Annotated in this window: 49 protein-coding genes, 4 tRNA genes and 1 pseudogene; 43 read left to right on the forward strand and 11 right to left on the reverse strand. The window is 66.7% G+C overall.

The genetic code is table 11. The features are described from left to right. Positions 1–130: 130 nt before the first annotated feature. Positions 131–943 (forward strand): dimethylargininase, encoded by an 813-nt coding sequence (gene ddaH, locus UK23_RS02750; RefSeq protein WP_045309791.1) that lies wholly within the window; start codon positions 131–133, stop codon positions 941–943. A 166-nt stretch (positions 944–1,109) separates the two neighbouring features. Beyond that, positions 1,110–1,844 (forward strand): class I SAM-dependent methyltransferase, encoded by a 735-nt coding sequence (locus tag UK23_RS02755; RefSeq protein WP_045309792.1) that lies wholly within the window; start codon positions 1,110–1,112, stop codon positions 1,842–1,844. Positions 1,845–1,927: 83 nt separating this feature from the next. On the opposite strand, the gene UK23_RS02760 is transcribed toward UK23_RS02755, so the two are convergent. Together UK23_RS02760 and UK23_RS02765 are read right to left on the reverse strand one after the other, a co-directional pair. Then, positions 1,928–2,305: a MerR family transcriptional regulator gene (locus UK23_RS02760; RefSeq protein ID WP_045309733.1), complete on the reverse strand. Its 378-nt coding sequence runs from the start codon at positions 2,303–2,305 to the stop codon at positions 1,928–1,930. A gap of 736 nt (positions 2,306–3,041) precedes the next feature. After that, on the reverse strand, positions 3,042–3,596 hold the full coding sequence (locus tag UK23_RS02765; RefSeq protein WP_045309734.1) for a hypothetical protein: 555 nt from the start codon (positions 3,594–3,596) through the stop codon (positions 3,042–3,044). Between the two features lie 175 nt (positions 3,597–3,771). On the opposite strand from UK23_RS02765, the gene UK23_RS02770 reads away from it, so the two are divergent. Together UK23_RS02770 and UK23_RS02775 are read left to right on the forward strand one after the other, a co-directional pair. Continuing rightward, the gene (locus tag UK23_RS02770) at positions 3,772–4,056 is read left to right on the forward strand and encodes a hypothetical protein (RefSeq protein WP_045309735.1); all 285 of its coding nucleotides are present in this window, start codon (positions 3,772–3,774) and stop codon (positions 4,054–4,056) included. A gap of 82 nt (positions 4,057–4,138) precedes the next feature. Beyond that, entirely contained in the window at positions 4,139–4,516 is a 378-nt protein-coding gene (locus UK23_RS02775) for a hypothetical protein (RefSeq protein WP_045309736.1), read from the forward strand. Here the strand turns inward: UK23_RS02775 and UK23_RS02780 are convergent. Next, complete coding sequence (locus tag UK23_RS02780) at positions 4,513–4,752, reverse strand: hypothetical protein (RefSeq protein WP_045309737.1); 240 nt, start codon at positions 4,750–4,752, stop codon at positions 4,513–4,515. The genes UK23_RS02775 and UK23_RS02780 overlap by 4 nt on opposite strands. 935 nt (positions 4,753–5,687) lie before the next feature. Here UK23_RS02780 and UK23_RS54915 point away from each other — a divergent pair. Together UK23_RS54915 and UK23_RS51220 are read left to right on the forward strand one after the other, a co-directional pair. Then, positions 5,688–6,038: pseudogene (locus tag UK23_RS54915) on the forward strand (transglycosylase SLT domain-containing protein); the annotation flags it as partial. 148 nt (positions 6,039–6,186) lie between these two features. Continuing rightward, complete coding sequence (locus UK23_RS51220; RefSeq protein ID WP_156212688.1) at positions 6,187–6,336, forward strand: hypothetical protein; 150 nt, start codon at positions 6,187–6,189, stop codon at positions 6,334–6,336. A gap of 24 nt (positions 6,337–6,360) precedes the next feature. On the opposite strand, the gene UK23_RS02790 is transcribed toward UK23_RS51220, so the two are convergent. After that, positions 6,361–7,392, reverse strand: coding sequence for a LysR family transcriptional regulator (locus tag UK23_RS02790; protein ID WP_045309739.1), 1,032 nt, complete (start codon positions 7,390–7,392; stop codon positions 6,361–6,363). Positions 7,393–7,617: 225 nt separating this feature from the next. Between UK23_RS02790 and UK23_RS02795 the strand changes: the two genes are divergently transcribed. Genes UK23_RS02795 through htpX form a run of 4 tightly spaced genes read left to right on the forward strand, consistent with a single transcriptional unit; the run spans position 7,618 to position 9,895 of the window. Next, on the forward strand, positions 7,618–8,043 hold the full coding sequence (locus tag UK23_RS02795; RefSeq protein ID WP_052684311.1) for an NADH-quinone oxidoreductase subunit B: 426 nt from the start codon (positions 7,618–7,620) through the stop codon (positions 8,041–8,043). Next, positions 8,040–8,567, forward strand: coding sequence for an NADH-quinone oxidoreductase subunit C (locus tag UK23_RS02800; protein WP_045309740.1), 528 nt, complete (start codon positions 8,040–8,042; stop codon positions 8,565–8,567). Before UK23_RS02795 ends, UK23_RS02800 begins: the two co-directional genes overlap by 4 nt. Then, the gene (locus UK23_RS02805; protein WP_045309741.1) at positions 8,564–9,016 is read left to right on the forward strand and encodes a 4Fe-4S binding protein; all 453 of its coding nucleotides are present in this window, start codon (positions 8,564–8,566) and stop codon (positions 9,014–9,016) included. Before UK23_RS02800 ends, UK23_RS02805 begins: the two co-directional genes overlap by 4 nt. Before the next feature lie 18 nt (positions 9,017–9,034). Continuing rightward, complete coding sequence (gene htpX / locus UK23_RS02810) at positions 9,035–9,895, forward strand: zinc metalloprotease HtpX (protein WP_045309742.1); 861 nt, start codon at positions 9,035–9,037, stop codon at positions 9,893–9,895. On the opposite strand, the gene rfbA is transcribed toward htpX, so the two are convergent. After that, positions 9,892–10,764 (reverse strand): glucose-1-phosphate thymidylyltransferase RfbA, encoded by an 873-nt coding sequence (gene rfbA, locus UK23_RS02815; protein ID WP_045309743.1) that lies wholly within the window; start codon positions 10,762–10,764, stop codon positions 9,892–9,894. The genes htpX and rfbA overlap by 4 nt on opposite strands. Beyond that, positions 10,761–11,252, reverse strand: a complete 492-nt coding sequence (locus tag UK23_RS02820; RefSeq protein WP_045309744.1) for a YajQ family cyclic di-GMP-binding protein — start codon at positions 11,250–11,252, stop codon at positions 10,761–10,763. The genes rfbA and UK23_RS02820 overlap by 4 nt, the downstream gene beginning before the upstream one ends. A gap of 134 nt (positions 11,253–11,386) precedes the next feature. On the opposite strand from UK23_RS02820, the gene UK23_RS02825 reads away from it, so the two are divergent. The 3 genes from UK23_RS02825 (at position 11,387) to UK23_RS02835 (ending at position 13,020) form a co-directional block, all read left to right on the forward strand. Next, positions 11,387–11,467: transfer RNA gene (locus UK23_RS02825), tRNA-Tyr, on the forward strand. Between the two features lie 78 nt (positions 11,468–11,545). Continuing rightward, a complete protein-coding gene (locus UK23_RS02830) occupies positions 11,546–12,223 on the forward strand; it encodes a protein phosphatase 2C domain-containing protein (protein ID WP_045309745.1) in 678 nt (225 codons plus the stop codon). After that, the gene (locus UK23_RS02835) at positions 12,220–13,020 is read left to right on the forward strand and encodes a hypothetical protein (protein ID WP_045309746.1); all 801 of its coding nucleotides are present in this window, start codon (positions 12,220–12,222) and stop codon (positions 13,018–13,020) included. Before UK23_RS02830 ends, UK23_RS02835 begins: the two co-directional genes overlap by 4 nt. On the opposite strand, the gene UK23_RS02840 is transcribed toward UK23_RS02835, so the two are convergent. Further along, complete coding sequence (locus UK23_RS02840) at positions 13,010–13,363, reverse strand: winged helix-turn-helix transcriptional regulator (protein WP_045309747.1); 354 nt, start codon at positions 13,361–13,363, stop codon at positions 13,010–13,012. The two genes, UK23_RS02835 and UK23_RS02840, sit on opposite strands and share 11 nt — an antisense overlap. Positions 13,364–13,446: 83 nt before the next feature. Between UK23_RS02840 and UK23_RS02845 the strand changes: the two genes are divergently transcribed. The 3 genes from UK23_RS02845 (at position 13,447) to UK23_RS02855 (ending at position 15,504) form a co-directional block, all read left to right on the forward strand. Continuing rightward, complete coding sequence (locus UK23_RS02845; RefSeq protein ID WP_231114348.1) at positions 13,447–14,265, forward strand: NAD(P)-dependent oxidoreductase; 819 nt, start codon at positions 13,447–13,449, stop codon at positions 14,263–14,265. After that, the gene (locus tag UK23_RS02850) at positions 14,262–14,996 is read left to right on the forward strand and encodes an SDR family NAD(P)-dependent oxidoreductase (RefSeq protein ID WP_045309748.1); all 735 of its coding nucleotides are present in this window, start codon (positions 14,262–14,264) and stop codon (positions 14,994–14,996) included. Before UK23_RS02845 ends, UK23_RS02850 begins: the two co-directional genes overlap by 4 nt. A gap of 82 nt (positions 14,997–15,078) precedes the next feature. Beyond that, positions 15,079–15,504: a carboxymuconolactone decarboxylase family protein gene (locus UK23_RS02855; protein WP_231114349.1), complete on the forward strand. Its 426-nt coding sequence runs from the start codon at positions 15,079–15,081 to the stop codon at positions 15,502–15,504. A 120-nt stretch (positions 15,505–15,624) separates the two neighbouring features. On the opposite strand, the gene UK23_RS02860 is transcribed toward UK23_RS02855, so the two are convergent. Further along, the gene (locus UK23_RS02860; RefSeq protein WP_231114350.1) at positions 15,625–15,834 is read right to left on the reverse strand and encodes a hypothetical protein; all 210 of its coding nucleotides are present in this window, start codon (positions 15,832–15,834) and stop codon (positions 15,625–15,627) included. A 164-nt stretch (positions 15,835–15,998) separates the two neighbouring features. After that, a complete protein-coding gene (locus tag UK23_RS02865; protein ID WP_045309751.1) occupies positions 15,999–16,277 on the reverse strand; it encodes a GNAT family N-acetyltransferase in 279 nt (92 codons plus the stop codon). A gap of 83 nt (positions 16,278–16,360) precedes the next feature. Here UK23_RS02865 and UK23_RS02870 point away from each other — a divergent pair, with 83 nt between their 5' ends. The 12 genes from UK23_RS02870 to rplA all read left to right on the forward strand — a co-directional run bounded on the left by UK23_RS02870 (position 16,361) and on the right by rplA (position 24,203). Further along, positions 16,361–17,113, forward strand: coding sequence for a PhzF family phenazine biosynthesis protein (locus tag UK23_RS02870; protein ID WP_045309752.1), 753 nt, complete (start codon positions 16,361–16,363; stop codon positions 17,111–17,113). Positions 17,114–17,273: 160 nt separating this feature from the next. Next, positions 17,274–19,880, forward strand: a complete 2,607-nt coding sequence (locus UK23_RS02875; protein WP_045309753.1) for a putative bifunctional diguanylate cyclase/phosphodiesterase — start codon at positions 17,274–17,276, stop codon at positions 19,878–19,880. A 73-nt stretch (positions 19,881–19,953) separates the two neighbouring features. Beyond that, positions 19,954–20,029, forward strand: a tRNA-Thr gene (locus UK23_RS02880). A 42-nt stretch (positions 20,030–20,071) separates the two neighbouring features. Beyond that, positions 20,072–20,144 (forward strand) — tRNA-Met (locus UK23_RS02885). A gap of 88 nt (positions 20,145–20,232) precedes the next feature. After that, a complete protein-coding gene (gene rpmG / locus UK23_RS02890) occupies positions 20,233–20,397 on the forward strand; it encodes a 50S ribosomal protein L33 (RefSeq protein ID WP_015105301.1) in 165 nt (54 codons plus the stop codon). 80 nt (positions 20,398–20,477) lie between these two features. After that, positions 20,478–20,927: a MaoC family dehydratase N-terminal domain-containing protein gene (locus UK23_RS02895; protein WP_045309754.1), complete on the forward strand. Its 450-nt coding sequence runs from the start codon at positions 20,478–20,480 to the stop codon at positions 20,925–20,927. After that, positions 20,924–21,343 carry a MaoC/PaaZ C-terminal domain-containing protein gene (locus UK23_RS02900; RefSeq protein ID WP_045309755.1) on the forward strand — a complete coding sequence of 140 codons (420 nt, stop codon included), beginning with the start codon at positions 20,924–20,926 and terminating at the stop codon, positions 21,341–21,343. The genes UK23_RS02895 and UK23_RS02900 overlap by 4 nt, the downstream gene beginning before the upstream one ends. A gap of 173 nt (positions 21,344–21,516) precedes the next feature. Continuing rightward, positions 21,517–21,589, forward strand: a tRNA-Trp gene (locus UK23_RS02905). 34 nt (positions 21,590–21,623) lie between these two features. After that, positions 21,624–22,037, forward strand: a complete 414-nt coding sequence (gene secE, locus UK23_RS02910) for a preprotein translocase subunit SecE (protein WP_045309795.1) — start codon at positions 21,624–21,626, stop codon at positions 22,035–22,037. 40 nt (positions 22,038–22,077) lie between these two features. Continuing rightward, a complete protein-coding gene (nusG, locus tag UK23_RS02915; protein ID WP_045309756.1) occupies positions 22,078–22,890 on the forward strand; it encodes a transcription termination/antitermination protein NusG in 813 nt (270 codons plus the stop codon). Between the two features lie 87 nt (positions 22,891–22,977). Next, the gene (rplK, locus tag UK23_RS02920; protein ID WP_045309757.1) at positions 22,978–23,412 is read left to right on the forward strand and encodes a 50S ribosomal protein L11; all 435 of its coding nucleotides are present in this window, start codon (positions 22,978–22,980) and stop codon (positions 23,410–23,412) included. A gap of 80 nt (positions 23,413–23,492) precedes the next feature. Beyond that, positions 23,493–24,203, forward strand: coding sequence for a 50S ribosomal protein L1 (gene rplA / locus UK23_RS02925; protein WP_045309758.1), 711 nt, complete (start codon positions 23,493–23,495; stop codon positions 24,201–24,203). 63 nt (positions 24,204–24,266) lie between these two features. On the opposite strand, the gene UK23_RS52480 is transcribed toward rplA, so the two are convergent. Both UK23_RS52480 and UK23_RS52485 read right to left on the reverse strand, forming a co-directional pair. Beyond that, the gene (locus UK23_RS52480) at positions 24,267–24,782 is read right to left on the reverse strand and encodes a methyltransferase domain-containing protein (RefSeq protein WP_052684312.1); all 516 of its coding nucleotides are present in this window, start codon (positions 24,780–24,782) and stop codon (positions 24,267–24,269) included. Positions 24,783–24,787: 5 nt separating this feature from the next. Further along, positions 24,788–25,501: a hypothetical protein gene (locus UK23_RS52485; RefSeq protein ID WP_045309759.1), complete on the reverse strand. Its 714-nt coding sequence runs from the start codon at positions 25,499–25,501 to the stop codon at positions 24,788–24,790. A gap of 245 nt (positions 25,502–25,746) precedes the next feature. On the opposite strand from UK23_RS52485, the gene rplJ reads away from it, so the two are divergent. The 15 genes from rplJ (at position 25,747) to UK23_RS03010 (ending at position 45,970) form a co-directional block, all read left to right on the forward strand. After that, positions 25,747–26,301: a 50S ribosomal protein L10 gene (gene rplJ, locus UK23_RS02940; protein ID WP_045309760.1), complete on the forward strand. Its 555-nt coding sequence runs from the start codon at positions 25,747–25,749 to the stop codon at positions 26,299–26,301. A gap of 55 nt (positions 26,302–26,356) precedes the next feature. After that, positions 26,357–26,746: a 50S ribosomal protein L7/L12 gene (rplL, locus tag UK23_RS02945; RefSeq protein ID WP_045309761.1), complete on the forward strand. Its 390-nt coding sequence runs from the start codon at positions 26,357–26,359 to the stop codon at positions 26,744–26,746. A 365-nt stretch (positions 26,747–27,111) separates the two neighbouring features. Beyond that, on the forward strand, positions 27,112–28,179 hold the full coding sequence (locus UK23_RS02950) for an ABC transporter ATP-binding protein (RefSeq protein WP_045309762.1): 1,068 nt from the start codon (positions 27,112–27,114) through the stop codon (positions 28,177–28,179). Beyond that, complete coding sequence (locus UK23_RS02955; RefSeq protein ID WP_045309763.1) at positions 28,176–28,961, forward strand: MlaE family ABC transporter permease; 786 nt, start codon at positions 28,176–28,178, stop codon at positions 28,959–28,961. The genes UK23_RS02950 and UK23_RS02955 overlap by 4 nt, the downstream gene beginning before the upstream one ends. A 2-nt stretch (positions 28,962–28,963) precedes the next feature. Further along, positions 28,964–29,773, forward strand: a complete 810-nt coding sequence (locus tag UK23_RS02960; RefSeq protein WP_045309764.1) for an MlaE family ABC transporter permease — start codon at positions 28,964–28,966, stop codon at positions 29,771–29,773. After that, the gene (locus UK23_RS02965) at positions 29,770–31,089 is read left to right on the forward strand and encodes an MCE family protein (RefSeq protein ID WP_045309765.1); all 1,320 of its coding nucleotides are present in this window, start codon (positions 29,770–29,772) and stop codon (positions 31,087–31,089) included. Before UK23_RS02960 ends, UK23_RS02965 begins: the two co-directional genes overlap by 4 nt. Then, on the forward strand, positions 31,086–32,117 hold the full coding sequence (locus UK23_RS02970) for an MCE family protein (protein ID WP_045309766.1): 1,032 nt from the start codon (positions 31,086–31,088) through the stop codon (positions 32,115–32,117). Before UK23_RS02965 ends, UK23_RS02970 begins: the two co-directional genes overlap by 4 nt. Then, the gene (locus UK23_RS02975; RefSeq protein WP_045309796.1) at positions 32,114–33,115 is read left to right on the forward strand and encodes an MCE family protein; all 1,002 of its coding nucleotides are present in this window, start codon (positions 32,114–32,116) and stop codon (positions 33,113–33,115) included. Before UK23_RS02970 ends, UK23_RS02975 begins: the two co-directional genes overlap by 4 nt. Next, positions 33,112–34,278 carry an MCE family protein gene (locus tag UK23_RS02980; RefSeq protein ID WP_045309767.1) on the forward strand — a complete coding sequence of 389 codons (1,167 nt, stop codon included), beginning with the start codon at positions 33,112–33,114 and terminating at the stop codon, positions 34,276–34,278. The genes UK23_RS02975 and UK23_RS02980 overlap by 4 nt, the downstream gene beginning before the upstream one ends. Then, the gene (locus UK23_RS02985; RefSeq protein WP_045309768.1) at positions 34,275–35,429 is read left to right on the forward strand and encodes an MCE family protein; all 1,155 of its coding nucleotides are present in this window, start codon (positions 34,275–34,277) and stop codon (positions 35,427–35,429) included. Before UK23_RS02980 ends, UK23_RS02985 begins: the two co-directional genes overlap by 4 nt. Further along, positions 35,426–36,655 carry an MCE family protein gene (locus UK23_RS02990; RefSeq protein ID WP_045309769.1) on the forward strand — a complete coding sequence of 410 codons (1,230 nt, stop codon included), beginning with the start codon at positions 35,426–35,428 and terminating at the stop codon, positions 36,653–36,655. Before UK23_RS02985 ends, UK23_RS02990 begins: the two co-directional genes overlap by 4 nt. Then, the gene (locus UK23_RS02995) at positions 36,655–37,155 is read left to right on the forward strand and encodes a hypothetical protein (protein WP_045309770.1); all 501 of its coding nucleotides are present in this window, start codon (positions 36,655–36,657) and stop codon (positions 37,153–37,155) included. The genes UK23_RS02990 and UK23_RS02995 overlap by 1 nt, the downstream gene beginning before the upstream one ends. 12 nt (positions 37,156–37,167) lie before the next feature. Further along, complete coding sequence (locus UK23_RS48180) at positions 37,168–37,992, forward strand: hypothetical protein (protein WP_156212690.1); 825 nt, start codon at positions 37,168–37,170, stop codon at positions 37,990–37,992. A 495-nt stretch (positions 37,993–38,487) separates the two neighbouring features. Beyond that, entirely contained in the window at positions 38,488–41,973 is a 3,486-nt protein-coding gene (locus UK23_RS03005) for a DNA-directed RNA polymerase subunit beta (RefSeq protein WP_045309771.1), read from the forward strand. 100 nt (positions 41,974–42,073) lie between these two features. After that, positions 42,074–45,970 (forward strand): DNA-directed RNA polymerase subunit beta', encoded by a 3,897-nt coding sequence (locus UK23_RS03010; RefSeq protein WP_045309772.1) that lies wholly within the window; start codon positions 42,074–42,076, stop codon positions 45,968–45,970. Positions 45,971–46,096: the final 126 nt, after the last annotated feature.

A 46,096-nucleotide genomic window follows, 5' to 3' on the forward strand; every position in this document is an offset into this window, starting at 1 on the left:
AGTTAACGCAATGTCGCGGCGTTGATCGATGGTCTCACCGCCCTTTACATTTCGATCCATGACCGTATCCATCTCCGGGCCCGGCGAGCCGATCACGCTCGACATCGCCGCACCCCTCGCGCCGACGCGCATGCCGACAACCCGTCGGTACCTCATGTGCCCGCCGACGTACTTCACGGTGGAGTACGCCATCAACCCGTGGATGGATCCCACTCAGCCCACCAGCACCTCGCTGGCAGTGGAGCAGTGGACCGCTCTGAAGGAGACCTACGAACGCCTGGGCCACGACGTCCAGGTGATCGAACCCGTGCCCGGCCTCCCGGACATGGTCTTCTCGGCCAACAGCGGCACGGTCATCGACGGCCGAGTCCTCGGCTCGCGCTTCCGAGCCGAGCAGCGTTCGGCCGAGGCCGACCACTTCCGCCGCTGGTTTCTGGGCGCTGGCTACAAGTCCGTCGTCATGCCGACCGCCGTGAACGAGGCCGAAGGCGACTTCACCTGGACCGGCTCCTTGTTGTTGGCCGGCACGGGCTTCCGCACGGACCCCCACGCCCACTCCGAGGCCCAGGAGGTCCTCGGCGTGCCCGTGGTGTCGCTGCAACTGGTGGACCCGCGCTTCTACCATCTGGACGTCGCCCTGTTCATGCTCGACGACCAGTCTTCTTCTCCGCTGGTCGCCTACTACCCGGAAGCCTTCTCGCCGGGCTCGCAACAGGTCCTGCGCCGCCTGTTCCCGGACGCCGTGATCGCCAACGACGACGACGCGGTCTGCCTGGGCCTGAACGCGGTCTCCGACGGCAAGCACGTCGTCATGCCGGTGGAGGCGGTGAACTTGGCGGAGCAGGTCGCTCGCCGCGGCTTCGAGCCGGTGTTCGTCGACATCTCGGAACTGCGCAAGTCGGGTGGCGGCCCGAAGTGCTGCACGATGGAACTGCGCGGCTAGACCTCGCCCACGCAGTCCTTTGATCTGCGCTGGTTGGAGACCTCAAACAGGCCTTCACCAGCGCAGATCTGTTTTCGGGGGAAGACGCGCCCGTCGGCGGCGCCCCGGCCGATGGTCCTGGCGATCTCCTGGCGGTCCTGATCGATCGCTCGGCAGTATGGGAAACATGCCCGCCGATCCCAGGAGTTCCACCGACGTGGCCGTGGAAAACGACTACGACCTCTTCGCCGAGGCGTACCAGGCCGTGAACGACACCAGCCTCCTCAACGCCTACTACACCCGGCCCGCGATCGTGGACCTGGCCGGAGATGTGACCGGTCGGCGGATTCTGGACGCCGGGTGCGGTTCCGGCCCCGTGTCCGAGGCGCTGCGCGACAAGGGCGCCATCGTGGCCGGCTTCGACCGCAGCGCGAAAATGGTCGAGCTGGCCCGGCAGCGCCTCGGCGACGACACGGACCTGCGGGTCGCCGACATCAGCCAGCCGCTGCCGTATCCCGATGGCGCGTTCGACGACTGCGTCGCAGCCCTGGTCCTGCACTACCTGGAGGACTGGGCCGCACCGCTGGCCGAGTTGCGGCGGGTGCTGAAGCCCGGTGGCCGGCTGATCGTGGTCGTCAACCACCCGATCATGCTCAAGATCTTGCATCGCGAGACCGACTACTTCGCGACCACCAAGTGGACCGACGAGTACGACTTCAACGGCCAGAAGGCCGTGCTCACCTACTGGCATCGGCCGCTGCACGCGATGACCGACGCCTTCACCTCAGCGGGTTTCCGCACGGCCGTCATCAGCGAGCCGCCTCCGGCGCCGGAGGCGCATGAACTCTTCCCCGACGAGATGGCGAAATTCCCGTCCGGGGCCTTCCTGAGCTTCGTGTTCTTCGTCCTGGAGGCCGCCTGACCTCGCAGACAGCTCAGCCTCAACCAGTCCTTTGATCTGCGCTGGGCGGAGGCTTGCAACAGACCTTCACCAGCGCAGATCAGTCATACGCTCTGCAGCGGCGGATACGGCTCGTCGGGCGTCGATGGCGGTGTGAGCTTGGCGTTGAGCGCCTGAGCTTCCTGAAGCTGGTCTTCCAGCGTGACGATGCGGCATGCCGCATCCAATCCCGTGCCCTCGTCCACCAGTGCCCGGACACGGGCGGCCAGGCGCAGCTGGTAGCGGCTGTACCGGCGGTGGCCGCCGGCCGAGCGCTGTGGCTCGATGAGCTTCGCCTCGTCCAGGCTGCGCAAGAAGTTCGCCGAGGTGTTGAGCAGTTCCGCGGCCCGGCCCATCGAGTAGGCGGGGTAGTGCTCGTCGTCGAACTTCTCGGCTGTGGTCTGCGGTTCGTTGTCCGCAGGTTTGCTTGTATCTGGGGTCATCGCGCCTCCGCATCACGAGGGGCCCCGGCGCAGTAGCGCCGGGGCCCCAGGGTTGTTGGGTTTCACTTCCACCTAGCCGACCGTGAGATCGGCTTCCTCTGTCCGCATGCCCGTTGTCTCGAGTGGGCGCTGCGGGGATCGCGTGTGCGTAACCGAAGACCACCTTCCAATCTGATGGAACCGCGGTACCCGTTCGGCAGAGTTCAGCCGAAGGCGGGCGATCCGATGGGGTGCAACCCTTCCCTTCTCCTCTGAGTACTGACTTTCCTTCTCTCACGTGGCTGTCGGCGCCGGACCTCATGCACATGCCGGACTCATCTCGCCGACTGCCCTTGCAACTCGTACTTCAACTGCGAACTGCGTCTTGCACTTGCTTCAACTGCGAACTGCGTCTTGCACTTGCTTCAACTGCGAACTGCGTCTTGCACTTGCTTCAACTGCGAACTGCGTCTTGCACTTGCTTCAACTGCGAACTGCTTCTTGCACTTGCTGATCGTGCGGCCGCCGGTTCCGTTCTTCTTGCGTACTGCGTTACTGCTCACCGGCTGCCCTTGGTCACCTGCCTGGAGCCTTCAACTACAGGGCTCCGGCACACCTGACCGTCTTGCTCACGGGTAGTTCGTCATCTCCCGTGCGATGTTATCTCTCGGCCAACGAGGAGAACTGTACACATCCCTGAGCGAGGATGTCTACCTCCGCCACCATAGATTTCCTCTCTTGGGTGACAAAGCTGCTCTCACCTGGCCTGATCCGGCCAGCTGCTGGAGCTGTTCTCATTGCTCTCCCACCTGGACGCACCGTGCGGGTGCCGATCGACGCGCAGCCGTTCCCGCACCGCGGCGTACGTGTCAGCTCGTTCCAGGTCCTTGGCCCTGGGAGGAACGGGAATCCGCCGCAACACCTCTTCCGGGGCGCACACCCACACCGGCACGTCCGCCAGCTCCAGCAGGACGGCACCAGATCGCAGTTCCGCGTACGTCCCGGTCAGACTGGGCGGGACGTCGAGCATGCCCAGTCGCGTGACGAACAGATGATCAAAGTGCTCGAGCGTCGGAGGCTCAGGGCTCCAGTCACGGCACTGTTGCGGGCTCAATCCCGTCTTCCAGGTCGGATCGTGCGCAGGGATGGCCTCGAGATCCTTCAAGAGGCCGGCCAGTCGCCGGAGGTTCGGTGGATCTGGCGAGGGCACGACGTCGAGGTCGTTCGGCGTCACGTCCGCTCCGTAGATCGCCATGACCAACGAGCCGCTCAGAACCCAGTCGACCTGGTGATCACGTAACGCTTGCAGCATCGCTGGCAGTTGCAACGGTGGCCTGGCCTGCGGATTCCCCATTCCGCTCAGGGTGGCACGGACATCGCTCAACACGATCGGCCGCCGAGAGCTCCCACCACGAGGTCATCTTCTCCGTGCAACGAATCGGCCGCCGTGCGCGTGTAAGAGAAGCCTTGACTTGGGGGAGGGCCTCATGAAGCACGTGGCCGGATGTTTCGTCGAGCTCGCGGCGATGCTCGTTCTGGTGGCGATCGGGTTCGGCGGGTGGCTCCTGCTGAAATGGGGATGGTCGGAGTCGCCGACCATCACCGTCGTGGCCGTGGTGGCCGCGCTGGGGTTCATGGGGTTCGGCGTGGCGGCCTGGACCGGGAAGTGGGAGCTCGGAACGGTGGGGAAGGTCGCAGGCGTCACGGCGGGCGTCGCACTGCTCGCGGCGCTGGCACTCGTGTCGTACGGCCAGCCGCTCCTGGGGCCCTGAAGCACCAGCGCCCACCGCGGGTATCAGCCGCCTGATCGAACATGGCCCTCGTCAACGGCGCCGGGAGCCTAATCTCGGGGGAGTGCCCACCATCCTTGTGATCGGCTTCGACCCCCACACCATCCCCGGCTTCGACCCTGCCCCGGTGGCCGCGGGCATCGAGCGAGGCAGCAAGCTCTTCGCCGAGCTCGGCCTCACCGAGGACCTGTTCCTCGTCGACTTCACCGAGCTGGGCGGCCCCGCAGAGGCCAAGCTGACCGAAAAGCTCGCAGGCAAGCAGTACGACGCCGTCCTGGTAGGCGGCGGCATCCGCAAGGGCCCAGGCCTGCTCGAGCTCTTCCAGACGGTCGTCAACCTCGTCCACTGGCACCAGCCGGACGCCGCGATCGCGTTCAACGACAGCCCCGGCGACAGCCCTGACTGGGTGCTCAAGGCCCTCGAACAGCGCAGGAAGCGCTAGAACACGGTCCGCCAGGCCCACCACCCGAGCAGGCCGACGCCGAACAACAGAGCCAGGGCGATCCACCACACCAGCACCTCGCCCAGCTCCGCACCCCACCACCTCAGCGAGCGCCAGAAGCGGGACGGCAGCGAGAAGAGCCATCCCGTGACGCGCTTCTGCCACCAAGGCCGCTGGGCCTCCAGGCGTGCCTCGCGCACGGCTCGACGGGCTGCCTCACGATCGTGGTCCCCCATGAGATTCATCGTGCCGTGAACCGCGGAGCCCCGCCCTCCGTACCCCTCATCAGACTGCAGAAAACGCTGTCCAGCGATCAAGAACGCGCAGGTCAGCGTCGCACGGCGAAAACCAGCTACGAAGCGTGACGGCATCACTCGATCGCGTGGTCGTGGACGTAACCCATAACGAGAGCCGGGCTCACACCGAACTAACAGACAGCTCCGCCAGTTCGTCAGGAGGCAACGATGAACTTAAGCAGGATGCAAGCGGCGAGCTGACTGTCTGTCAGCAGCGTGTAGCCCAACTCATCGGAAACGTGACGAGAGTCACCCAACGGGCGCTCAAGCTTGCCTGCGCTCGTGACGCGAGGTTACGTTCTCGCCCGCCGATAACGGTTTGGTCACCGGCAGGACACAGGAACCGCAAGCACCAGGGTCCAAAGTCCGGCCCGGAATCCCCCGCCGAGGTTTGCCCGGTGGCCAAGCTCCCCGACGCAGGAGGCTCCCCCTTGGCCCGGCACAGCAAGGCCGCCGGCCGAACCGTGTACACGGTCGTGCCCAACGCAGAACCGAAAGCCGGCGCGCATCGCGCCGAGGACGACAAGGTCCCGCTCGCCCACCGCGTGAGCGCCATCGTCGTCGCCGCGGGTGTCGCCGCCGGCACCGCCGCCATCGCCAACGCCGCGACCAGCGGCTCCTCCACGGAACTCGCCGCGGGTGCGGCCGAGCTGGGCGCTCTCCCCGACCAGCAGGCCAAGAACATCCAGACGGTGCACGACGTGAACCCCGGCACCCAGGTCGGCCGCCTGCTGCAGTTCCAGCAGATGTACGCGCAGCAGACGTTCGAGCAGGCCACCAAGGTCGCCGCGGACGCGCACGCCCAGCGCGAGGCCGCCGCGAAGGCCGAGGCCGAGCGTCAGATCGAGATGCGCAAGCCTGCCAAGCAGCGCGAGGTCGAGGGCTGGATCAAGGAAGCCATCAAGGTCCTGCAGGCCAACGGCACCAACATCGACAACAGCAGCGTCGACGAGATCTACACGATCATCATGAAGGAGTCGAACGGCAACCCCAACGCCGTCAACAACTGGGACTCCAACGCGATGCGCGGCACGCCGTCCAAGGGCCTGATGCAGTGCATCGACCCGACCTTCCGCGCGTACAAGCTGCCCGGCTACGACAACATCCTCGCGCCGGTCGACAACATCATCGCCGGCGTCCGCTACACGTACGCGCGCTACGGCGGCTTCCACAACCACCCCGGTCTGGTCAGCATCGGCCTGGGTGGCGGGTACCGGGGGTACTAAAGACGCCAATCACGCCGTGTCGGGGTGCGTCAAACCCATCGGCGGGCGATGCTGTCAATCAGGTTCACCCACAAGTATGGCGGCCCTAGCGGGCGCACGCCCGGTAGTGCTCCCATCGAAGCGATTTCCCGAACGCAGGGAGTGGCCGATGAACGAGCAACAGGCACGTGACGACGAGCTGGCGAAGGTCCGCTCGGAGGCGACGAGCTGGCTGGCCAAGATGGCCAAGGCCCAGCAACGCCCCAAAGTCGAGCAACGGAAGCCTGAGCACGACGCCATGACACCCGCGAAGAAGTAGGCAGAAAGAACCAGAGCGCCTCGGCTACGGCCGGGGCGCTTCTGCTTTGAAGGCCGACCACAGCAGGTTCAGCGGGTGATCCGCCGGATGCTTCGACAGCTCGTCCGTTCGGGCGAAGACGCCCACAAGTCGCTCCAGCGAGTCATCTGAGAGCTCGACGACGCGGAGGCCCCCGCCCTCCCGGAGCTCGTTGTTCGACGCCACCACGCCCAAACCAGACGTCACGATCATGGCTCCCTGGACGAGGTTCGAGCGCAGCAGCGAGATGCCGTACTGGATCTCGTCGATCTCGGCCGCGATGTCGAGCCCCTGGCGGTAGTCCGGCCCGAACCAGCCCCGCAGGAACTCCGCGATCAACCCCGCCCCCGGCACCACCAACGGGATCGACCGCAGCTGAGGTACCCGCACGCGCTCGCCGACAACCGTCCCAGGCAGGTTCGTCAGCAGCGCGAGCCCGCCGCGCCGCCACTCGATCACGTCGAACTCCGGCCGCTCCCACCCCGCGCCGGCCCGCGTCACGACGCTGCCGCACACGACGTCGACCTCCTGCGTCTCCAGCTTGGTCCAGATGTCCTTGGTGCGGATGTGCACGACCTTGAGGTCCACGTCGCGCTCGCGGAACTCCTCGGCGACGTGGTGCCACGCCTTCGCGAGCGTGTCGAGCATGTATCGCGTGGTGCCGACGGTGACGGTCGTGCCGAGCTTGCGGCGGCACTCGTGAATTCCGTCGAGCCACTCCGCGAGCGTCTCCCGCGCCAATTCGACGAGCGACTCACCGGTAGGCGTGAACAGCACGTCTTTTCCGCGCCCCTGCTTCACCACCAGCTGCTCGCCGCACAGTTCCTGGAAGTTCCGGTTCAACGTGTCCAGCTGCTTCTGCACGCTCGACTGCTCGCGCCCCAACGCCCTTGCCGCCCGCAGTGCCGAACGGGTTTCGTGAACCGTCAACAACGTCCTGAGCTGGTCCATCGTGGTATCCAGTAGAGCGCCGGGCATGTTCAGCAGGCGGTGCAGGGAGGTGCTGGTCGGGAGCACCAACTGGGACGAGCCGGACATCGGAACCCTCTCTGATGTTCTACCGATCAGTTGAACTGAACTTGACCGCATTTCGCAGGGAAATGATCTGCAGATCCTGTTCGCAAATCTCTGGACTCTTATCGCGCGGTGTACAAAGCTATCTCCGGCGACCACGCGTGGGAGCCGATTCCGGGGGGAATCATTGGGGGGTGGGGGTCCGCCAGGCGCAAGCTGGTGGGCCCCCAAGTATTACCCTCGCTGGTTGTGACAGTTTCCGCTCGCCCGGACGATGTTGTCCTCAACTGGGGCACCACCTACCGGGTCACCGTCCTCGAACTCGGGCTCGCCTGCTGCGGAGTCGAAGTGATGGCAGCTCTCGACCGCCTTCCCGACCTCGGCGTCACGCCGGTCGCCGGCGCGGGCGAGGCACACGTTCTCGTCGTCTCCGGCACCGTCACGGACGCCATGTTGCCTGCTGTGATCCGCAGTTTCGAGGCCATGCCCGAACCGCGCTACGTGATCTCCGTGGGCGCCTGCAGCAACACCGGCGGCCCGTACTGGGACTCCTACAGCGTCACCAAGGGCATCGACCAGGCTCTGCCGGTCCACGTCGCCGTCCCCGGCTGTCCGCCGCGTCCTGAAGCACTGCTCGAAGGCCTCAAGGCACTCCACGGGCTGGTGAACGCATGACCACCCCGAAGACCGCCTTCGGTCAGACCGTCCACCACGTCGAGCTCGCCGACTGGCTCGCGACGGCCGCGGACCACCACGCAGCCGGCTATGTCATGTTCGACTGGCTCGGTGTCGAGGACGCGGGCAGGCCAGGAGCCGCGAACCTCCGTCACGCGGTGTTCCTGCACGTCATCAACCCGCAGACGCGCGAAGGCGTGATGCTGCGGACCGAGCTCGACGAGACCAGCCAGTTGCCGAGTGTCGCCCACCTCTGGAAGGGCGCGCAGTGGCACGAACGCGAGGCCGCCGAGATGTTCGGCATCACGGTCGGTAGCGAGCCTGAGCACCTGCTCCTGCCCGACAGCTTCCAGGGCCACCCGCTGCGCAAGGACTTCGTGCTGGCCGCCAGGGTCGTCCGCCCGTGGCCGGGCCGCCTGGAGCCGGGCGAGGACAACACGAGCGCCCCGAGCCGCCGCCGCACCGCACCACCGGGAGTGCCGGACCCGTCCTGGGGCCCGCGCCGCGAGGAGGAGACCCAGTGACCGACCTTCCTCCGCGCACGAGGGGCGTCATCGCGCTGTTGGACGCCAACTGCACGGTCTGCATGATCTGCGCGCGCGAGTGCCCCGACTGGTGCATCCACATCACGTCCCACACCGAGGTCGAGCAGCAGCCCGGCTCAGCCCGCCCGCGCAGCCGCAACGTGCTCGACCGGTTCGCGATCGACTACGGCCAATGTCTCTACTGCGGCATCTGCGTCGAGGTCTGCCCGTTCGACGCCCTGCACTGGGCCCCGGAGTTCGGCTATCCGGGAACGGGCTCGATCGAAGGCGACGGAGCCGTGGCCGAACTGGTCCACGAACGCGACGTGCTGGCCACGTGGGTCGAGAAGGTGCCGCCGCCACCTCCGCTCGACCCGGCCGCCGAGGCCGCGCCGGAAACCGCCACCGGAACCGGCAGGCGTCCAGGTTCGTTGAGAGGTAGGACGTAAAACCCGGAGGCGAAAACCGTGCACAAGCACTTCAACGGGTTGAAGACGGCCGTGCTGCTCGGCGGGATGAGCGCGCTGATCATCGTGATCAGCGGGCTGTTCGGCCGGACGGCACTGGTCATCGGCCTGGTGTTGGCCTTGGGCGTGAACGCCTACGCGTACTTCAACTCCGACAAGCTCGCGCTGCGGGCCATGCGCGCGATTCCCGTGTCGCAGGTCGAGCAGCCCGTCCTCTACACGATCGTGCGGGAGCTGTCGCAGAAGGCGCGCCAGCCCATGCCGAGGCTCTACCTGAGCCCGACCATCGCACCGAACGCGTTCGCGACGGGCCGCAACCCGCGCAACGCCGCGGTGTGCTGCACGACGGGGATTCTGGAGCTCCTCGACGAACGCGAGCTGCGTGCTGTGCTCGGCCACGAGCTCGCCCACGTCTACAACCGCGACATCCTGATCAGCTGCGTGGCCGGTGCGCTCGCGGGCGTGATCACGATGCTCGCGAACCTGGCCGTGATCGCCGGCATCTTCGGTTTCGGTGATGACGACGACGGCCCAGGTCCGTTGGGGCTGCTGCTGATCGCGCTGCTCGGCCCGATCGCAGCCACCGTCGTGCGCCTGGCCGTGAGCCGGTCGCGCGAGTTCCAGGCCGACGAGTCCGGCTCCGAGCTCACCGGCGACCCGCTGGCGCTGGCCTCAGCGTTGCGCAAGATCGAGCTCGGGACGCGGGCGGCGCCGCTCGCACCGGAGCCGGAGGTGGTGTCGCAGAGCCACCTGATGATCGCGAACCCGTTCCGCTCGGGGGAGCAGTTCGCGAAGTGGTTCTCGACTCACCCGCCGATCGCCGACCGCATCCGCAGGCTCGAGGAAATGGCGCGCCGCTAATTTCCCGCGCGCGCCACCGCCATCAAGTACTCGCCGTACCCGGACTTGCCGAGCTTCTCGCCGAGCGCGTAGCACTCCTGCGCCGAGATGAAGCCCATGCGCAGCGCGATCTCCTCGGGACACGCGATGCGCACGCCGGTCCGGTGCTCCAGCACCTGCACGAACTGTCCCGCTTCGAGCAACGAGTCGTGCGTGCCGGTGTCGAGCCACGCGAACCCGCGGCTCAGGTCCACCAGCTGCGCCCGCCCCTCGCGCAGGTAGTGCAGGTTGACGTCGGTGATCTCCAGCTCGCCGCGCGGCGACGGCTTGAGCTTCGACGCGATGTCCACCACACCGTTGTCGTAGAAGTAGAGCCCGGTGATCGCCCGGTTCGACTTGGGCTGCTTGGGCTTCTCCTCGATCGACAACAGCTTGCCGCTCGCGTCGACCTCGCCCACGCCGTACCGCTCCGGGTCCTTCACCTGGTACCCGAACAGCACGCATCCGTCCAAGGAGGACGCGTGGTGCTGCAGCGTCGACGAGAAACCCTGGCCGTAGAAGATGTTGTCGCCCAGCACCAGCGCCACGTCGTCGTCCCCGACGAAGTCCGCGCCGATGATGAACGCCTCCGCGAGCCCGTTCGGCGCGGCCTGCTCGGCGTAGGAGAAGCTCATGCCCCACTGCGACCCGTCGCCCAGCAGGCGGCGGAACAGCGGTAAGTCCGTCGGCGTGGAGATGATCAGCACCTCGCGAATGCCGGCCAGCATCAGGACCGACAGCGGGTAGTAGATCATCGGCTTGTCGAACACCGGCAGCAGCTGCTTGGAGACGGCCTGCGTGATCGGGTGCAGGCGCGTCCCACTGCCACCGGCGAGGACGATGCCCTTCACCGGTAGTTGGTGAACTGCAGCGCGATGCCGAAGTCGGAACCCTTCAGCAGGGCGATGACGTCCTGCAGGTGGTCCTTCTTCTTGCCGGACACCCTCAACTGGTCACCCTGGATCTGCGCCTGGACACCCTTGGGTGCCTCGTCGCGGATCTTCTTGGCGATCTCCTTGGCCTTCTCCGAGGTGATGCCCTGCACGAGATTTCCGGTGACCTTGAACACCTTCCCGGAGATCGCGGGCTCGCCCACCTCGAACGCCTTCATCGAGATGTTGCGCTTCACCAGCTTCTCCTGGAAGACGTCGATCGCCGCCTTGCAGCGCTCCTCGGTCTCGGAGGTGAAGGTGATCGCCTCCTCGCCGGCCCAGGCCACGGTGGTGTTGGTCCCGCGGAAGTCGAAGCGCGTGCTCAACTCCTTGGCCGCCTGGTTGAGCGCGTTGTCGACCTCCTGCCGGTCCACCTTGCTCACCACGTCGAACGACGGGTCCGCCACGACTTCACTCCTCAACGATCTCGGGGGCAACGATCTCGGGCTTACAGCCAGCGTCGATGCTACTGGGGGACCCCGATTTGGGGCCGCCCGAAGGTGTTATGTATTGTTCCGCCTGCACCGTTACGGCGGTGTGGGGCGGGTTGCCCGAGCGGCCAATGGGAGCGGACTGTAAATCCGTCGCGAAAGCTACAGAGGTTCGAATCCTCTACCCGCCACGCAAGTCGATGGGCCTCTGACCGAGCTGGTCAGGGGCCCATTGTCGTACATCCGGTGTGGTGACAGAGGGGGACGCTGTGCGCACGCAGATGGCAACTGAGGCGGGACGGACGACCGCGCCGAGCGAGGACCGCGCGCTCGTGGGGCCGAACCTGCTCGCGGTGCTCGACGGGGTGACCGCAAAAGACGAGACCGGCTGCGAGCACAGCGTCGGCTGGTTCGCCGACCAGCTGGCCGCGGAGCTGCTGCGGTTCGCGCACCTCGGGCCTGCTCCGGCGCTGGCAGAGGCCATCAAGCAGACCCGTGAGCTGCACTCCGGCAGCTGCGATCTCGATCACCCCGACAGCCCCAGCGCGACTGTCGGGCTCGTCCAGATCAAGAATGACGTGCTGCGGTACCTGGTGCTCGGCGACGCCACCGTGGTGGTCGACACCAAGCAGCAGCTGCACGTCGTGAGCGACACGAAGACCAGTCGCACGGCCGGTGCGAACCCCACCGACGTCGAGCACGCGCTCACGGGCGAAATTCCGCTGCACGACGTCAAGCGCGTCGCGATCCTCTCCGACGGTGCCGCGCGGGCGGTCGATCTGTTCAATCTCTTCGATTGGCGCAAGGCTCTCGAACTGATGGCCGCGAACGGGCCGGACGATCTGATCCGCAAGATGCGCGCGGTCGAAAAGGAAGACGCCAAGGCCGTCGATTGGCCGCGCAAGAAGGTTTCCGACGACGCGACTGTGGTCTATCTCGAACGATGAGCCTCACCGGGCTCGACGATGTGCTGCGGGACGCGGCGAGCGTCCGCGTCGTAGAGATCGATTGGTACGGCGAGGTCGTCGTCGACCTGTCGCGCACGGAGGACCTGGATCGCCTGCGCAGCGCCATGCGGATCGGCTCGCTGCCGGGCTACGTGTGCGCTTGCCGCGGCCAGGTCAGGTTCGAGTTCTCGGACGTGCGCGGCGAACCTCTCACCGAGGTCGTGGCGCACCACGGGGTTTCGCTCGCCTGGCGGTGGGACAGCGGCCACGGCGAGCTCGCGGACGGCGTTGAGTTGTTGCGCTGGCTCGCCGAGCACGGTCTGCCCGGGCCGGGGCTGAGCTGGCAGGAACGGCCAGAGCGGCTGGCGTGGATCGCCGCGATGCCGCCCGCGTTGGAGGAGATGGCCGACGACCTGGTCGGGCACTGGGAGATGGCCGACGACTCCCGTCATGTGATCGAGGCACGCAAACGCTTGCAGGGCCTCGATTCCGTGACCCGCGTGCTGCAGCTGCTGGCGTGGCTCGCGGCCGGCACCGGCAAGCCGCCGTACGAGGACGTTCCCGGGCTGATCCTGCGCGAGACGCCGATCGCGGAGATCATCACCGCGCTCCAGGACCCTGACGCCGACGAACGCCACGACGCGGCCGCGGCCCGGCTGCTGCTCGCGGGCAACAGCAGGATCAGGCAGCGGCTGGACGTCGCACGCCTGCCCGGCCCGCTCCGGGTGCGCATCAGGGAAGCGGCGCGGGGCTATGAGCTGCCGCAGTGGGCGGAACGCCTGCTGCTCAATGCCTAGGCGCCGGCTCCACGCCACGGCGGCGCGCGATCGCCTGCATGTTGTCCTCGCCCCAGTCGCCCAACGGTCCCAGGGCGTCGTTCAGCCGCACGCCCAACGGTGTCAGCGAGTACTCGACGCGCGGCGGCACCTCGTGGAACACCTCGCGGTGCACGATCTGGTCCGCTTCCATCTCGCGCAGTACCTGGATCAGCATCTTCTCGCTGATGCCGGACACCGCCCGGCGCAGCTCGCCCGTGCGCAACGGGCCGTGGTGCAGCGCCCAGAGGATCAGCGCCTTCCACCGGCCGCCGATCACGTCGATAGCCGCGTCGAGGCCGCAGGAGTACTTCCGAGGCAGCATGCCGGATCCTTACCGAAAGGTGGGTACCTGACAAAATAGTAGGTACTTGTCGCCTTGACAGTGTCGGAACGAGCATTCAAGGCATGGGGATCAAGAAGTCCGTGAGCGTGCTCGGCCTCGGCCGGATGGGCAGTGCGCTCGCCACCGCTCTCGTCGGCGAGGGCTATGACGTGACCGTGTGGAACCGGACGCCGAAGACGCTGCCCGGCGCCAGAAGTGTTGCCACACCGGAAGAAGCCTTCGAAACAGACGTCGTCGTCACCTGTCTGTCCACGTACGAAGTCCAGCAACCGTTGCTCAGCAAGAACATCAAGACGCTCGTCAACCTCACGTCCGGCACTCCGGAACAGGCCCGCGCCACAGCGGAGTGGGCGCGACAGCACGGCGTCGAGTACGTCGACGGCGTGATCATGGCTGTGCCACAGCAGATCGGCACGGAACAGGCCAGGATCCTGTACAGCGGGCAGAGCACGCACCACGTCCTGGACGCGTTCGGCGAGCCGGTCCACCTCGGCGAGGACGCCCGTCTGGCGGCCCTGTACGACCTGGCCCTGCTCGGGATCATGTGGTCGGTGTTCGGCGGCTACCTGCAGGCGCAGGCGCTCGTCCAGACCGCCGGTGTCACGCCACAGCAGTTCACGCCGCTTGCCACCGACTGGCTCGCCACCGTCGGCACCTTCCTGCCCGAGATGGGCGAGCAGACCGCGCACCGGAACTACGAGACCGAAGTGTCCGCATTGGACATCAACGTCGAAGGCCTGCGCCTGCTCACGCGAGCCAACGAGGAACAAGGCCTCGACGTAACGGTCCCGCAAGCCCTGCACGGCCTGTTCCAACGCGCCCAGAGCAACGGCCACGGCGCGCACAGCATCGCGAGCGTCATCGAGGAGATCCGGAAGTGAAGTACCTGGGACGCAAGGCCGTCGTCACCGGCGGCACGCACGGCATGGGCCGCGCGGTGGTGGACAAGCTGGTCGACGGAGGCGCGGCGGTCGTCCTCACCGGCCGCACGATCGAGAAGGCGGAAGGTGTCAAGGCCCACGCCATCGCGTCCGACGCGGCGAACCTGAACGACGTGGCCAAGCTCAAAATCGAAGTCGCACAACGACTCCAGGGCATCGACCTGCTGTTCATCAACGTCGGTTTCTCCACCCTCACGCCGTTCGACGCGACGACCGAGGCCGACTACGACCGCACGTTCGACGTGAACACCAAAGGTGCGTTCTTCACCGCACAGCACCTGGCTCCGCTGATCAAGCCAGGAGGCTCGATCGTCTTCACCACCAGCGTCGCGGTGAACCTGGGGTCTCCCGGCCTGAGCGTCTACGCGGGTGCGAAAGCCGCCGTCAGGGCGTTCTCCAGAGGGCTCGCCGCGGAACTGGCCCCCGCGGACATCCGGGTCAACGTCGTCAGCCCCGGCTTCATCGACACGCCGTCGATGGGCGTGACCGGTGTGCCACAAGAGGTTCTGCAGCAGTTCAAGGAGCAAGGCGACCGGGTCACACCGCTCAAGCGCCACGGCACGATGAACGAGGTTGCCGACGCAGTGCTCTTCCTGGCGTTCGACGCGACCTTCACGACCGGTTCCGAGTTGGCCGTCGACGGTGGTCTCGGCCAGGGGCTGAGCGCGTAGAAAAATCTTCGGACCACCTGTCACACCTGCGTCGCGTCTCGGGTCGAGAGGGCAGAAGACGATGAAGACAGGGAGAACGAAGATGAGGATCGCCAACCCGATCATGTCCGTGCCCGGCGCGATGAAGGCACTGCTGGACCTGTCCGCGGCCGCCGGGAAGACGGGGCTGGACAAGGACTACGTCGAGTTGATCTGCCTGCGGGTCAGCATCATGAACGGCTGCGGCGCGTGCATCGACTACCACACCAAGCTCCTGCGTGAGGCGAAGGTGGCGGACGAGAAGGTCTACGCCGTCGCCGGCTGGAGGGACGTGCCGTACTACAGCGACGCCGAGAAGGCGGGGTTCGCGCTCGCCGAGCAGGTCACGCAGGTGCACGTGAGCGACGAGGTGTGGGACGAGGCCGCCAGGCACTACAACGAGGAGCAGCTCGCCGGTCTCATGATCGCCATCGGTGCGATCAACCTCTGGAACCGGATGAACGTGGGCACGCAGCAGAAGGTGGCCTGAGTCCACAGAAGAAGGTTGAAGCCGGCGCGCAAGAGCTTCCTCTCTCTTGCGTGCCGGCCTCAGCGCGGAGCATACCTCATGTCGAACAAATGTTCGATCATTTGGCGATCAACACGCCGATCAACTCGCGGCGAGTGCCGCCCGGCCGTCGTCGGTCAGTTCCGCGCAGACGCGAAGGCCGAAGCTCGTTGGCTGCGTGGGGCGCAGCAGTCCCGCGTGCACGAGGTCGTGCGTCGCCATCTGGTCGCAGCAAGGCAGTCCGTCGACGTACAACTCGGGCTCTGTGCCGCCGGTGACCTCGGCACGGCCCGCTTCGACGGCCCGCAGCATCGACCTTGCTCTCCCGCTGAGTTCCATCTCGACCCCCCAGGTGTGGTGTCCGAATCCGCTACCCCTTTGTCGAAATAGAGGCCGGATTCGTTCCACAAGTACGGGTTCGTTTGGGTTCTTCGCTTGTGTGAACGGGTAGATCATGCGCCTCTAGGCCGTTCGGGTCACGAAGACACGCCGTGGAACGCGCGGCGGACCCAGAGCGTCCAGCGCGGCTGGTAGCCGTGCGAGTACCAGAACGGCGTGGAGCGCGGGTTCGGCAGAGCGTGGTGCAGCAACGTCGACGCCACGCCCGCGCTGTCGAGCAGACCGTGGGCGAACGCCACCAGTGCGCTGCCCGCGCCACCGCCGCGCTCGTCCGGGCGCACGCCGAGGTGGTCGATGTACGCGATCAGTCCCAGCCCGGCCGCCACCTCAGCGCGTGCACTCGCGAGGGACGCCACGTCGGGCCCAGTGAGTCCGGATCCGCTTCCTGGTACGCGAAAATCTCAGCCACGGCCCCATCTGAGCATGGCAGGGTCGGGGTGTGGAGATCTACGTGGTGGATGCGTTCACTGACCGGCCCTTCGCGGGCAACCCGGCCGGCGTCGTGCTCCTGACCGAACCTCGCGACGACGCCTGGATGCAGGCGATCGCGGCCGAGATGAAGCACGCCGAGACGGCGTTCGTGACCCCGGACAACCACCTGCGCTGGTTCACCCCGGAGGCCGAGGTCGATCTGTGCGGGCACGCCACCCTCGCCACCGCTCATGTGCTGGGCGGAGAGCAGACGTTCACCACGCGTAGTGGGCCCCTCACATGCGTGAACGACGATGGATGGATCCGGATGGACTTCCCCGCGGACCCTCCAGAGTTGACTGACCCGCCAATCGGACTAGTAGAAGCGCTGCCACATGCGACGATCAAGTCCGTCTCGCTCGGGCGCTTCGACTACCTGATCGAGCTGGAAAGCGCCGCGGAAGTCCGTTCCTTGCGACCTGATGTCCAAGGACTGACACAGATTTCGTCACGCGGAGTAATCGTGACGGCGATCGGCGACGGCGACGCGGACATCGTGAGCCGCTGTTTTTATCCGGCCGTCGGCGTCCCGGAGGACCCCGTCACCGGTTCGGCCCACTGCACGCTGGCGTCCTATTGGGTTCCCCGGCTCCAGCGCGCTGACCTGCTGGCGGAGCAGGCGTCGCCGCGCGGAGGGTTCGTCAGGGCGACCCTCGACCAAGATCGCGTACTGCTCTCTGGGCAGGCTGTGACGGTGCTCCGAGGCCACCTGAGCGTGTAGCCACGTCTGGGTGAATCGAAGTCACACGGGGTGCTCGACCTGCCATTTCGTCCCCCGAGCGGGGTACATTGGTGCCCCTGGAGGGGTCCTGATCGCCAAGTGCGGGACCCCTCAGTCACGCCTAGAGGTTCCCCCCACCCCAGGCCGACGAGGAGGCTGGATGTCCGACCGAGCGTCGGCCCCCGTGTCGGACTCGGCCGCCTGGTCGGCCAAGTCGACCAACCGCGCGTTCAGCGCGTTCGCCGTCACCCTCCTGGTGGCCGGCGTCGTCTGCGCGGGCATGGTCGCGGCATGGCTCCCGGAGAAGGAGAACACCTCTCTCTTCTGGATCGGCCCCCTTCTCGTCGTCGGCTTCCTGCTGGCGGAACAGCTCGCGATCAACGTCGACGTCCGCAGCGGCGTCGCGTGGACGATCTCCTTCACCGAGATCCCGCTGGTCCTGGGCTTGCTCGTAGCACCGTTCGAGGTCGTGCTCGCCGCGCACGTGGTCGCTGGCGTGGGCACGTTGCTCGGCAGGCGGATCCTCGACCGCGCCGTCTACAACGCCGGCCTCATGTTCATGGAGATCTCGGTCGCGTTCGCCGCCGCCGAGGCCGTGAACAGGATGATCGGTGCGGGCGGACCGTTCTGGGCGGGCGCGTTCGTCGGCACCATCACCGTGCCGTTGCTCGCGAGCGTGCTGGGCCTCTGCGCGTTGCGGCTCATGGGCAAGTCGATGCGCGTGGGCAACAGCGTCCGTCTCGTGCTGCAGACGCTCGTCGTGGCGCTGCTGAACACCTCGGCCGGCCTCGTCGGCTACCAGATCGTCTCCACCACCGAGTGGGGCGGCGTCCTGATCATCCTGGTGCTCGCGGGCATCGTGGCCACCTACCTCGCCTACTCGGGACTGCTGCGGGAGCAGCGCGACCTCGAGGCGCTGAGCGAGGTCAGCCTCCGCGTCGCGAGATCGGGACAGCACGGCACCGGCCCGCGCCAGCCGGACGACGACCTGACGACGGGCGTCGAAGAGGACGAGTGGCAGCTCATCGCGGAACGCATCCGCGAGCAGCTCAACGCGAACCGGGTCGTGCTGCGCCTGCGCACCGACCCGCAGGAAGCCATGATCACCCTCGTCGCCGGCGAACCGCTGCCGGAGGAGATGGCCGCCACCGACCCGCGGGCCGTGCGCGAGGACCCGATCCTGCAGCTGCCCGGCACGCACGTCCGCTACTACCGCGTGGCCGATGCCACCGAGGACGTCACCGAGGCCCTGCTGCGGCGTGACGCGCAAGAAGCGCTCGTCGTCCCGTTACGGGGTGCGACCCAGCTGCTCGGCGCGGTCGAGGCGCACGACCGGCTCTCGCGCTGGCGTGGTTTCGGCAAGGCGGACATCCAGCTGTTGCGCACCCTGGCCTCGCACCTCGCGACGGCCGTCGACAACCGGCGCCTGCTGGCCCGGTTGCGTCACGACGCCTACCACGACCCGCTGACCGGCCTGCTGAACCGGCCGGGCCTGCGCGAGGCGTGCGCCGAACCGTTGCGCGAGTCCCAGAAGGGCGTGGTGCTGCGCATCGACCTCGACATCCTGTCGACGGTGTCCGATGCGCTGGGCCAGGCCTGGGGCAACCGCATGGTCGTCGCGGCCGGACGCCGGCTGCGTGACGCTCTCGGCGCCGACGTTCCGTTGGCGCGCTTGGAAGGTGGCGCTTTCGCCGCTTTCCTCGACGACTCGCGTGCCGGTGAAGCGCACGAGATCGCGGAACGGCTGCGGGCCGGGCTTTCCGTGCCCTATCCCGTGGATCGGCTCACGGTCGAGGCCTCCGCGGTCGTCGGGTACGCGTCCAAAGCGGACTCCGAGACCGAGGACCCGGACCCCGACGCGTTGCTGCAGCGGGCGGACGTCGCCGTGCGCGCGACGTCGGAGGGCACGCCGGTCAAGGCCTACGCGCCGTCGATGGGCCACCTGTTCCTGCGGCGCTTCCAGCTCGTGACGCAGTTCCGCCAGGCCGTCGAGACGGGCCAGATCTCGGTGCACTACCAGCCGAAGGTCGCCCTGCCGTCGCGTCAGGTCGTGGGCGCGGAAGCGTTGGTGCGCTGGACACATCCGGAGTTCGGCCGCGTCGACCCGGACGAGTTCGTGCCCGCCGTCGAGGCCACCGGTCTGGTGGACGTGCTGACGGACTTCGTGATGGATCGCGCTCTCGAACGCGTGCGCCGCTGGCTCGACCGCGGGCTGCGGATGTCCATCGCGGTCAACCTGTCCGTGCGGACGCTGGGCGACGAGGACTTCCCGAACCGCGTGTCGGCCGCTCTGGCACGCCACGACGTGCCGTCCGGGCTGCTGACCTTCGAGCTCACGGAGTCGGGCGTCATGGCCGATCCCGAGCGCGCTCTGCCGGTGCTGCGGCGCCTGCACGCTATCGGCGTCGTGCTGGCGGTCGACGACTTCGGCACCGGCTACTCGTCACTCGCGTACCTGCGGCAGCTGCCGGTGGACGAGGTGAAGATCGACAAGTCGTTCGTGCTCGGGATGGGCACGGATCTCGGTGACATGGCCGTGGTCCGGTCGATCGTGGAGCTCGGGCACTCGCTCGGTCTTGTGGTTGTCGCGGAAGGCGTTGAGGACGACGCGGCTCGCGATCAACTCGTGGGCATGGGTTGCGATGTGGCGCAGGGCTACCTGATCTCGCGTCCGCTGTCCGAGGACCGCTTCGAGGCGTGGCTGCGCGCCCGAACGGTGCAGGTCAGGGGCGCCCGCGATGAGACGGTGCTCACCTTGGTCCACTGAGGCGGCCCCCCGATTTCGTTCTTGGTGGACGCCTGTTGTAGAGTTCTCCTTGCTCGACAGGAACGAAGAGCAAGCCCCTTTAGCTCAGTCGGCAGAGCGTCTCCATGGTAAGGAGAAGGTCTACGGTTCGATTCCGTAAAGGGGCTCCACGACTCGGCCGCGATGTCAGCATCGCGGCTTGTGTTGTGTAAAGCGGTGTAGCTCAGTTGGTAGAGCAAGCGGCTCATAATCGCTGTGTCGCCGGTTCAAGTCCGGCCACCGCTACTCAGCAAGATCCCCGCCGGGCGGTAAGCCCGCACCGGGTGCCTCACTCTGAGGCCGGGGCGAGTGCGCTCTCAGGAAGGCAAGGACCGTGGCTGCAACCGACGTACGCCCGAAGATCACCCTCGCGTGCGAGGAGTGCAAGCACCGGAACTACATCACCAGGAAGAACCGGCGCAACGACCCGGACCGCCTGGAGATCAAGAAGTTCTGCCCGAACTGCAAGACGCACCGCGCGCACAAGGAAACCCGCTGAGCGCGTAGCGAATCTTCGACGAGGCCCGTCCCGCAACTGGGGCGGGCCTCGCCGTTTCTCCAGGCGTATAGGCTGCTCAGGTGCCTCTCGACCCCGCTTTCACCGGACGTAGTTATCCGCCGTCGACGCCGTACGACGTGAGCCGCGAGAAGATCCGCGAGTTCGCCGACGCCATCGGTGCGACCAGCCCGGCCTACCGCGACGCCGAAGCCGCGAAGGCGTTGGGGCACAGGGATGTCATCGCACCGCCGACGTTCGCGATCGTGGTGTCGATGAAGACCAACGAGACGGTCATGTTCGACCCGGAGCTGAAGCTCGACTACAGCCGGGTCGTGCACGGCGACCAGAGCTTCACCCACCACCGCCCCATCACCGCGGGCGACCAGCTCGTGTGCGTGGCGCACATCGACGCCATCACGTCCCGCATGGGCAACGACATGGTGACTGTGCGGACGGAGATCAGCACGGTCGACGGCGAGCTCGTCACGACCGCCAAGTCGATGCTCGTCGTGAGGGGAGAAGACGCGTGACTCCGAAGATCGTCGCTGAAGTCGGCACCGAGCTGCCGGCGCTGTCCGTCCGCCTCAAGCGCGACGACCTGGTCCGCTACGCGGGCGCCTCGCTGGACTTCAACCCCATCCACTGGAACGAGAAGACCGCGAAGGACGTCGGCCTCCCGGACGTCATCGCGCACGGCATGCTGACGATGGCCGTGGCGTCGCGGATCGTCGCGGAGTGGATCGGCGACCCCGGCGCGATCGTCGAGTACGGCTGCCGGTTCGGCCGGCCGGTCGTGGTGCCCAACGACGACGAGGGTGCACTGGTCGAGGTGTCCGCGAAAGTCACCAAGGACTTCGAAGACGGAACTGTGAAGGTCAACATCAACGCGGCCTTCGCGGGCAAGTCGGTCCTGACCGGGGCTTTTGCTCGCGTACGTGTTCTTTGACACACGGGGTCGGGCACAGTTGCCCGACCCTGATTCGTGTTCTCGGCACTCGTATGGGTAGGCTGTGCGACAGGCCGCTCGGCAAATGCTTGGGCGGTCTGGTTGGAGTGGTCCGGGGATGCTCCCGTACACTTTCAATCTTGTGCGCCAGGGGGTCTCGTTCGGGATCTCAAAGGGGTGTAGCTCAACTGGCAGAGCAGCGGTCTCCAAAACCGCAGGTTGCAGGTTCAAGTCCTGTCGCCCCTGCTGTCGAAGCGTCATCGGTCGAGTGGAGGACGGCATGAGCGAGGGCCGCGAGCAGGACCAGCCGGAGGAGCGCGAAGGCGCTGTCCGGCCGTCCACTGCTGCGGCGCGACGTGAACGTCGTGCCTCCTCTCGCCCGGCCGCCCGCAAGGACGGCAGCAGCGCTGAGTCGAAGAAGAGCGTCGCCAAGTCCGAGGAGTCGGACGAGGACGCGAAGAAGGGTCGCCCGACCAAGACCCGTGAAGGACAGGAGAAGCGTCCCTCGCTGATCGGGCGGTTCTTCCGCTACATCCGCGAGGTCATCGGCGAACTCCGCAAGGTGATCTGGCCGACGCGCAAGCAGCTCGTCACCTACACGGGCGTTGTCCTCGTGTTCGTGGTGTTCATGGTTGCGCTGGTGTGGGCTCTCGACCTCGGCTTCGGCGCGGCTGTTTTCGAGTTGTTCGGCTGAGCCGGACAGCTGCCGCTGCAATCAGGAAGCGAGATCCACAGTGACCTCCGATAACGGCGTAGACGCCCAGGAGAAGACCGACCTGCTCGACGACGAGGTGTCCGAGGACACCGCGCTCGACGAGACGGTCGAGTCGGACGCTGTGGACTCCGACGACGAGGACACCGACGTCGCGGACGAGGCCACCGAGACCGCTGAGGACGTCGACGTCCTCGCGATCGACGAGACCCCGATCGACGAAGAGATCGCCGACCCCGCCGAAGAGCTGCGTCAGGCCCTGCGCCACGCGCCCGGCGACTGGTACGTCGTGCACTCGTACGCCGGTTACGAGAACAAGGTCAAGGCCAACCTCGAGACTCGTATCCACACGCTCGACATGGAGGACTACATCTTCCAGGTCGAGGTGCCGACCGAAGAGGTCACCGAGATCAAGAACGGCCAGCGCAAGCTGGTGCAGCGCAAGGTGCTGCCCGGCTACATCCTGGTCCGCATGGAGCTCACCGACGCGTCCTGGAGCGCCGTCCGCAACACGCCGGGCGTGACCGGGTTCGTCGGAGCCACCTCCAAGCCCTCGCCCCTCACGATCGACGAGGTGCTGAAGTTCCTGCTCCCCCAGGGCGAGCAGAAGCCGGCCGAGGGCAAGAAGGCCGCCTCCACCGCCGCGCCGAAGCCGACCATCGAGGTCGACTTCGAGGTGGGCGAGTCGGTCACCGTCATGGACGGACCGTTCGCCACGCTGCCCGCGACGATCAGCGAGGTCAACGCGGACGGCCAGAAGCTGAAGGTCCTGGTGTCGATCTTCGGCCGGGAGACGCCGGTCGAGCTGTCGTTCAGCCAGGTCTCCAAGATCTGAGCGGTTTCCCTGCGAAGGGAGACCGATCGGCCACGCTGCGGCTGGCAGGGCCGCGCGCGGACACCGCAATAACAGGAAGTACGGACAATGCCACCCAAGAAGAAGAAGCTGTCAGCGATCATCAAGCTGCAGATCAAGGCTGGTGCCGCCAACCCGGCGCCGCCCGTTGGTCCCGCGCTGGGTCAGCACGGCGTCAACATCATGGAGTTCTGCAAGGCCTACAACGCCGCGACCGAGTCGCAGCGCGGTCAGGTCGTGCCGGTTGAGATCTCCGTGTACGAAGACCGTTCGTTCGACTTCAAGCTGAAGACCCCGCCGGCCGCGCGACTCATCCTCGCCGCCGCTGGTGTTGAGAAGGGCTCCGGCGAGCCGCACCGCCTCAAGGTCGCCAAGGTGACCATGGAGCAGGTCCGCCAGATCGCCCAGACCAAGATGGTCGACCTGAACGCGAACGACATCGACCAGGCCGCGAAGATCATCGCCGGCACCGCCCGTTCCATGGGCATCACGGTCGAAGGCTGATCACACCCTCTTTTAGCAAGCGTGGGAGAGCCGAGCGCGGCTCATTCACCACGAACTGATCCACGGTAAGGACAGAAGTTATGAAGCGCAGCAAGGCCTACAAGGCCGCCGCCGAGCTGGTGGACCGGGAGCGGCTGTACTCGCCGCTGGAGGCCGCCAAGCTCGCCAAGGAAACGTCCAAGGTGAAGCTGGACTCCACCGTCGAGGTTGCGATCCGCCTCGGCGTCGACCCTCGCAAGGCCGACCAGATGGTCCGCGGCACCGTGAACCTGCCGCACGGTACGGGCAAGACCGCCCGCGTGATCGTCTTCGCAACCGGTGACAAGGCCGCTGAGGCCGAGGCCGCCGGTGCGGACGCCGTTGGCTCCGAGGACCTGATCGAGCGCATCCAGGGTGGCTGGCTCGACTTCGACGCCGCGATCGCGACCCCCGACCAGATGGCGAAGGTCGGCCGCATCGCCCGCATCCTTGGCCCGCGTGGCCTGATGCCGAACCCGAAGACCGGCACCGTGACCCCCGAGGTCACGAAGGCGGTGAACGACATCAAGGGCGGTAAGATCAACTTCCGCGTTGACAAGCAGGCCAACCTGCACTTCGTCATCGGCAAGGTGTCGTTCGACCCCGAGAAGCTGGTCGAGAACTACGCGGCTGCTCTGGACGAGGTGCTCCGCGCCAAGCCGTCCGCCGCCAAGGGCCGGTACGTCAAGAAGGTCACCGTCTCCACGACGATGGGCCCTGGCATCCCGGTTGACCCGAACCGCACCCGCAACCTGCTGGTGGACGAGGCCTGAGCCTCGCGGTTCTAGTTCTGCTGTGAACGGCCCCCGGAGCTTCCGGGGGCCGTTCGCGTTGTGTCACAAGGGTTTGCGGGCCACCAGCAGGAACATCAGCGGCGCCGCGAAGAAGTCGCCGGTTCGCAGTTCGGCCAGCCACCGCCCGCCGTCCGCCCGGTCGATCGCACCTGCCCGGATCGCTCGTTCCGTGTTGCGGCTGAAGGCGAAGATGGTGTCCGCCAAGGCGAAGTCGCGGAACACCGGCGCGGCGCTGTACACCGCCTCGACCTCGAAGCCGGCTTGCTCGGCGAGTCTGGCAGCCCGGCCGGCTTGAGCACGCGCAGGAGTTCGGCCAGGACCGCGGACGGGTCTGCGACGTGCTGGAGGGCGCGATCCATGCGGGCCCCGGTCGAAGGTGGCGTCCGCGAACGGCAGCGCGTGCCCGTCGGCCAGGTGGATCGCGACGTGCGGGTGGCCGTGGAACCGTGCCTTGGCGGCGTCGACCATCTTCTGGTCGATGTCGACACCGACGACGCGGCCGGACGTGGTGACCGCGTCCGCCAGGGCTCGGTACCCCCCAGTGCATTTGGTATGCACCCCGATCAACCACAGGTGCTGGGGGACCAGTCGGTGATGACCCAGCCGGAGCCGACCTTCTCCACGACGAACGTGCCCAGGCGCGGGCCGCCTTCCACGGTCAGCTCGCACGAGTTGATCGTGACCTTGCTGGTCGTCGGGGTCTTGAGCATCTCCGGCGGGAACATGACCTGCTGGTACTTGTCGACGCTGGTGACCTTGGTCTTCAGCTCCTTGACCGCGGCCGCGCAATCGCTTGCGCCGTGAGCGTTGGCGAACTTCTGACGAGTGTCCTCGCGCAGGATGAGCGTGCAGGCGCGGGTCGTGTCGGCGAACGACACGTGCTTGTAGAACATGCCGACGGTGCCCTGCAGCCCGGCCGGTGCGGAGAGGCCCTGGGCCGCGCCGGTCACGCCGCCGCTGTCCGAGGCGATGTCGCCGGGGTCGTCGGTGCCGAAGAAGTGGTTGTAGACCCACATGACCGTGACGAGTGCGGCGACGGCGGTGAACAGACGCCAGAAGAGGCTGCTGCCCAGGAAGATCAGCAACCAGCGGAGCCAGTGGCGCGGCCGTTTGGGCGGCTCGAACGTCTGGGGCGCCTGACCCGTTGCCTCCTGGTAGCGCTGGAACTCCTGGAAGCGCTGGAACTCCTGGAACTGGCGGAGCTGCTCCGGGTCCACCTGAGGGGTAGGAGGCTGCGGCTGGCGGGGCGCGAGGTCCTTGCCGGGCTCGTCTGTCACAGGTCACATCATGCCGATTTGGTTCGGCGGACACGACTCGCGTAGTCTCATCGGTGGTTCTACCGAAGACCGCTGGTTTTCTCCGCGAGGAGAACGAAGGCCCCGTTGCAACACGGGCGGCCCGCGCAGGGAGGACGAGGCTCAGGTCAGTTGTGACGCCCCGTGCTGCTCATGCGCGAGGGCGTTTTTGTTGTTTCGGAGCCTTCTCGGCTGGCGGTCTAACCCAGCCCAGAGAGGAGGCGATCATGGCGAAGCCCACGAAGGTTACGGCGGTCGCTGAGCTTGCGGATCAGTTCCGCACCAGCTCGGCAGCGGTTGTCACTGAGTACCGTGGCCTCTCCATGGCGCAGCTCACCACGCTGCGTCGCGCTCTCGGCGCGGGCACCAAGTACACCGTCGCGAAGAACACGCTCGTCAAGCTCGCTGCTGCGGACGCCGGCGTGGAGGGCCTCGAGGCTCTTCTGTCCGGTCCGACCGCCATCGCGTTCGTCGAGGGCGAGCCCGTCGACGCCGCCAAGGCGATCCGCGACTTCGCGAAGGACAACAAGGCCCTGATCATCAAGGGCGGCTACATGGATGGCCGCCCCCTCTCGGTCGACGAGGTCACTGCGATTGCAGACCTCGAGACCCGTGAGGTGCTGCTCGCGAAGCTCGCGGGCGCGATGAAGGGCAACCTGGCCAAGGCCGCGGGTCTGTTCAACGCCCCGGCATCCCAGGTCGCTCGCCTGGCTGCTGCCCTGCAGGAGAAGAAGGCCGCTGCGGCTCCCGCCGCCGAGGCCGACGCTCCCGCCGAAAGCTGATCACCCGAAGACACACCCGACGCTTTCGCGCGGGACATAGAAAGGAACGCCGATCATGGCGAAGCTCAGCACCGACGAGCTGCTCGACGCTTTCAAGGAGATGACCCTCCTGGAGCTGTCCGCGTTCGTGAAGCAGTTCGAGGAGACCTTCGAGGTCACCGCCGCGGCTCCGGTCGCCGTTGCCGCTGTTGCCGGCCCCGCCGCCGGTGGCGCTGCCGAGGTCGAGGAGCAGACGGACTTCAACGTCATCCTCGAGTCGGCCGGCGACAAGAAGATCCAGGTCATCAAGGTCGTCCGCGAGGTCGTCTCGGGCCTGGGCCTGAAGGAGGCCAAGGAGCTGGTCGAGTCCGCTCCGAAGGCGATCCTCGAGGGCGTGGCGAAGGACGTCGCCGACGCCGCCAAGGAGAAGCTCGAGGCTGCCGGCGCCAAGATCACCCTCAAGTGATCTGAGCCCCTTCGGGGGCTTGCGCTCTGCCTTTGCAGTGCCTTGACGGGCGTGCACCTTTCAACGGGGGTGCACGCCCGTTTTGCGTTTCCGCGACCGGGCGGGTGGCCGGCTTGCGTAGGGCGAGTCCTGTTCCGGCTCGCCCGCGGCTTCGCCTGGTGTGCTCGGGCTCACATGTGTCGTGAATTTCCCGGTTGTCGGGCAGTGGTCTAGGTGGCTGTGACCGTTTTGCGAGGTCACGCTGTGTGGTGTTATCTGAACGCAACCGGCATTAGGCCAACTGGTGAGTAACCTGCCGCGAACGAACTCGTTGCCCCAGTGTGACGCCGATCGCCTCGGCGTCTTGGGCGTGTGCGGAGGTGCGGATGGGCGTCGAGGTGGTCGTTGAGGGCCTGACCAAGTCCTTCGGCAAGCAGACCATCTGGCAGGACGTCTCGCTCACGTTGCCGCCGGGTGAGGTCAGCGTGATGCTCGGGCCGTCCGGTACTGGCAAGAGCGTGTTCCTGAAGTCGTTGGTCGGGCTGCTCAAGCCGGAGCAGGGCAAGATCGTCATCAATGGGACGGATCTTGTCCGGTGTTCCGAGCATCGGTTGTACGAGATTCGGAAGATGTTCGGCGTGCTGTTTCAGGACGGTGCGCTGTTCGGGTCGATGAATCTGTACGACAACATCGCGTTTCCGTTGCGGGAGCACACTCGCAAGACGGAGGCCGAGGTTCGCAGGATTGTTCTTGAGAAGATGGAGATGGTCGGTCTCGTCGGGGCGGAGAAGAAGCTGCCCGGTGAGATTTCCGGCGGTATGCGCAAGCGGGCCGGGCTCGCGAGGGCGCTGGTGCTGGATCCCGAGATCATTTTGTGCGACGAGCCGGACTCCGGGCTGGACCCGGTGCGCACGGCGTATCTGAGCCAGCTCCTCATCGATTTGAACGCTCAGATCGACGCGACGATTCTGATCGTCACGCACAACATCAACATTGCCCGGACCGTGCCGGACAACCTCGGGATGTTGTTCCGGCGGGAACTCGTCATGTTCGGGCCGCGCGAAGTGCTGCTGACCAGTGACGAGCCGGTTGTGGAGCAGTTCCTCAACGGGCGGCGGCTCGGGCCGATCGGCATGTCCGAGGAGAAGGACCAGGCCACGATGGCTGCCGAGCAGGCCCACGCGGATGCCGGGCACTCGGACGGGTCGCCGGACGAGGACATGCGCGGGGTTGTGCCGCAGTTGGAGCCGACGCCCGGACTGCCGTTCCGGGATGCGGTGCGCAGGCGGAAAGACCGAGTTATGTCGATCATTCATCAGCTGCCGTACGAGGCGCAGCAGGGGATTATCGCGAGCCTCACGCCGGACGATTTGGCTCGGTACAACGTGCATGCCGGTGCGCCCGCGCAGGCGCCCACGCCCAGCCCCTGGCCGCGTCAGGGTGGTGTGCTGTGACCGCGCCTACGACGTTTCCCGGCGCTGGGGCGCTGCGGGAGACCGGGAAGCTTTGTCAGCTCGGGATCGACGTGGTGCGGACCTCGTTCCGCAGGCCGTTCCAGCTGCGGGAGTTCATTCAGCAGAGCTGGTTCATCGTCAGCGTGACGGTGTTGCCGACGGCGCTGGTGTCGATTCCGTTCGGTGCGGTCATCGCGTTGCAGCTCGGCAGCCTCACGCGGCAGATCGGTGCGCAGTCGTTCACCGGTGCGGCCAGCGTGCTGGCGATCATTCAGCAGGCCAGTCCGATCGTGACGGCGCTGTTGATCGCTGGTGCGGGCGGTAGTGCGATCTGTGCGGACATCGGCTCGCGCAAGATCCGTGAAGAGATCGACGCCATGGAAGTCCTCGGCGTGAGTCCGATCCAGCGCCTGGTCGTGCCGCGAGTGCTGGCGGCGATGCTGGTGTCGGTGCTGCTCAACGGCATGGTCAGCGTCGTCGGTGTGCTCGGTGGCTACTTCTTCAACGTGATCATGCAGGACGGCACGCCTGGTGCCTACCTGGCGAGCTTCTCCGCCCTCGCCCAGCTGCCGGACCTGTGGATCAGTGAGATCAAGGCGCTGATCTTCGGGTTCATCGCGGGCATCGTGGCCGCGTACCGGGGTCTCAACCCGGCCGGTGGGCCCAAGGGCGTGGGTGACGCGGTGAACCAGGCCGTGGTCATCACGTTCCTGCTGTTGTTCTTCGTCAACTTCGTTCTCACCACGATCTACCTGCAGGTCGTGCCCGCGAAGGGGAGCTGACGATGGCGAACAAGGCGCTGTCCGCTCTGGACGGATTCGGCGACCAGCTGGCGTTCTACCTCAAGGCGCTGGCGTGGACGCCTCGTGCGCTCAAGCGGTACATGAAGGAGACCCTGCGGCTGCTGGCCGAGGTCAGCTTCGGGTCCGGGGCGCTGGCGGTCATCGGCGGCACGATCGGTGTGATGGTCGGGCTGTCGGTGTTCACGGGAACGGTCGTCGGTCTGCAGGGCTTCACGGCCCTCAACCAGATCGGCACGTCCGCGTTCGCCGGGTTCGTGTCCGCGTACTTCAACACCCGTGAGATCGCGCCACTGGTCGCCGGTCTCGCTTTGAGCGCCACGGTCGGGTCTGGCTTCACGGCCCAGCTCGGTGCCATGCGGATCTCCGAGGAGATCGACGCGCTCGAGGTCATGGGCATTCCGAGCCTGCCGTTCCTGGTGACCACGCGGATCATCGCCGGGTTCGTGGCGATCATCCCGCTGTACGTGATCGGGCTGCTGACGAGTTACCTGGCGGCGCGGACGATCACGGTGGAGTTCTACGGGCAGTCGGCCGGTACGTACGACCACTACTTCAACCTGTTCCTACCTCCGATCGACGTGCTCTGGTCGTTCGGCAAGGTGCTGGTCTTCGCGGTCGTGATCATCATGACGCACTGCTACTACGGCTACCGGGCCAGTGGCGGTCCGGCGGGCGTGGGTGTGGCGGTCGGCCGGGCGGTGCGGACGGCGATCGTGACGACCGCGCTGCTCGACTTCTTCCTGAGCCTCGCGATCTGGGGTGCCACGACGACGGTGAGGATCGCGGGATGAGGAAACGCATTCTCGGTATCGCGTTCCTCCTCGCGATCGCCATGTTCCTGTCGCTCACGGTGGCGCTGTACAAGGACGCCTTCGGCGACTACGTGAAGGTCACGCTCAAGACCGACCACATCGGCAACCAGCTGCAGACGGCCAGCGACGTGAAGGTGCGCGGGCTGATCGTCGGGTCGGTGAAGGCCATCCGCAGCAGCGGCAACGGGGCCGAGCTGGAGCTCGCGCTGTTGCCGGACAAGGTCAACGAGATCCCCGGCAACGTCAGCGCGCGCCTGCTGCCCAAGACGTTGTTCGGTGAGCGGTACGTGAACCTGGTGCTGCCGCAGCAGAAGAGCGCGGCCATCAAGGCCGGCGCCGTCATCGAGCAGGACAAGACCAGCAGTGCGATCGAGCTGGAACGCGTGCTGGACAACCTGATGCCGGTGCTGCAGGCCATTCAGCCGGAGAAGCTCGCCACCACGCTGACCGCGCTGTCGCAGGCGCTGGACGGGCGGGGCAAGCCGCTCGGTCAGACGCTGGTGTCGCTCGACCAGTACCTCGGTGAACTCAACCCGCAGCTGCCCGCGTTGAAGGAGAACATCTCCAAGCTCGCGGATGTCGCCAACGTCTACTCGGACGCCGCGCCGGACCTGTTGCAGGCGCTCAACGACATGACCACGACGACCAAGACGGTCGTGGAGCAGCGGGACAACCTGCTCGCGCTGTACGGGTCGCTCACCACGACGTCGCAGGACCTCACGAGCTTCGTCACGGTCAACAAGAACAACCTCATCGCGCTCGCCGACACCAGCCGCCCGACGCTGGAGCTGCTGGCCAAGTACGCGCCCGAGTACCCGTGCCTGCTCAAGGGGCTCGCGGAGTTCGAGCCGGTCATCAGCAAGGCCTTCGGCGAGGGCACCAACGAGCCTGGCCTGCACATCACGCTGGAGATCACGCAGAACCGCGGCAAGTACAAGCCGAACCTGGACGAACCCGAGTACAAGGACAAGCGCGGACCCCGCTGCTACGACCTCGTGCCGCGGCCGGACCCGTTCCCGCAGTACCCGCCGGAGGGGCCGGTGAACGACGGCTCGTCCGCGCCGCCGCCCGCCCGTGTCGCCAACGACGGGATCCTGCCGCCTGCCAACGCGGGCAACGTGACGTCGACGTCGTCGGCGCAGGACGTGCTGCGGCTCGCCAACTCCCCGGAGGAAGCCCGGTTGATCGCGGCGCTCTACGGGCCGCAGCTCGGCATGGACCCGCGTGACATGCCCAGCTGGTCGAGCCTGCTGCTCGGACCGCTCGTGCGCGGGACGGAGGTGACGGTCAAGTGAAGGGTGTGCTCGCCCCGCTGCTCAAGCTGATCACCTTCGCGGTGGTGACGATCCTCGCCACGACGCTGCTCGCGGTGACCATCGCCAACGTGAACCTGGCCGGTGCCACGGACTACAAGGCGCGGTTCACCGACGTCACGGCGTTGAACGAGGGTGACGACATCCGCATCGCCGGTGTGCGCGTCGGGCAGGTCGACGAGATCAAGGTCGTCGACCGCAAGACCGCCGAGGTCGACTTCTCGATCGATGGCGACCGCAAGCTGCCGGGGTCGGTCATCGCGACGATCAAGTACCGCAACCTGGTCGGGCAGCGGTACATCGCGCTCGAATCCGGCACCGGTGACACCAAGGCGGTGCTGCCAGAGGGCGGCACGATCCCGCTGGAGCGCACCAAGCCCGCGCTCGACCTGACGGTGTTGTTCAACGGCTTCAAGCCGCTCTTCCAGGCGCTGTCGCCGGAGGACGTGAACAAGCTGTCGTTCGAGATCATCCAGGTGCTGCAGGGAGAAGGCGGCACGATCGACAGCCTGCTGCAGCACACGGCGTCGCTGACCAGCACGCTGGCGAGCAAGGACAAGGTGATCGGCGAGGTCGTCGACAACCTCAACACCGCGCTCGACACCGTGAACTCGCGCGACCAGGACTTCAACAGCCTCGTGATCACGTTGCAGCAACTGGTTTCCGGCCTTGCACAGGACCGCCAGCCGATCGGTGACGCGATCACCGCGCTCGGCGACCTGACCAACGCCACCGCCGGGCTGCTGGAGCAGGGCCGCGAGCCGTTGAAGAACGACATCGCGCAGCTCGGCCTGGTCTCGAAGAACCTGGCGGACAACGAGCAGATCGTCGACGGCTTCCTGCAGAAGCTGCCGAACAAGCTGGAGACCATCACGCGCACCGCGACCTACGGCTCGTGGTTCAACTTCTACCTGTGCGAGGCGAGCGGCAAGGTCTCCGTCCCGCCGGTCATCTCGAACCCGATTCCGATCACGGCGTTGCCGGTGACACAGCAGAGGTGCCGCCGATGAAACAGCGCAACCCGATCAGGACCGGCGCGATCAGCCTGACACTCATCGCGCTGCTGTTGCTGGCCGCGTTCTACTCGGACGACCTGCCGATCGTCGGCGGTGGCACGAGCTACGCCGCGGACTTCAGCGAGGCGGCGGGGCTGGTCCCTGGCAACGAGGTCCGCGTCGCCGGCGTGAAGGTCGGCAAGGTCACCAAGGTCAAGCTCAACGGCGACCGGGTGCGGGTGACGTTCAAGGTCAAGGACGCCTGGGTGGGCGACCGGACGACCGCGATGATCCGCATCAAGACGTTGCTGGGCCAGAAGTTCCTGTCGCTCGACCCGCAGGGTCAGCAGCCGCTCTCGCCGGGCGACCCGATCCCGAAGGAACGCACGCTCGCGCCGTACGACGTGAACGAGGCGTTCAACGGGCTCGCGACGACCGTCGGCCAGATCGACACCAAGCAGCTCGCGGACAGCTTCACGGTGCTGTCCGACACCTTCAAGAACTCACCGGAGCACGTGCGGGGCGCGCTGGACGGCCTGTCCGCCCTGTCGAAGACGATCTCGTCGCGCGACGAGCAGCTGGCCAAGCTCCTGGACAACACCAGGAAGCTGACCAAGACGCTGGCCGACCGCAACGAGGAGTTCGAGAAGCTCCTCTCCGACGGCAACCTGCTGCTCGGCGAGATCCGCAAGCGGCGCGAGGCGATCAGCGCGCTGCTGACCGGCACGCGCGACCTGTCCCGTGAGCTCAGCGGTCTGGTGCAGGACAACCAGAACCAGCTCAAGCCCGCCCTGGAGCAGCTAGGCAAGGTCACCACGATCCTGCAGCGCAACCAGGACAACCTCGACCGCAGCCTCACGTTGCTGGCGCCGTTCTACCGGGTGTTCGCGAACACCCTGGGCAACGGGCGCTGGTTCGACACCTACATCTGCGGTCTGCTGCCGCCTTCGGTGAACCTCGGCCTCGTCGGGTTCAACGAGGAAGGCTGCCTGCCTCCGGGGGTGCAGCGATGACTGATGTGGCCGGCTCCAAGCTCGGACGCGGCATCGCGATGGCGTGCGTGCTCGCGCTCGTCGCGACCGCGGCGCTGTGGTGGATCTTCTCCGGCATGAACGAGCGCAAGGTGACCGCGCACTTCGCCGCGGCCGTCGGCGTCTACCCCGGCGGTGACGTGCGGGTGCTCGGCGTGAAGGTCGGCACGATCGACGAGGTCACGCCGGAGGGCAAGACGGTCAAGGTCGTCTTCACGGTCGACCGCGACGTCCGGATCCCGCAGAACGCGCAGGCAGTCGTGGTCTCGCCGAGCGTGGTCAGCGACCGGTACGTGCAGCTCGCGCCCGCCTACACCGGTGGGCCGACGATGGGCGACAACGCCGTGATCCCGCGCGAGCGCACCGCGACGCCGGTCGAGCTGGACGAGCTCTACCAGTCACTGGACAAGCTCACGACCGCGTTGGGGCCCAACGGGGCGAACGCCGACGGTGCCTTGGCGGACCTGTTGAACTCGGCCGCGAAGAACCTCGAAGGCAACGGCCAGGCGCTCAACGACACGTTGAAGAACCTCGGCCAGGCCACGCGGACGCTGTCGGGGTCCAAAGAGGACCTGTTCGCGACCGTCGACAACCTGCAGAAGTTCACCGCGATGCTGGCCGCGAACGACAGCCAGGTGCGGGACTTCAACAAGCAGCTCGCCGACGTCACGAAGCTGCTGGCCGACGAGCGCGGTGACCTCGGTGCCGCGTTGAGCGAGCTGGCGACGGCGTTGCAGCAGGTGCAGGGCTTCATCAAGGACAACCGCGAGGTGCTCAAGTCCAATGTGGACAAGCTCGCCTCGATCACGCAGGTGCTGGTGAACCAGCGGGCGGCGCTGGCGGAGACGCTCGACGTGGCGCCGCTGGCACTGGGCAACCTGCAGAACTCCTACAACGCGGCGTCCGGCACGCTCGACACCCGCGCGGACATCAACGAGCTGAACCAGCCGCCGATCGTGCTGGTCTGCAAGCTGGTGCAGCAGGCGACGCCGAACAACGTGCCGCCGATCCTCGCGCAGACGTGCAAGCAGCTGGAGCCGATCCTGTCGGGTGCGGTGCCGCTGCAGTCGCCGGCGCAGATCGTCAGCGACCTCAACGCGGGCAAGCTGCCGCTGCCCCTGCCGCTCGGGGGTCAGCCGCGATGAAGAAGCTCCTGATCGCTTTGACAGCGCTCGCGTTGACGGGGTGCGGTTCCGGTGGGTTCGACGGCGTCTACAACATGCCGCTGCCCGGTGGCGCCGACGTCGGTGACCACCCGTACCGGGTGAAGGCGCAGTTCAAGGACGTGCTGGACCTGGTGCCGCAGGCGGGCGTGAAGGTCAACGACGTGCCGGTGGGACGGGTCGAGCAGATCGACCTCGCTCCGGACGGCTGGACCGCCGAGGTCACGATGCTGGTCAACGGCGACGTGCAGCTGCCGGCCAACGCGTTCGCCAAGCTGCGGCAGTCCGCGTTGCTGGGTGAGAAGTTTGTCGAGCTGGGCAAGCCTCCCAAAAATGATCAAACACAGGCGGTGGAGGCCAAGCTCGCCGACAACGCGGTGATCCCGCTTGACCGGACCAACCGCAACCCCGAGGTCGAAGAGGTCTTCGGCGCGTTGTCGTTGCTGCTCAACGGTGGTGGTGTGGCGCAGCTGCAGAACATCACCAAGGAGCTCAACAACGCGATGCAGGGCAACGAGCAGCAGATCCGCTCGCTGCTGGGCAACCTGAACACGTTCGTCGGGGAGCTGGACAAGCACAAGGCGGAGATCGTCCGCGCGCTCGACTCGATCAACCGCCTCGCCGGGACGTTGGCTGACCAGCGGGAGAAGATCGCGGTGGCGCTGACGGACCTCGAGCCCGGTCTGCGCGTGATCGCCGAGCAGCGCACGCAGCTCGTGACGTTGCTGAAGTCCCTGGACAAGCTCTCGGACGTCGCGGTGGACACGGTGAACAAGAGCCGGGACGACATCGTGGCGGACCTGAAGGCGTTGCAGCCGACGTTGCAGAAGCTGGCGGAGTCTGGGCAGAACCTGCCCAAGGCGTTCGAGCTGTTGCTGACCTACCCGTTCCCGGACGCGGCGGTCGACGGCATCAAGGGCGACTACACGAACCTCTACGCCGACCTCGACCTGAACCTCGGCAACATCCTCGACAACCTCGGCCGGTCGCGGCAGTCCCCGCTGGACTCGTTGATCCCGTCGGGCACGCCGTTGCCGTTGCCGAACATCCCGCTGCCCGGTCTCAGCCCCGGCACCGGAACCGGGTCCGGGCTGGGCGATCTGCTCGGCGGCCTGCTGGGAGGTCGCAAGTGATCACACGCGGCACCAAGCTCAAGATCGGCGCGTTCGTGCTGGTCGCGTTGCTGGGCATCTCGTACGTCAGCGCGACGTACGTGGGCCTGTTCAAGTCGTCGTCGACGGTCGTGACGATGCAGCTCGCGGATTCGGGCGGCATCTTCACCAACGCCGAGGTCACGTACCGCGGCGTCACGATCGGCCGGGTCGGGCAGCTGCGGCTGACCTCCGAGGGCATCGAGGTCGACCTGGAACTCGACTCGGACGCGCCGCGCGTGCCCGCGTCGACCGAGGCAGTGGTGGCGAACCGCTCGGCCGTGGGTGAGCAGTACGTCGACCTGCGGCCGAAGAGCGACTCCGGGCCCTATCTGGAGGCCGGGTCGGTCATCCCGCGGTCGGCCACCAAGACGCCGCCGCCGGTCGACGGCCTGCTGTCCAACCTGGACGCGTTCGCCTCGTCGGTGCCCACCGACTCGCTGCGCACCGTCGTCGACGAGCTGCACACGGCGTTCAGCGGCACCGGTGGCGACCTGCAGGTGCTGATCGACAACACCGCGGCGTTCACGGCGGCGGCCAAGGAGCACCTGCCGCAGACGACGCAGCTGCTCAAGGACGGCAAGATCGTGCTGTCCACGCAGGCCGCGCAGGGTGGCGCGATCCGGTCGTTCAGCGGTGACCTGCGGTTGATCGCGGAGCAGCTGAAGGCGTCCGACGGCGACATCCGCCGGTTGATCGTGGCGGTGCCGCCGGCCTCGCAGCAGGTGTCGGCGTTGCTGAAGGAGAGCGGGCCGAACCTCGGTGTGGTGTTCGCGAACCTGCTGACCACCTCGAACATCCTCGTGACCAGGCGTGATGGTTTGGAGCAGATCGCGGTGACGTACCCCCTCGCCGTCGGCGGTGGCTTCACCGTGGCGCCGGGCGACGGGTCCGCGCACTTCGGCCTCGCGCTGAACGTGTTCGACCCGATGCCGTGCACCGTGGGTTACGAGGGCACCAAGATCCGTCAGGGCAACGACACGTCCGCGGCGCCGTTGAACACGCAGGCGTACTGCGCTCTCGCGCGCGGTTCGGCGACCTCGGTGCGAGGCTCGCAGAATGCGCCGTACGGTGGAACGCCGACGACGCCGGTTGGCAACGCGACGACGCAGCCGGGCCTGGAGCCGACCGGGCAGCAGGCGGCTCCGGAGTTGCCGCTGCTGACGTCGCTGGGCCAGCTGCTCGGTTTGCCGGAGGAGAAGAAGTAGTGCGGATCTTCACAGCGCTCGCCGCGGTCTTCGCCGTGGTGATGCTCGTGTTCGCCGTGTTCAGCGGCTTCGTCTGGTACAGCTCCGCGCACTCGTCGGAGTCGTCGTTCGCCGCGGCGCGCGACGACGCCCTGCGCTCCGGCCAGGTCGGCATCTCGAACTTCCTGACCTTGGACTACCAGAAGGTCGACGAGGACCTGCAGCGCTGGCTCAACTCGTCGACCGGCGAGCTGCGCGCGGAGATCGACAAGGACAAGGACTCGCGCAAGAAGCAACTGGTCGACGCCAAGTCCGTGACCACCTCGAAGGTCCTGGACTCGGCGATCACCGAGCTCGACGACCGCGCCGGCACCGCGTCCATGATCGCGGTGGTCGAGAGCACGGTGACCCCTGCCGATGGCCAGAAGGTCACGAAGATCAACCGGTACCTGACCAAGCTCACCCGCACCGAGGACGGCTGGAAGCTTTCGCAGCTGGGTCCGTTGCGGGCGGGCGTCTGATTGGACGCGCACGTGCCTGGACCTCGCCGCCGCCCCATCCCCACGCCACCGTCCGGAGGCCGCCCGAAGGTCGCCGGCCTGCACCGCCGCGCCGCCGAAGAGGCACCGGCTCCCGAGGTCCTCGAGGCCGCGGGGGCTCCGGAGATCGAGGAGCTGGCGGAGGAGCAGGAGGCCGACGAGCTGAAGGCGCCGGAGGCGGTCGAGTGGACGCCGCCGCCCGCTTCGTCGAAGAAGCCGACCGGTGAGAAGAAGCCTGTCGGTGAGAAGAAGGCCGCTGCCGAGCCGGTCGAACCCGCTGTGCCCTCCCGGCCGTCGTGGATCTTGCCGGTGGCCCTGGTCGTGGTCGGTGTGCTGCTGGGCGGCCTCGGCGGCTTCTTCCTCTTCAAGTCGCGCGCGGTGTCCTACGACGCCGCCCTCGTCGACTCGGCGACCACCTCGGCGGTGAACGGCCAGATCCGCGAGGCCGTCGAGAAGTCCTTCTCGTACAACTTCGCCGACGTCGAGTCCACCGAGAAGGCGGCCCGCGAACTGCTCACCGGCAAGGCCTTGTGCCAGTACAACGCCGTGTTCGGCCCGGTGAAGGAAGTCGCGCCCCAGCAGAAGCTGGTCGTGACCGTCCGGGTCGTCTCCTCCGCCGTCTCGTCCCTGAAGGACGGCCGCGCCACCGTCCTGGTCTTCGCCGACCAGGTCACCACCCGCACCACCGACAACCAGTCGGGCGGCGGCACCGCCATGCTCCGGGTGAGCGCCATCGACGACGGCGGCCGCTGGAAGATCGACAACATGGAGATGTTCGGCGCGACGGCAGACCAGAACCGTCAGCTCCAGGGCTGCTGACCCAGGCAAGTCGTTTGGCCCGGGCCGGTTTCGGCCCGGGCTTCGTCGTGTCCTAAGATCAACAACCCTCGGGCATGCCCTGGAAGCACCCCTGAGACACCCTCCGCCAGTCCCGACACGCGTGATCTCGGTCACACAAATCTCGTGGCGCTCTGTTAGTCCGCTTGAAGCCGCCAACTTCCCACCAAATCGGCCGCACGCGTGTTTATGCAGGTCAAATGGGTGACAGTCGGTAAATGGCGCTCCATCCACAGGGTGGATCGACTGTCCACATCTTGACTGCGCGCTCATGCAGGGTCACTCTGTCGGTGAGCAAGAGGAGGGTCCTTCCAGGTGCCTCTCGACAGTCGCCGTGCGCGTGGCTAGACTGCCCCTTTGCGCTGCCCATTTTCCGCTTGCCCTTCGCCGAGAGCGTGGATTAGTCGAGCAGCGCCGCACCCTTGACAGCCGTGCTAGTTCGCTCTAGCCAGCTATTTGTCCCTGGAAGGACGCATCTTGGCGATCTCTCGCGCGACCAAGGCCACTGCTGCGACCAACTCCACGTCGGGGATCCCTGGAGCGCCGAAGCGGGTCTCGTTCGCGAAGATTCACGAGCCGCTTTCGACGCCCAACCTGCTTGACCTGCAGATCCAGTCCTTTGAGTGGTTGACCGGCGATGAGGCGTGGTTCCAGCGCCGCGTCGACGCCGGCGACGAGACCCCGACGGGCGGCCTCGAAGAGGTCCTCAACGAGATCTCGCCGATCGAGGACTTCTCCGGCTCCATGTCACTGTCCTTCTCCGACCCGCGCTTCGACGAGGTCAAGGCCTCGACCGAAGAGTGCAAGGACAAGGACATGACGTACGCGGCACCGTTGTTCGTCACGGCGGAATTCACCAACCACACCACTGGCGAGATCAAGAGCCAGACGGTGTTCATGGGTGACTTCCCGATGATGACGAACAAGGGCACGTTCATCATCAACGGCACTGAGCGCGTGGTGGTCTCTCAGCTCGTGCGTTCGCCTGGTGTCTACTACGACACCGCGGTCGACAAGACGACGGACAAGGACGTCTTCAGCGTCAAGATCATCCCGTCTCGGGGTGCCTGGCTGGAGTTCGACGTCGACAAGCGCGACACCGTTGGTGTCCGCATCGACCGCAAGCGTCGCCAGCCGGTGACGGTGCTGCTGAAGGCTCTGGGCTGGAGCACCGAGCAGATCCGCGAGCGGTTCGCGTTCAGCGAGACGTTGCTGACCACGCTCGAGAAGGATCACACCGCGGGTACCGACGAGGCGTTGCTCGACATCTACCGCAAGCTGCGTCCGGGCGAGCCGCCGACGAAGGAGTCGGCGCAGGCCCTGCTGGAGAACCTGTTCTTCAAGGACAAGCGCTACGACCTGGCGAAGGTCGGCCGGTACAAGATCAACAAGAAGCTCGGCGTCACCAGTGAGATCAACACCGGTGTGCTGACCGAGGACGACATCGTCACGACGATCGAGTACCTCGTCCGCCTGCACGCCGGTGAGACGCAGATGGACGGTGCCGACGGCACCGTGGTTCCCGTCGAGGTCGACGACATCGACCACTTCGGCAACCGCCGCCTGCGCACCGTTGGTGAGCTGATCCAGAACCAGATCCGCGTCGGTCTGTCCCGCATGGAGCGCGTCGTCCGCGAGCGCATGACCACGCAGGACGTCGAGGCCATCACGCCGCAGACCCTGATCAACATCCGTCCCGTCGTGGCGGCGATCAAGGAGTTCTTCGGCACCTCGCAGCTGTCGCAGTTCATGGACCAGACCAACCCCCTGGCGGGCCTGACCCACAAGCGTCGCCTGTCGGCGCTGGGTCCGGGTGGTCTGTCCCGTGAGCGGGCGGGCATGGAGGTCCGCGACGTCCACCCGTCGCACTACGGCCGCATGTGCCCGATCGAGACGCCGGAAGGCCCGAACATCGGTCTGATCGGATCGCTGTCGAGCTACGCGCGGGTCAACCCGTTCGGCTTCATCGAGACGCCGTACCGCAAGGTCGTCGACGGCCGGGTCACCGACCAGATCGACTACCTGACCGCGGACGAGGAAGACCGCTACGTCAAGGCGCAGGCGAACTCGCCGACCGACGACGAGGGCAACTTCACCGACGACCGCGTCCTGGTCCGCAAGAAGGGCGGCGAGGTCGAGTTCATCGACCCGACCGACGTCGACTACATGGACGTCTCGCCGCGCCAGATGGTGTCGGCAGCGACCGCCATGATCCCGTTCCTCGAGCACGACGACGCCAACCGCGCCCTGATGGGTGCGAACATGCAGCGTCAGGCCGTGCCGCTGCTCCGCTCCGAGTCGCCGCTGGTCGGCACCGGTATGGAGCTGCGCGCTGCCGTCGACGCCGGTGACGTCGTCGTCGCGAAGAAGACGGGTGTGGTCGAGGAGGTCTCCGCCGACTACATCACCGTCATGGCCGACGACGGTGCGCGCAACACCTACGCGCTGCACAAGTTCCGCCGCTCGAACCAGGGCACCTGCATCAACCAGAAGCCCATCGTCAACGAGGGCGACCGGATCGAGGCGGGTCAGGTTCTGGCCGACGGTCCTTGCACCGAGAACGCCGAGATGGCGCTCGGCAAGAACCTGCTCGTGGCGATCATGCCGTGGGAAGGCCACAACTACGAGGACGCGATCATCCTGTCGCAGCGCCTCGTGCAGGACGACGTTCTCACCTCGATCCACATCGAGGAGCACGAGATCGACGCCCGCGACACGAAGCTCGGCGCCGAGGAGATCACCCGGGACATCCCGAACGTCTCCGAAGAGGTCCTGGCCGACCTGGACGAGCGCGGCATCATCCGCATCGGTGCCGAGGTCCAGCCGGGCGACATCCTCGTCGGCAAGGTCACGCCCAAGGGCGAGACCGAGCTGACGCCCGAGGAGCGCCTGCTCCGCGCGATCTTCGGTGAGAAGGCGCGCGAGGTCCGCGACACGTCGCTGAAGGTGCCGCACGGCGAGTACGGCAAGGTCATCGGCATCCGCGTCTTCTCGCGTGAGGACGACGACGAGCTGCCTCCGGGCGTGAACGAGCTCGTCCGCGTCTACGTGGCCCAGAAGCGCAAGATCCAGGACGGCGACAAGCTCGCCGGCCGCCACGGCAACAAGGGCGTCATCGGCAAGATCCTCCCCGCGGAGGACATGCCGTTCCTCGAGGACGGCACGCCGGTCGACATCATCCTGAACACCCACGGTGTGCCGCGTCGTATGAACATCGGCCAGGTGCTGGAGACCCACCTCGGGTGGATCGCCAAGCAGGGCTGGAGCATCAACGGCGACCCGGACTGGGCGAAGAACCTGTCCGAGGAGCTGTACGACGTCGAGCCGGGCACGAAGACCGCCACGCCGGTGTTCGACGGTGCGAAGGAAGAAGAGATCACGGGTCTGCTGGGCTCCACCATCCCGAACCGCGACGGTGAGCGGATGGTCAAGGAGAACGGCAAGGCGCAGCTCTTCGACGGTCGCTCCGGTGAGCCGTACCCGTTCCCGGTGTCGGTCGGCTACATGTACATCCTGAAGCTGCTGCACCTGGTCGACGACAAGATCCACGCGCGTTCGACCGGCCCGTACTCGATGATCACGCAGCAGCCGCTGGGTGGTAAGGCGCAGTTCGGTGGTCAGCGTTTCGGTGAGATGGAGTGCTGGGCGATGCAGGCGTACGGCGCCGCATACACCCTGCAGGAGCTGCTCACCATCAAGTCCGACGACGTGCTCGGCCGCGTGAAGGTCTACGAGGCCATCGTCAAGGGCGAGAACATCCCGGAACCCGGTATCCCGGAGTCCTTCAAGGTGCTGCTCAAGGAGCTGCAGTCGCTCTGCCTCAACGTCGAGGTCCTGTCTTCGGACGGTGCCGCGATCGAGATGCGCGACGGCGACGACGAGGACCTGGAGCGCGCGGCCGCGAACCTCGGCATCAACCTGTCGAGGTCCGAGTCGCCCTCCGTGGACGACGTCGTCAACTAGTCACCTCGCCGGTCAGGGAGCACAGTGCCTCCCGCGCAGTGCTCCCTGACCCTCCGACCAGCTCCTTTGCCACCGATCTAAAAAGGGGAAGAGAGTAGACGTGCTCGACGTCAACTTCTTCGATGAGCTCCGTATTGGTCTCGCGACCGCGGACGACATCCGCCAGTGGTCTTTCGGCGAGGTCAAGAAGCCCGAGACCATCAACTACCGCACGCTCAAGCCTGAGAAGGACGGCTTGTTCTGCGAGAAGATCTTCGGTCCCACCAGGGACTGGGAGTGCTACTGCGGCAAGTACAAGCGCGTGCGCTTCAAGGGCATCATCTGTGAGCGCTGCGGCGTCGAGGTGACCCGTGCGAAGGTGCGTCGTGAGCGCATGGGCCACATCGAGCTCGCCGCTCCGGTCACGCACATCTGGTACTTCAAGGGCGTCCCCAGCCGGTTGGGCTACCTGCTCGACCTGGCCCCCAAGGACCTCGAGAAGATCATCTACTTCGCCGCCTACGTCATCGTGGGCGTGAACGCCGAGCTGCGCCACAACGACCTGCCGACGCTCGAGAGCGAGATGCAGGTCGAGCGCAAGCGCGTCGAGAACCGCCGCGACGCCGACGTGGAGGCCCGCGCCCAGAAGCTCGAGGCCGACCTGGCCGAGCTCGAGGCCGAGGGTGCCAAGTCCGACGTGCGCCGCAAGGTCAAGGAGGGTGGCGAACGTGAGATGCGCCAGCTCCGCGACCGCGCCCAGCGCGAGCTGGACCGCCTCGACGAGATCTGGTCCACGTTCACCAAGCTCGAGCGCGCTCAGCTGATCGCGGACGAGCTGCTCTACCGCGAGCTGTACGACCGCTACGGCGACTACTTCACCGGTGCCATGGGCGCGGAGGCCATCCAGAAGCTGCTGGGTGACTACGACGTCGACGCCGAGGCCGACATCCTGCGCGAGACGATCCGCAGCGGTAAGGGCCAGAAGAAGCTGCGTGCGCTCAAGCGCCTCAAGGTCGTTGCCGCCTTCCAGGCGACCCGCAACAACCCGCAGGGCATGGTCCTGGACTGCGTCCCGGTCATCCCGCCGGACCTGCGCCCGATGGTGCAGCTCGACGGTGGCCGCTTCGCCACGTCCGACCTGAACGACCTGTACCGCCGCGTCATCAACCGCAACAACCGGTTGAAGCGACTGATCGACCTCGGCGCGCCCGAGATCATCGTCAACAACGAGAAGCGGATGCTGCAGGAGGCCGTCGACGCGCTGTTCGACAACGGCCGCCGCGGCCGCCCGGTCACCGGTCCCGGTAACCGCCCGCTGAAGTCGCTGTCCGACCTGCTGAAGGGCAAGCAGGGCCGGTTCCGTCAGAACCTGCTCGGCAAGCGCGTCGACTACTCCGGCCGTTCGGTCATCGTGGTCGGCCCGCAGCTCAAGCTGCACCAGTGCGGTCTGCCCAAGCAGATGGCCCTGGAGCTCTTCAAGCCGTTCGTGATGAAGCGGCTCGTGGACCTCAACCACGCGCAGAACATCAAGTCCGCCAAGCGGATGGTCGAGCGTGCGCGCCCGGCCGTGTGGGACGTGCTGGAAGAGGTCATCACCGAGCACCCGGTGCTGCTCAACCGCGCACCTACGCTGCACCGCCTCGGCATCCAGGCCTTCGAGCCGCAGCTGGTCGAGGGCAAGGCCATCCAGCTGCACCCGTTGGTCTGTGAGGCGTTCAACGCCGACTTCGACGGTGACCAGATGGCAGTCCACCTGCCGCTGTCCGCCGAGGCGCAGGCCGAGGCCCGCGTGCTGATGCTGTCGTCGAACAACATCCTGTCCCCGGCGTCCGGCAAGCCGCTGGCCATGCCGCGTCTGGACATGGTGACGGGTCTGTACCACCTGACCCGCCACAAGCCCGGCGATATCGGCGAGGGTCACTTCTACTCGTCGCCCGCCGAGGCCCTGATGGCGTTCGACCGCAAGGTCCTGGGCCTGCAGTCGATGGTGAAGATCCGCGTCTCCGACAAGAACCCGCCCAAGGGGCAGGAGCCGGAGGGCTGGGAGCCCGGTCAGCCGTGGCTCGCGGAGACCACGCTGGGTCGCGTGCTGTTCAACGAGATCCTGCCGCAGGACTACGCCTTCATCAACGAGGTCATGCCCAAGAAGCGGCAGGCCATCATCATCAACGACCTCGCCGAGCGGTACCCGATGGTCACCGTCGCCCGGACGCTGGACAAGCTGAAGGACGCCGGTTTCCACTGGGCCACCCGTTCCGGTGTGACCGTCGCGATCTCGGACGTCCTCGTCCCCGCCGCGAAGCAGGACATCCTCGAGGAGCACGAGCGCCTCGCGGACGCGGTGGAGAAGCGCTACCAGCGCGGTCAGCTCTCCCACGAGGAGCGCAACTCCGAGCTGGTCAAGGTGTGGACCAAGGCCACCGAGCAGGTCCACGAGATCATGGAAGACAACTTCCCCGAGGACAACTCGATCCGCGTCATCGTCCAGTCCGGCGCCGCCGGCAACATGACGCAGGTCCGTTCGCTCGCGGGTATGCGTGGTCTCGTCACCAACCCGAAGGGTGAGTACATCCCGCGTCCGATCAAGAACTCGTTCCGCGAGGGCTTGTCGGTGCTGGAGTACTTCATCGCGACCCACGGTGCTCGTAAGGGTCTTGCCGACACCGCGCTTCGTACCGCCGACTCGGGTTACCTGACCCGTCGTCTGGTGGACGTCTCGCAGGACGTCATCATCCGCGAGGTCGACTGCGGCACCACCCGTGGTGTGCAGATGACCGTCGGCGAGCAGCTGGGCGACAAGGTCGGCCTGCACGAGTTCGCGCAGACCTCGGTCTACGCCCGCACGGTCGCGGACGACATCCTCGACGCTCAGGGCAACCTCGTCCTGAACCGCGGCGACGACCTCGGCGACCCGGCGCTCCAGTCGCTGGTCGAGGCCGGCATCGTTCGCGTCAAGGTCCGCTCGGTGCTGACCTGCGAGTCCGCGGTCGGTGTGTGCGCGTCCTGCTACGGCCGCTCGATGGCCACCGGCCAGCTGGTCGACGTCGGCGAGGCCGTCGGCATCGTCGCCGCCCAGTCGATCGGTGAGCCCGGCACGCAGCTGACGATGCGTACGTTCCACCAGGGTGGTGTGGCCGGTGACGACATCACGACCGGTCTGCCCCGTGTCCAGGAGCTCTTCGAGGCCCGCGTCCCGAAGGGCAAGGCGCCGATCGCCGACGTCGACGGCCGCGTCCGCATCGAGGACGGCGACCGCTTCTGGAAGATCACGCTGATCCCGGACGACGGCTCCGAGGAGATCGTGTTCGAGAAGCTGTCCAAGCGTCAGCGTCTCGCCAACACGGCGACCGGCCCGCTGCAGGACGGCGACCACGTGGCCGTCGGTCAGCAGCTGCTGGAAGGTACTCCGGACCCGCACGAGGTCCTGCGCGTCATGGGCCCGCGCGAGGCCCAGCTGCACCTGGTGCAGGAAGTGCAGAAGGTGTACCGCGCCCAGGGTGTGGCCATCCACGACAAGCACATCGAGGTCATCGTCCGGCAGATGCTGCGCCGGGTCACGATCATCGACTCGGGTGCCACGGAGTTCCTGCCCGGCTCGCTGGTCGAGCGCGCGGACTTCGAGTCCGGTAACCGCGCTGTCGTGGCCGAGGGTGGCGAGCCGGCTGCCGGTCGCCCCGTGCTGATGGGTATCACGAAGGCCTCGCTGGCTACGGACTCGTGGCTGTCGGCGGCGTCGTTCCAGGAGACCACGCGAGTTCTGACCGACGCTGCTATCAACGGGCGTTCGGACAAGCTCATCGGTCTCAAGGAGAACGTGATCATCGGTAAGTTGATCCCGGCTGGTACGGGTATCAACAGGTACCGGAACATCCAGGTCCAGCCGACTGAGGAGGCGCGTGCGGCTGCGTACGCGATCCCCTCGTATGACGACGGGTACTACACGCCTGACGTCTTCGGGACTGGGACTGGTGCTGCGGTGCCGCTGGACGACTACGACTTCGGGCGGGACTACCGCTGAACGCGTAGGTTGATCTGAGGGACAGCCCCTGGAGCTTCGGCTTCCAGGGGCTGTTTCTTGTTTGTGGGGGGCCGCGTTCGGTGGGGAGGTCCGTAGTGTTCCCCGGGTTGTGGGCGTTCACCTTGC

It is taken from the genome of Lentzea aerocolonigenes, from assembly GCF_000955955.1.
Taxonomy (GTDB): domain Bacteria; phylum Actinomycetota; class Actinomycetes; order Mycobacteriales; family Pseudonocardiaceae; genus Lentzea; species Lentzea aerocolonigenes_A.

Coding starts and splice junctions, on each gene's coding strand:
- UK23_RS02765 (WP_045309734.1), bottom strand. CDS start 3,596: ATGCTGCAAGCGTTACGTGATCACCAGGTCGACTGGGTTCTGAGCGGC.
- UK23_RS02980 (WP_045309767.1), top strand. CDS start 33,112: ATGACTGATGTGGCCGGCTCCAAGCTCGGACGCGGCATCGCGATGGCG.
- UK23_RS02965 (WP_045309765.1), top strand. CDS start 29,770: ATGAGGAAACGCATTCTCGGTATCGCGTTCCTCCTCGCGATCGCCATG.
- rplJ (WP_045309760.1), top strand. CDS start 25,747: ATGGCGAAGCCCACGAAGGTTACGGCGGTCGCTGAGCTTGCGGATCAG.
- UK23_RS02860 (WP_231114350.1), bottom strand. CDS start 15,834: ATGCTGCGGGCCGTCGAAGCGGGCCGTGCCGAGGTCACCGGCGGCACA.
- secE (WP_045309795.1), top strand. CDS start 21,624: ATGAGCGAGGGCCGCGAGCAGGACCAGCCGGAGGAGCGCGAAGGCGCT.
- rplL (WP_045309761.1), top strand. CDS start 26,357: ATGGCGAAGCTCAGCACCGACGAGCTGCTCGACGCTTTCAAGGAGATG.
- UK23_RS02855 (WP_231114349.1), top strand. CDS start 15,079: ATGAGGATCGCCAACCCGATCATGTCCGTGCCCGGCGCGATGAAGGCA.
- UK23_RS02760 (WP_045309733.1), bottom strand. CDS start 2,305: ATGACCCCAGATACAAGCAAACCTGCGGACAACGAACCGCAGACCACA.
- UK23_RS02840 (WP_045309747.1), bottom strand. CDS start 13,363: ATGCTGCCTCGGAAGTACTCCTGCGGCCTCGACGCGGCTATCGACGTG.
- UK23_RS02770 (WP_045309735.1), top strand. CDS start 3,772: ATGAAGCACGTGGCCGGATGTTTCGTCGAGCTCGCGGCGATGCTCGTT.
- UK23_RS02800 (WP_045309740.1), top strand. CDS start 8,040: ATGACCACCCCGAAGACCGCCTTCGGTCAGACCGTCCACCACGTCGAG.
- UK23_RS02780 (WP_045309737.1), bottom strand. CDS start 4,752: ATGGGGGACCACGATCGTGAGGCAGCCCGTCGAGCCGTGCGCGAGGCA.
- rplA (WP_045309758.1), top strand. CDS start 23,493: ATGAAGCGCAGCAAGGCCTACAAGGCCGCCGCCGAGCTGGTGGACCGG.
- rplK (WP_045309757.1), top strand. CDS start 22,978: ATGCCACCCAAGAAGAAGAAGCTGTCAGCGATCATCAAGCTGCAGATC.
- UK23_RS02875 (WP_045309753.1), top strand. CDS start 17,274: ATGTCCGACCGAGCGTCGGCCCCCGTGTCGGACTCGGCCGCCTGGTCG.
- UK23_RS02790 (WP_045309739.1), bottom strand. CDS start 7,392: ATGTCCGGCTCGTCCCAGTTGGTGCTCCCGACCAGCACCTCCCTGCAC.
- ddaH (WP_045309791.1), top strand. CDS start 131: ATGCCGACAACCCGTCGGTACCTCATGTGCCCGCCGACGTACTTCACG.
- UK23_RS02975 (WP_045309796.1), top strand. CDS start 32,114: ATGAAACAGCGCAACCCGATCAGGACCGGCGCGATCAGCCTGACACTC.
- UK23_RS02950 (WP_045309762.1), top strand. CDS start 27,112: ATGGGCGTCGAGGTGGTCGTTGAGGGCCTGACCAAGTCCTTCGGCAAG.
- UK23_RS02985 (WP_045309768.1), top strand. CDS start 34,275: ATGAAGAAGCTCCTGATCGCTTTGACAGCGCTCGCGTTGACGGGGTGC.
- UK23_RS02835 (WP_045309746.1), top strand. CDS start 12,220: ATGAGCCTCACCGGGCTCGACGATGTGCTGCGGGACGCGGCGAGCGTC.
- UK23_RS02845 (WP_231114348.1), top strand. CDS start 13,447: ATGGGGATCAAGAAGTCCGTGAGCGTGCTCGGCCTCGGCCGGATGGGC.
- UK23_RS02755 (WP_045309792.1), top strand. CDS start 1,110: ATGCCCGCCGATCCCAGGAGTTCCACCGACGTGGCCGTGGAAAACGAC.
- UK23_RS02960 (WP_045309764.1), top strand. CDS start 28,964: ATGGCGAACAAGGCGCTGTCCGCTCTGGACGGATTCGGCGACCAGCTG.
- UK23_RS51220 (WP_156212688.1), top strand. CDS start 6,187: ATGAACGAGCAACAGGCACGTGACGACGAGCTGGCGAAGGTCCGCTCG.